Origin of the sequence: Streptomyces xylophagus (assembly GCF_000716435.1) — a bacterium.
Classification (GTDB): Bacteria; Actinomycetota; Actinomycetes; order Streptomycetales; family Streptomycetaceae; genus Streptomyces; species Streptomyces xylophagus.
The window spans coordinates 741733-799060 of record NZ_JNWO01000007.1 but is presented as its reverse complement, the minus strand read 5'-3'; the positions used below and the strand labels follow the sequence as shown (position 1 = coordinate 799060).

The window sequence follows — 57328 nt, the reverse complement described above, 5'->3', positions numbered from 1 at the left end:
TGGCGGCGACGGCGTTGCCGACCCCGTCGCGGTCGGCGCAGGGCTGGGCCACCACCACCTCGTAGGCGCTGCTGCGGCCCACGGCCCGGACGCTGGTGCGCAGCCATGCGCATCCGGTGCCGTGCAGCGCGGTCTCGGTGTGCGCGCCGGAGGTCTCCAGATGCCGGCGCAGCGAGTCGTGGGCCTCGGGCAGGAGCGTGACGAGCGCGATGTCGCACCGGCGTCCCGGGGTGGACGTGCGGGCCGCGGCACCCCGCTCCCCGGCCGTGACGCCGCGGTCCTCCAGCCGGCGGCGCTCGACGAACTCGTTGTCCACGTCACGGCTGATGACCGCGACCTGTTCGTCCTGGGACAGATGGCCGACGGCCCGGCCCTGGAAGCTGACCTTCCGTGCCACTCCGGGGCCGAGGAAGTAAGGCAGGATCACCAGCCGGCCGTCGGCGCGCAGCCGTTCGGCGATGTCGTACTCCTCCCTGCAGTACTCGCTCTCCCAGTAGTGCCGGCTGATGAGCGGCAGGAACATCCGGCATGCGGCCACGTTCGCGTACAGCTGGCTGCGCCAGTCGGCACCGAGCTCGATGGTGTTGCGGCGCAGGTAGTGGAAGTACGACAGGTTCTGCAGTTCGAGGCTGCGGCCGATGCGCTGAGCCAGCGCGTCGTCCCCGCGGGCATTGCTGAGGAAGATGCTGCCCTGGGCGCGCCCGAGGCTGCGGAAGTATCCGACGCCCTCCTCGTAGGTCTCGAACTCCAGCCGTGGTTGGTAGAACCGGGCCACCAGGTCCTGAACCCGGCCGGCGAGTTCCTCCGGGTGGCTCCAGCGGACCGTGATGCGGTCCGCCGGTTCGGCCGCCCGGAGGGCGGCTCCGCTCACCAGCTTCGACGGCTGCGGCACGTACCGGCCGTCGGGTGGATCGTGGATCAGTTTGAGGGTCGGCCGGAAGCGGCCGCTCAACTCCGGGAAGACCCAGGGCACCGCGTGCGGGGAGGCGACGTCGACGACGACGAAGTCGCATCCGTCGACGGCGAGCAGGAACTCGAAGAGATCCTCGAACTCGAGGCTGATGGTGCGGGCGCGGTATCCGACGTCCTCGACCGCCCGCCGGATGAGCGGCTCGGCGGCCCGGTACGCGGGGTCGTCGGGCAGGATCAGTCCGACTGTGCCGAGCAGTCCTTTGGCGGCGCCGCCGTCCGGACCGCTCCGACTGGTGAGGCGCGCGATCGCGGGCTTCACCTCGTCCGCGGCGGGGAGTTGGCGGCGGTTGAACACGATGCGCTGCTCGTCGGCCACCGGGAAGAACCCGGCCGACACACCGGTCTCCATGAACACGAGCCTGGGCTTTCTCGCCTGGAGCGCGAGGTCGTGCTCGTGCACCATGAAGGGCGAGGCGCGGTACCGGCGTTCCTCCTGACGGTGCGTCACCACGCCGACGAAGCAGGCGCTCTGATCCATCATCAGTTCCAGATGGGTGGGCGAGAGGGGATTGGTCTTCGGGTCGACCGCGAAGGTGAAACCCTCGTTCCAGAAGAGGTTCCAGAAGTGTTCGTTCAGCTCCCGGTCCTCTGCCCAGTAGCTGTGACTGAAATAGGCCGGTATCCGGTTGACGCCTGCCATCACTTCTCCCCACCGTCGGCTCACCCATCCCCCCGCACGCCCCCGGCTACACCCCGAACTCCAAAAAATGCGGCGATAAGCCGCTGAACCAGTCGAGACACATCAGAGGCAACTGCCTAGACTGCTACATGACTTCGCCGCACTCCGCGCGTCCTCTCATAGCCGTCATCGGCAGCACCGACCCCGGTCGCACCTTCTCCCACCCCCTCAAGGCCACCGATCTCGCTCCCGAGGCCTGTCGGCAGCTGGGCAGAGAACTAGCCAGGGCCGGCTGCGATCTGGCTGTCTTCTCCAGCAGCTCCGAGTACATCGAGACCGATGTCGTGGCCGGGTACGTGGACGCCTGCACCGAGGCGGAGCCCGGCCGGGTGGCGGCCTTCCCGCCGCGCCACAGCGACGTCGACTTCGGCCTGGCGCCGGACGCCCACGCCGGCCTCGAAATCCTCCGCGACAGCAGTGGCGAGTGGGAGGTGGCCTTCTACCACACCCTGCTGAGCTGTGACGGAGTGCTGCTGATGGGGGGCGGCCAGTCCACCAGGGTGTCCGGGATCGTCGCCCTGTCGCAGCGTCTGCCGCTGGTGACGGTGGCGGCGTTCGGCGGCGGGGCCGGCCAGGTGTGGATCAACTTCGACAAGGTCCGCAACGACGCGGACGACTCCGACATCCGCCTGATGGGCGACAACTGGTCCTCGGCGTCCGCCTCCCGGCTGGTCGCCTGTCTGCTCCGGCAGCGGGAACGCAGGCTGCGCACCCTCGCGGAACGCGCGCGGGACGAACGCGCGGCGGCCCGGCGGTCGGCCAGGGGGCTCGCCGTGGCGGCCGTGTGCATGCTGGTCTCCCTCGCGGCCCTGGTGACGGCCCGGCAGTCGCGGGAGGCGGGCGCCCTGGATCTGTTGGTCCTGGTGGGCGCCCCGCTGGTGGCCTCGGCCGCGGGCGCGATCCTGCGCAACTCCTTCGAGAGCGACGTGCGTTGGGGGCGCGCGGCGGTACGGGGACTGGGCGCCGGGCTGGTCTCCGTTCTGCTCTACTTCGCTTCCCAGCTGCTGACCGTCCCTACCCTCCTCGACCATCTGGACGTGCGCCGACTGCTGTTCTTCACCATTCCGCTCGGCTTCACCGCGGGCTTCACCTTCGACCTGGTCTTCGAGCGGCTGCGCACCGGCGCGGCGGGCCCGCCGTCCGTCCCCCCGCCCGACCCGCTGGCACCCGGCGCGTCCCGGCCCTCAAGCGCTGACGGCCCGCGCGCCTGAGCGGTACGCCGTCCCAACTGCGGCACCGTGCACAAGCGTTGATCGCCCCCTCGGCGACAGCAAATGCGACAGTCTTCGGGCCGATTGGCGCGTCACCGGCTGCCTGTGGCTGCCTCAGGTGGGGGCAGAAGCCGGGTGTGGAGCCGGCAGGGAGTAGCGCGGGTGGGGTGTGGCGTGCGGGGTGCGGGGTTCTGGGGTCGGAGGTGGGCGTCCCCATCGCGGCTCGACCGGAGGCGAATGAGAGGTCTGCCAGAGTCGCCGCTCTGGATCCGAGCCGGTCAACTCGGGTCGTTCAAGGGGTTTGTCTACGGGTGGGGAGCCGGGGCCGGTGCGCGGTCGGCCGGTGTTCGTGCGGGGGTGCGGTGGCGGGTGTTGGTCCGGTTGATCACGATCGTCGCCGCGAGCGCCCCGAGCGGCGGAGCGAGGAGATAGGCCGGCAGGAGGGAGAGGTCTCCGGAGAGCAGCGCCGGGCCGAACTCCCGTGCAGGGTTGGCGATTCCGCCGGACAAAGTACCGAAGGCGACGATCTGCGCGGCGATCATCGTGCCCACCGCCCAGGGGGTGAACGGGCCAAGTCGGCGGCTGGAGACGCCGATCCCGGCGACGGCGACGATGACGAACATCGTGGCGGCCTCGACCGCGGCGACTGCGGCCCAACTCCAGCCGGGAGCGGGTCGGATGACGGCGAAGTTCACGGCTGGAGAGGCGAACACCGGCCCCCAGACCAGTCGTCCGGCCACGATGCCGAGCACCGAACCGAGCAGTTGACCCGCGATGATCGGCGCGACATCACGGCCCGGTGTGCGGCCGTAGCGCCACATCGCGAGGGTGATAGCCGGGTTGACGTGGCCGCCGGTCACCCGGCCCCAGGGGGAGAGCATGACGGCGGTGACCGTGTAGCCGGAGAGGGGGGCCACCGCGAGGAGTCTGCCCTCCGGGGTGTTCCACCAGCCGCCGTGCGCCGGGGCGAGGGTGCCCAGCAGCCAGCGGACCGTGGTGGCCACGACGAACAACATGACTGCGGTGAGGGCGAGTTCGAGGAATGCGGAGTGGAGCGTCCGCTGCCACGGGAGGCTCGCGGGCGTGTCCTTCACGGCGGCTTCCTTCACGACGGCTCTGTTCACAGCGGCTTCGTCCACGAGGCGTCGGAGCGGGTCAGTACGAACGCGGTGACGGAGGCCGCCACCAGCAGCACCGCGGCGAACAGCAAGGGCAGCGCCGGGCCGCCGTGCAGGACCGCGACGGCACCGGCGAGACCGCCCGCGAACATCGCTCCGGCGGAGAGCACCCGGCGCCCGACCTTGCTGCCCTTGCCGCCCGCGAGACGGCTGTCCGCGGCGACTCCGGTGATGGTGAGCGTCAGTACGGTCGTGGTCAGGTCGGGTACGGCCAGGGCGCGGGCGGTGGCGTTCTGCACGCCCATCGCGAGGCCGAGGAGCGCGATCAGGGCGTACTGGACGACCGTGCTCACATGCGCGGCGGCGGTGTCGGTGACCTGGGCGACGACGTACGCGGCCAGGACCAGGGTCGTCTCCAGCAGCAGCGCCAGGTGCAGCACCCGCCCTCGGTGGGAGCCGGCCCCGTGGGCGAGCCGGCCGCCGACCAGCGCGCCCGTGGCGAACGCGGCGAGTGCCGCGAGGGACGCGGCCAGGGAGAAACCGGCCGCCCCGGCGATCGCGAAGCCGGAGAAGACGACGTTACCGGTCATGTTGGCGACGAAGACATGGCCGAGGACGAGATAGCTGAACGCGTCCACGAGCCCGGTGACCACCGTCAGCGCGAGCATCAGCGGAGGAAGCGGGCCGTGCCGGTCCTTCATGTCGGGGACGACCGTGGCCCACGCGTCGTGCAGTGCGGCAGGCATGGCATTGCTCCCATCGCTGGAGGTCTCCCGGTCGCCCGGCTTCTTCCTCGAGCGTCGCCCCGCAGGGAGCGTTTCGTCCAACATATGGATGCGGGCGCAGCGATCTGCCAGAGCGATCGATCGCCTAGCTCTTGATCGCCTGGCGCTCCACCACTTCGAGGAACGCGGCCCCGGCCGGCGCCAGCCGCTTGCTGTCGTGCACCACGCAGATGGTGTGCACCGCCGCCTCGTCCGCGATACGCAGCACGCGGGCGCCGTACGGAAGAACACCTCGGGCGTCTTCGGCACCCCGAGGGGCCGAGTCGTCGAACACGGACGAGTGCGGTACGACCGTCACGCCGATGCCCCGCGCGGCCAGCCGGATCATGTCGTGGATCTGGCCGACCTGGAAGTGCTGGCCGGGTTCCACCCCGGCGCGTGCGAAGGCCGCCTCCACCTGGCGGCGCAGCCCGCTGCCCCGGGTGAACTGGATGAGCCGGTGGCTCTCCGGCAGGTCGGCGAGGTCGACGGTGTCCGCGTCGGCCAGCGCGTGGCCCGCGGGCACGATCAGCACGAGCGGGTCGCTGGCCAGGACGAAGTGGTCGAGCCCTTCCGGGACTTGGCGCGGTCCAAGGCCTACGACCGCGATGTCGAGATCCCCGGCCAGGACCGACGCGGCCATCTCCGCGCTGGGCGCGTTGGTCACATGGAAGTCGATGCCCGGGTAGCGGGCGTGGTAGTCGGCCATCACCTCGACCAGGTCGACGGAGGAGGCGCGCGTCTGGACGAGGCCCAGGCGCAGCCGCCCGCGCCGCAGCCCGGACAGCGCGTCGAGGGCCGCCCTGGCGTTGTCGACGTCGGCGAGGATGCGCCGGGCCAGCGGTTCGAGGAGCTCCCCGGCGGCCGTAAGCCGTACGGAACGGCTGGTGCGGCTGAACAGTTGGGCGCCCACGTCCTTCTCCAGCCGCGCGATCTGCTGGCTCAGCGCGGACTGGGCGACGTAGCAACTGGCCGCGGCCTGCGTGAAGTTGCGGGTCTCGGCGACGGCGAGGAAGTACTTCAGGTGCCTCAGGTCCATCGCGCGCTCATCCCTTTATCCATCTCTCTCGCAGATCAATACGAGCAGAACCATGTGTTGGACCGATCCATTGTCGCAAACCTAGCGTCGAGGTGCGCAGCGAGCCAACCAGCGAGCGCGCCAGCCAGTCGATCGACCCGACCGAGGAGCCGACGTGTCCAGCAGCACCACCATGCCCGTGGGAGGCATACGCCCGCACGACGGGGTCCGGCACCCCGCCGAGCTCGTCGTCCGCAACGCCCGTATCCACACCGGCGATCCCGCCCGCCCGGCGGCGTCCGCGGTGGCCATCACCGACGGTGTCTTCACCGCCGTAGGGGACGACTCGACCGTCGTCCCGCACATCGGCTCCGCCACCCGTGTCGTCGACGCGCTCGGGCGGCGGGTGATCCCCGGCCTCAACGATTCCCATCTGCACGTCATCCGGGGCGGGTTGAACTATCTGCTGGAGCTGCGCTGGGACGGCGTACGGTCGTTGCGCACCGCCCTGCGGATGTTGCAGGAGCAGGCCGAGCGGACGCCAACGGGGCAGTGGGTGCGGGTGGTTGGGGGCTGGACGGGGGAGCAGTTCGCGGAGAAGCGGCTGCCGACAGTCTCCGAGTTGAACGCCGCCGCCACCAACACCCCTGTATTCGTCATGCACTTGTACCAGTCGGCGATCCTCAACCGGGCCGCGCTGGAGGCCGTCGGCTTCACCCGTGACACCCCGAATCCGCCCGGCGGCGAGATCGTCCGGGACTTCGCGGGCAACCCCACCGGTGTGCTGCTCGCCGCGCCCGCCGCCGGACTGCTCTACTCCACCCTCGCCAAGGGGCCGATCCTCGCCTCCGAGGACCAACTCGGCTCCACCCGGCACTACTTGAGGGAACTCAACCGCTTCGGCATCACCAGCGCCATCGACGCCGCCGGCGGTTTCCAGAACTTCCCCGACAACTACGCGGCCGTCACCGAACTCGCCGCGCGCGGCGAACTCACGGTCCGTATCGCCTATCACCTGTTCCCGCAGACCGCCGGGCAGGAACTCGACGACCTGCGCCGCTGGATCGGCATGGTCAGCCCGGGCGACGGCGACGAATGGCTGCGCTGCAACGGCGCCGGCGAGAACCTCGCCTGGTCCCCGGCCGACTTCGAGAACTTCGCCGAACCCCGCCCCGAACTCACCGCCCGCGCAAGGGAAGAGCTCGAAGCGGCGGCCAGACTCCTCCTCGACAACGGCTGGGGATTCCGTCTCCACGCCACCTACGACGAGACGATCCGCCAGGACCTCGACGTCTTCGAGAAGATCGCCGCGGACGGCGGATTCCCGGACGGGACGCGGTGGTTGTTCGATCACGCGGAGACCGTGAGCCAGGAGAGCCTGGACCGGATCAAGGCCCTCGGCGGAGCCGTCTCCGTGCAGAACCGCATGATGTTCCAGGGCAAGGCCTTCATCGACCGCTACGGCGCCGAGCGCGCCGCGACAGCGCCCCCCATCCGCGCCATGCGCGACACCGGCCTGCTGGTCGCCGCTGGCACCGACGCCACCCGCGTCTCCAGCTACAACCCGTGGCTGTCGCTGTCCTGGTTGGTGACCGGCCGCACCATTGGCGACACGCTCCTCTACCCGGTCGAGAACCGCGTGGACCGTTCCACCGCCCTGGAGATGTACACCAGCGCGGGCGCGCACCTCACCGGCGAGGCCGACGTCAAGGGCACCATCACCGAGGGCAAGTACGGCGACCTGGCCGTGCTGTCCGCCGACTACTTCTCCGTCGCCGACGAGGACATCGACCGTATCGAGGCACTGGTGACGGTGGCGGGCGGCAAGGTCGTGCACGCGGCCGGGGACTACGAGAACATCGCCGCCCCGCTGCCGGAGATCAGCCCCGCCTGGAGCCCGGTCGCCCGCTTCGGCGGCTTCCAGGCGGCGACGGGCGTACGACAGGCCCGTGCGTTCGGCGAGGCGGCGGCCGACTCCGAGGAGCAGCGCGCCTGGCGCGAGGGGCGCGGCGACTTCGACCGCGTACCGCACCTGTCGCACGTGCCGCATCAACTTGGCGGTGCGCTCGACCCGCTGGACGGCTGCCTCTGATCGTCCCGACGTACCTTCTTTCCCGACCGCCCACTTCGTTCCAGGAGCAGCAGCATGAGCGCGAGTACGACGACGGGGAGCAACGCGCGATCTGCCGGCTCGGCGTGGGCGCCGCTGGCCCGCCCCGTGTTCCGGGCGCTGTGGATCGCCCAGTTCGTGTCGAACATCGGCACCTGGATGCAGACTGTCGGCGCCCAGTGGCTGTTGCTCGGGCACGGGGCGACCATGGTCACGCTGGTCCAGACGGCGTCGAGTCTGCCGATCGTGCTGCTGGCGCTGCCCTCGGGTGTCCTCGCGGACCGGTTCGACCGGCGGGGGTTGTTGTTGGTGGCACAGGTCGCGATGTTCGCCGTGTCAACAGTGCTGACCGTGCTGGCCTTCGCGGACGCGCTGTCGGCCGTACCCCTGCTCGCTCTCACCTTCCTCCTCGGCTGCGGTACGGCTCTGATGGGGCCGTCGTGGCAGGCCATCCAGCCGGAGCTGGTGGAGCGGGAGCAGTTGGGGCAGGCGTCCGCGCTGGGCGCGGTGAACATGAACCTCGCACGCGCGGTCGGCCCGGCGCTCGGCGGTGTCGTGGTCGCGGCGGCCGGCGCGGGCTGGGTCTTCGGCTTCAACGCGCTGTCGTTCCTGGGCATCGCCGCCGTACTGCTCCTGTGGCACCGTCCGAGGACCACCGTCCCCGCAGCCGAGCGGGAACGGCTCCTGACCGCCCTGTACGCGGGCCGCCGCTACGTTTGGAACGCTCCAGGCATCCGCCGCGTCCTGCTGCGCACGGCCCTGTTCATCCCCGGCGCGGCGGCCCTGTGGTCCCTGCTCCCGCTCATCGCCGCCGACTCCCTCGGACTGGGGTCGGGCGGCTACGGACTCCTGCTCGGCGCGGTCGGATTCGGCGCGGTGGCCGGCGCGTTCGCCCTGCCCTGGCTGCGCCAACACCTGGGCATCAACGGCATCTTGGCAGCCGGTGCCCTCGTGTTCGCGCTCGTCCTGCTGGTCCTCGCCACCGTGCACCTCACCTGGCTCGCGGTCCTCGTGCTGCTGCCCGCCGGAGTGGCCTGGATCGGCGTCCTGTCCACCCTCAACGCGGCGATCCAGACCCGGCTCCCCGGCTGGGTCCGGGCCCGCGGACTCGCCGTCTACCTCCTGGTCTTCCAGGGCGGCCAGGCCCTCGCCGCCCCCGTCTGGGGCGCCCTGGTGCAATGGCTGGGTCTGACCACCGCCCTCCTCATCGGCACCGCCGTAATGCTGCTGAGCGCGCTCAGCCTTCACCGGTGGCGGCTCTACGGCATGGAGGGCATCGACCCCACCCTCTCCGACCACTGGCCCACCCCGCCCCTGGTCTTCGTCCCCGGCCCGTCCGACGGCCCGGTGCTGGTCTCCGTCGTCTACCGCGTCGCACCGGACGACAGGGCCGCGTTCATCGACGCCATGAACCACGTGGCCCGCTCCCGGCGCCGCACCGGCGCCCTCACCTGGGGGCTCTTCCAGGACGGCAATGAACCCGGCCGGTTCATCGAGAACTACCTCGTCGGCTCCTGGGCCGAACACCTCGCCCAGCACCACAACCGCCTCACCACCACCGACCGGAGTTTCGAGGATCGCGCCCGCGCCCTGCTCCTGCCGGGCACGAGCCCCGAAGTCACCCATGCCTTCGACGCCTCCGCCGTAGGACCGGTCCACTGAGGGTGGGTGCCGGACACCCAGGAGAGGCGTGGCCTGGATACCCGTAAGGCCGATCGCGACCGTGGGGGCATGAACACGAACGCAGCTCCGCACCCCTTCGTCGGCATGTGGGTGACGGCCGACGGCCACATCCGGCAGGAACTCCTCCCGAACGGCCGCTACGACGAGGCCCGCGGGGACCGGCAGAGCGCCTACACCGGCAGCTACACCGTCACCGGCAACCACATCGACTACGTCGACGACACCGGCTTCACAGCCACCGGTGACGTCCGGGACGGCGTGCTCTTCCACGAGCACCTCGTCCTGTACCGCGCGTAACCCGGTACGGCGGTACGGCCATGGACAGCCTCGAACTGATCGTCGTCGTCGCGGTCGCCGTCCTGCTGATGGGATGGCTGTCGCGGCGTACGGGCCTGAGCGAGCCCCTGTTGCTGCTCGCCGCAGGCGTGCTCGTGGGGCTGACACCGTCCTTCGCGTCGTTCGCCCTGTCCCCGGACGTCGTTCTGTTCCTCTTCCTGCCCGCGCTGCTGTACTGGGAGGCGCTGACGTCCTCGGCGCGGGAGATCCGCGACAACTTCCGCAGCATCGCGCTCCAGTCCACCGGCCTGGTGTTGGCCACCGCCGTAGCCGTCGCCGCCGTGGCCCACGCGCTGGGCTACGGCTGGCCGATCGCCTTCGTCCTCGGCGCCGTCCTCGCTCCGACGGACGCGGCGGCCGTCGCCGCGGTCGCCAGGGCCATGCCGCGCCGCATCCTGACCGTGCTGCGCACCGAGAGCCTCCTGAACGACGGGACCGCGCTGGTCCTGCTCGCCGTGACCATCGACGTCGCCACCGACGAGCACCCGTTCTCCTGGTCCGGCACGGCGCTCGCCTTCGTCGCGTCGTACGGCGGCGGCATCCTGATCGGCGTCGCGGTCGCCCTGCTCCTGATCCCGGTCAGGCGTCGGCTGCCCGAGCCGCTGCTGCACAGCGTGCTGAGCGTCGCGACCCCCTTCCTCGCCTATCTGCCCGCCGAACTCCTGCAGGTGTCCGGTGTGTTGGCGGTCGTCGTCTGCGGTCTGGTGTCCTCCTGGTTCGGGCCGCGTGTCATCGGGTCCGAGGCCCGTGTCCAGGCCGTCGCCTTCTGGGAGGTGGCCAGTTACCTGCTCAACGGTGCCCTGTTCGTCCTGGTCGGTATCCAACTACCCGCCGCTGTCAGGGCGTTGACCTCCGTCTCCCTCTTGCAGGCGACCGTCGCGGCCCTCGCGGTGAGCGTCGCCGTGCTCGGGACCCGGCTGCTCTGGTTCTACACGGTGCCCTATCTGGTCAGGGCCTTGGACCGGCGTCCCCAGCAACGGGACCGCCGGATCAACGCCCCGCAACGCCTGCCGCTGGCCTGGGCGGGGATGCGCGGCGCCATCTCGCTGGCCGCCGCGCTGACCGTGCCCGCCACCAGCGCCGACGGACATGTCGTCGGGCAGCGCGACGCCGTCGTGTTCATCACCACGGTCGTCATCGTCGTCACCCTCACGCTCCTCGGCCCTACCCTGCCGGCCGTGGTCCGCCGGGCCCGTTTCCCGGCCGACGCGGACAAGACCGCCGAACTCACCCTCGCCCGCTGCCGGTTGAGCGGCGCCGCCCTGCACGCCCTGTCGGAGCTCGCGGACCGGTTCGGGGTGCCCGAGGAGGACACCCTGCGCCTGCTCCAGGACATCGAGGACCGCACGGCCCCGGCGCCTGGCTCCGCGCACCGCCGCGAGAGCCTACGACGCCTCCAACTCGCCCTGCTCCAGGTCAAACGGGACACCCTCACCGACCTGCGGGACAGCGGCCGGATCGACGACATCGTCCTGCGCACCGTCCAGGAAGTGCTCGACGTGGAGGAAATCCGTCTGGGCAGGCACTGACCACCCCCACCTCCTACGACCGCCACCTCACCGCCACCCGAAAGGGGCCCCTCATGAACACCCACGACACCACCAGCACCGGCCTTCTCGACCAACTGCGCCGCCAGTCCACCGACCCGCGCCGGCGCATCCTGTTCACCGGCGCGACCGTCGTCACGATGGACCCCGAACTGGGCATCCTTCAGGGCGACTTGCTCGTCGAGGGCGACACCATCGCCGCGATCGGGCCGGGCCTCGACGCGGACGGCGCGGTCGTCGTCGACGCGTCCGGCACCATCCTGGCCCCCGGCTTCGTCGACACCCACCGGCACGCCTGGGAGGCCCAGTTGCGCCGGATCATGCCCGACGTCGACGACCTCGGCGGCTATGTGATGACCACGCTCGCCGGTTACGCCACCGTCTACCGGCCCGAGGACATGTACATCGGCACCAGACTCGCGGCGCTCACCGCACTCGACAGCGGCGTCACCACCATGCTCGACTTCTCGCACAACTCCCGTACCCGCGAACACTCCGACGCGGCGATCGAAGCCCTGCGTGACACCGGCATCCGTGGCGTCCACGCATCCATGGGCCCGCACTTCGGGAACTGGGACCGTCAGTGGCCGGCCGACCTGACCCGTCTCAAGGACCGGTACTTCAGCAGCGACGACCAGCTCCTCACCCTGCGCCTGGCGACCCTGGCCACCGACGAGATCGCCGGACCCGCCCTCGCCTACGGCCCCGAACTCGCCCGCACCGCAGCCGACTTGGGCATCGGGGTCAGCGTCGACGCCGTCTTCGGCAAGGCATCCTCGGAAGCCGTACTGTCCTGGGCGAAGCACGGCATCCTCGGCCCCGACGTCACCCTGATCCACGCCACGGGTCTGACCACCGAGGCATGGAAGGCGATGGGGGAGTCCGGTACGACGGTCGCGCTGGCCCCCACCTCGGACGCGCAGATCGGCCTGGAGACGGCGATCCCCGCGGTGGACGAGGCACTCGCCGTCGGCATCCGCCCCGGCCTGAGCATCGACGTCGAAGTCGCCCTCGCCAGCGACCTGTTCACCCAGATGCGGGCCCTGCTCGCCATCCAGCGCATGCGCGCGGTCAACGCCGCCTACGGCACCGGCGGCGAGCCCGCTCGCATCACCGCGCACGACGTCCTGGACTTCGCCACCCTGCAAGGCGCCCGGACCAACGGCCTCGGCGACGTCACCGGCTCCCTGACCGTCGGCAAGAAGGCCGACCTGCTGGTCGTTCAGGCCGAGAACCTCAACAACATGCCGCTCAACGACCCCATCGGGACACTGGTGTTGGGCTCCGACGCCCGCAACATCACCGCCGTGTTCGTCGACGGACAGCCGCGCAAGTGGGACGGGGAGGTTCTCGACGTGGATCTCCCCGCGCTGCGCGCCGAGGTCAAGGCCTCTCGCGACCACGTCCTCAATGCACCTGCTCGTTGAAGGGAGTTCGGGGGCGCTTCCGGGACGAGCCCGGGAGCGCCCCCGAACGCATGCCCAGGTCAGTTGGAGAACCAGGGGTTCCCGCCACCCAGCGACCACACGGAGACCTTGGTGACGCCCAGGCCTTTCAGCACTGCGAGCTTGCGGTCCATGGCGACGCTGTCGACGTAGTCGTACAGGGTGCCGCCGGAGGTCCAGCGGATCTCGCCGGAGGAGGCGTCGCGGCGGCTCTCGATCGTCGCCGGGTCGCTGGAGAAGCCGGGGCTCTGCTTCATCGCGCTGAACTGGACGTTGTCGGTAACCGAGTTGAGGTCGCAGGGGTCGGGCGCGCTGTAGCCGTAGGAGGGCAGACCGATGATCAGGTGGTCGGGGTCGGGCACCTTGCTCTGCGCGTACGTGGTGACGTTCTTCAGCCAGTCGTAGGGGCTGATGGGCAGGCAGCGGGCGCCGGACGCGGTGTCGAACTCCTCGTCGTACGCCATGATCACGAGGTCGTCGACACCGGTGGCGACCACGGCGGCGTAGTCGTAGAAGGAGGCGTCCTCGGTCATCGCCGGTGCGTCGACCTGGAGCCGCTTGCCGTTGGCGTGCAGGGCGGTGGCCAACTGGCCCAGGAAGGTCTTGTAGTTGGTGAAGTCGGCGGTGCTCCAGGACCAGTAGTCCTCCAGGTCGACGTCGACGCCGCTGAGTCCGGCGCTGTTGACGAGGGAGGTGACCTTGGAGACGGCCGCCGTACGCGTGCTCTTGCTCTTGACCAGGGCGTGGACGGCGGTGGTGGTCATGCCGGAGAGCGTCGGGTACTGATACGTCGAGTGCGCCTTGAGGTCGGCGACGTTGGCGGCGCTGTAGGTGTTGCACAGCCCGGCGGCGGTGGTCTCCAGGGTGACCGCTCCGTTGTCGCCGACCGTCCAGTACTCGGGGTTGAGCGCGCCGTTCTTCACCCTGTTGTCGGCGTACTCGCTCGGCGCGGTGCACTGGGAGTCGCCGGACGATCCGGGGTAGAGCCAGGTCTGGAGCTGGACGCCCGAGGTGGCGGAGGACGTGGCGGAGGCGGTGGTGTCGGCGGTGGTGCCGGCCGGGACCGAGGCCGTACAGGCGAGCAGCGTGGTGACCGTGCAGGCCACGACGCCGCTCACGGTCAGGGCGTGACGGAACATGAGCGGTCCTTTCGGGGAGGGGCGTGCGGGATCGCCGCGTCGGCCGGACGACCGGCGCGGTGAACTGGGGGACGGGGGTGGCTAGTTGTTCCAGTAGGGGTCGAAGACCAGCGTGTCGGCGCCGGGGACGGTGGTGGCCGCCGACCAGGAGCCGTCGACGACGCGTCCGCCGTCCGGCCGGGCGGCAAGCGAGAGTTGGGTGAAGATGCGGTAGCGGTCACCCCGGTAGACGGAGCGGGTGAACTCCACGACCCGCCCCTCGGCGTCCCTGGCCGCCCGTTCGAAGAGCAGCGCGGGGGTGTGCACGGAGACGCCGAGGAGTTCGGCCTCCCACTCGTCGACCACGGTCGGTTCGATGCTCTGCGCGGCGTCGGTCAGCAGGATCTCGTAACGCCGGCCGAGCAGGCGGTAGAAGGAGTCGGTCTCCAGGTCGCGGGCGGTGAGCCCCGGCACCAGCGCGTGCGGCACGTGCAGGGTCTCCACGCTCATCGGGTCGCCGTCCACCGTCCGCAGCCGGAGGATCCGCAGGATCTGCTCGCTGGGCGCGATGCCCAGCCGGCGGCCGATCCTGGGCCCCGCGGCGACGGTCTTGAAGTCCAGGGTGCGGCTGGCCCAGGTGCCGTCCACACCGCCCACACCCAGGGCCTGCGCCTGACCCGGGGCGGCGCCGCCGAGGTGCTGGGCGACCTTGGCCCTGGCGACGAAGACACCGCGCCCGTGCTCCCGCACCAGCAGACCGTCACGGACGAAGTCGTCGACCACCGCGCGCAGGGTGGGGCGGGAGACCCCGAGCTCCTCGCACAGCTGCCGTTCGCCCGGGAGGGGGCGTCCGGTCCCGGTCTCCTCGACGAGGTCGAGGAGGTGGGTGCGGATGCGTTCCCGCTTCTCCCACCGACTCTCACCGCTGACCATTCCTACCAACTTTCCTTACCAGTGGTCATCTTGTTTCCGGTCGCCTGCTGCGGATCTGGTGCGGATCTGCTGGGGTTCTGCTGGCGAAACGCTTGCTTGACACTGACCAGATGGTGCCCCAACATGTGGCCACTGGTCAATAAGTGGTAAGCAAATTCGCCGGAGGTCCCATGTCCGAGTCCCTTGTCGGACCCGTCACCCGCACCGCCCGCCACACCGTCCGACATGCCCGCCGTACCGTCGCCGCGTCGATCGTCGCGGCCACGGCCCTGCTGGCCGCAGCATGCACCACCGGCGGCGCCGCGTCGAAGGCGGACACCGGCGCCGACGACACCACCCCGGTCACGATCACCTTCTGGCACGGTCTCAGCTCGCCGCACGAGATCGCCTCGATCGACGCGGTGCTGGCCAAGTTCCACAAGAAATACCCCTACATCACCGTCAAGGCCGTCGCCGCCCAGACCGACGACAAGGTCAACCAGGCCATCCGCGGCGGTACCGCACCCGACGTGGCGTCCTCGTTCAACGCTGCGAACGTCGGCGGCTGGTGTTCCAGTGGAGCGTTCCAAGACCTCAACCCGGACATCAAGGCCGACCACGTCGACATGTCCCAGATCCCGAAGGCCGTCCAGTCGTACACCGCGTTCGGCGGCAAGCGCTGCACGATGCCCTGGCTCGCCGACACCTTCGGTCTGTACTACAACAAGAAGCTGTTCGCGAAGGCCGGGATAACCTCCCCGCCCAGGACCATGTCCGAACTGGCGGCGGACACCAAGAAGTTGACCACCTTCAACGCCGACGGGTCGATCAAGACCGCCGGGTTCATGCCCTACCTCGGCGTCTACGGGATGCTCACCGAACACCTGGTCCCCAGCTGGGGCGGCAAGTGGCTCACCGCCGACGGCCAGTCCGACGTCGGCGGCGACCCCGCCTTCGCCCAGGCGCTGACCTGGCAGAAGAGCCTGGTCGACTGGTTCGGCGCGAAGAAGCTCGTCACGTTCAAGGCGGGCATGGGCGACGAGTTCTCCGCCCAGAACGCCTTCGAGACCGGCAAGTTGGCCATGATGGTCGACGGCGAATGGCGCAACGCCTTCATCAAGAACGACAAGGCGGACATCGACTACGGCACTGCGGTGATGCCGGCCGCCGACGGCAAGTCCGAGCTGTACGGCGCCGGTTACGTCGGCGGCAATGTGATCGGCATGCCGCGCGGGGCCAAACACCCGGGCGCGGCCTGGAAGTTGATCAAATTCCTCACCACCGACACCGACGCGCTGACCACACTGGCCGACGGGATCGGCAACGTCCCCACCACCACGGCCGCGCTCGACTCGCCCTCGCTCGGCCTCGCCAAGGACCCGCACTTCGCGCCGTTCCTGGAGGTCTTCAAGAACCCGCTCACCACGACCACTCCGGCCAGCGCCGACGGCGGCGCCTACCTCACCAACTTCGGTCACTTCGTCGAGAAGTGGCAGAGCGGTTCCGTACCCGACCTGAAGGCCGCTCTGGCCGCCGTCGACAAGCAGAACAACGCCGCGCTCAAGCTGGGGCAGTGAGCGGCATGGCCACCCAACTCCAGTTCGCCCCGGCTCCGTTGAAGGCCCGACTCCTCCGCAACCGGCTGCGCGTCCTGCTCTTTCTCGCACCCGGCCTCGTCGGCTTCGCCGTCTTCCTCGTCTACCCCCTGGTGATGACGGTCTGGCTGTCCTTCACCAACTCCAACATGATCTCCCCGGCCCGCTTCGTCGGACTCCGCAACTACCGCTACCTGCTGAACGGCGACCCGCTGATCTGGCACGCCATCCGCAACACCGCCTGGCTGGTGGCGATCATGGTCCCGGCGCAGGTCCTCTTCGCCCTCGGCGTGGCCATGGTCACCGCCCGGCTCAAGGCCGGGGCGAGCGTGTTCCGCACCCTGTTCTACCTGCCCGCGCTGGCCCCGCCGGTCGCCGCGACCGTCGCCTTCGTCTGCATGTTCAACCCCAACTCCGGCCCCGTGAACCGGATACTGGGCCTGCTGGGCATCCACGGACCGCTCTGGTTCAACTCGCCGGACTGGTCCAAACCGGCCCTGACCCTGCTCGCCCTGTGGGGCAGCGGCACGATGATGGTCATCTTCCTCGCGGCCCTGCTGGAAGTACCCGCCGAACTCTACGAGGCCGCCGAACTGGACGGCGCCGGTCCCTGGCACCGCTTCCGCTACGTCACCCTGCCGACCATCTCACCGGTCGTGCTCTTCGCGACCGTCACCGGAGTCATCGCCGGACTCCAGTACTTCACCCAGGCGATGGTCGCCTCCCAAGTCGCCAACGGCAACATCCAGCCCGCGCCCGGCTATCCGGACGGCTCCACCCTCACCTTCCCGCAACAGCTGTACATCGCCGGCTTCAACCAGTTCCACGCGGGCTACGCCTGCGCCCTCGCCGTGGTGCTCTTCGTGGTGGCGATGGCCTTCACCGTCGTCCTGCTCCGCCGCGCCTCCGGCTTCGACATCGAGGAGGCACCGCGATGACGACCACCTATGCCCCGGCACCTGCCCGGCAGACCCGCGCCGCATCACCCCACCAGGCCGCACGCGGCCGGGCGAGCCGTCGGCGCAAGCTGGTGTGGATTGCCGAACACGCCGTCGCCGTCGGCCTGGCCTGCGCCTTCATCGGCCCGATCGTGTTCATCTTCCTGACCTCGGTCATGACCGACGGCCAGTCCCTCACCACGAGCCTGTGGCCCCATCACTGGCAGTGGTCCAACTACCGCACGGTGTTCGCCACCGCACCGGTCGGCACCTGGCTCGCCAACACCGTGCTCTACGCGGTCGCCGCCACCGCGGCCACCCTGCTCTCCAGCGTCCCCATCGCGTACGCACTCGCACGGCTGCGCTTCAAGGGCCGCAACACTGCCTTCCTGTGCGTCATCACCATGATGATGCTGCCGCCCCAAGTCCTGGTCATCCCCATGTACTTGATGTGGGCCCGGCTCCATCTCACCGGCACCATCTGGCCGTTGGTGCTCCCGTCCCTGTTCGGGGACGCCTTCTCGGTGTTCCTGCTGCGCCAGTTCCTGCTCACCGTCCCCGAGGACTATCTCAACGCGGCCCGGATCGACGGCTGCGGCGAACTGCGGGTCCTCACCCGGGTGGTGCTCCCGATGATGCGTCCGGCGCTCGTCGCGGTCGGGCTCTTCTCCTTCTTCGACGCCTGGAACGACTACTACGGCCCGCTCATCTACACCGGCGAGACGCCCGCCCACTGGACCCTGGCCCTGGGCCTGGCGACTTTCAAGACCTCCCATGCCGTGCAGTGGAACCTCACCATGGCGGCGACCCTCATCGCGATGGCGCCGGTGATCATCGTCTTCTTCTTCGCGCAAAAGGCCTTCATCGAGGGCGTCACACTGACAGGAGTCAAAGGTTGAAGATCACCGTTGTCGGCGGCGGATCCACGTACACCCCCGAACTGGTCGACGGATTCGCCCGGTTGGGACTTCCTGTCACGGAGATCGCCCTGGTCGACCCCGACCCGGAGCGGCTCGCGGTCATCGCCCCGTTCGCCCGCCGCATCCTGGCCCGCCAGGGCAGCGCCGCGAAGATCACCACCACCGCCGACCCGGACGCGGGCATCGACGGCACCGACGCCGTCCTCTTCCAGCTCCGCATCGGCGGCCAGGCCGCCCGGCACATCGACGAGACCCTCCCGCACGAGTGCGGCTGCATCGGCCAAGAGACCACCGGCGCAGGGGGGTTGGCCAAGGCGCTGCGCACCGTGCCGGTCGTCCTCGACCTCGCCGAACGGGTCGCCAAGCGCGCCCCGAACGCCTGGATCGTCGACTTCACCAACCCGGTCGGCATCGTCACCCGCGCCCTCCTCGACGCCGGCCACAAGGCAGTCGGTCTCTGCAATGTCGCCATCGGCTTCCAACGCACCTTCGCCGACTGGCTCGGCGTCGACCACGAGCGCGTCGCCCTCGACCACGTCGGCCTCAACCACCTGACCTGGGAGCGGGCGGTACGGCTCGACGGCGTGGACGTCCTGCCGCGCATCCTCGACGAACACGGCCAGGCACTCGCGGACCGGCTGCGCATGCCGCTCGACGTGGTCCGCCGCCTCGGCGTCGTCCCCTCCTACTACCTGCGCTACTACTACGCCCACGACGAGGTCCTCCGCGAACAGCTCAGCGAACCCTCCCGCGCCGAACAAGTCGCGGGCATGGAGGGCGACTTGCTGAAGATGTACGCCGACCCCGCCCTCACCGAGAAGCCCGCCCTCCTCGACAAACGCGGCGGCGCCTACTACTCCGAGGCGGCCGTCCAGCTGGTGCACGCCCTCACCACCGACACCGGCGACATCCGCGTCGCCAACGTCCGCAACAACGGCACCCTGCCCTTCCTCCCCGACGACGCCGTCATCGAGGTCCCCTCCCGCATCGGCGCCCAGGGAGCAACTCCCTTGCCCGTCACGGCCGTAGAGCCACTCTTCGCCGGATTGATCGCGCATGTGACGGCCTACGAGGAACTGGCCCTGGAAGCAGCCCTGCACGGTGGTGTCGACCGGGTCGCGACAGCGTTGCTGGCGCATCCCCTCGTCGGACAGGTCAAGGTCGCCGAGGAGTTGGCGGCGAAGCTTGTCGCCGCCAACCGCGAACACCTGTGGTGGGCCTGATGAAGACAGGCCTGCTGCTCGCCGTCGACGGCGGCAACTCCAAGACCGACGTGGCCGTACTGACGACGGACGGCACGATCCTGGGCCGGGCCCGGGGCGGTGGATTCCGCCCGCAGGCTGTCGGTGTGGACGCGGCGATGGACGTGCTCGCCGCCCTGCGTGCCGAGGCGATGGCGGCGGCGGGGGTGGGGGACGGCGTTGTGGTGGACGGGATCACGGCGTTCCTCGCCGGGGCCGATCTGCCGTACGAGATCAAGGCGTTGCGCGAGGCCGTCGGTGCCCGTCGGTGGGCGGTCACGCAGCGCGTCGACAACGACTCCTACGCCGTCCTGCGCGCCGGTGCCAGTCGGCCCTGGGGTGTCGGCGTGGTCTGCGGCACCGGTATCAACTGCGTCGGCGTCGCCCCCGACGGCCGTACCACCGGCTTCGCCGCGCTGGGCCGGATCTCGGGGGACTGGGGCGGCGGCATCGACGTGGGCACGTCGGCACTGTGGCACGCGGCGAGGGCGGAGGACGGCCGAGGCCCGCAAACGGCCCTTCGTACGGCGGTCACCGACCACTTCGGCCTGCCCACGGTCGCCGACGTCACCGCCGCCCTGCACAGCGGCGACCTGCCCGCACTCCGGCTGAGCGAACTGTGCCCGGCGGTCTTCGCGGCCCGCGACGACGGCGACGAGATCGCGGTCGAACTGGTCGAACGACTCGCTGCGGAGATCGCCAGAATGGCGCTGACCGTTCTGTGCCGCCTGCAACTCGCCGTCTCCCCGGACCCCGAAGTGGTGCTCGGCGGAAGCGTGTTGGCGGCAGGGCACCGCGCCCTCCTCGACGACGTCGAACACCGTCTCACCGTGGCGGTGCCGGGTGTTCGCCCGGTGGTGTGTACGGACCCGCCTCTGCTCGGCGCCGCCCTGGCCGCGCTGGATCTGCACGCGGGACCGGAGCCCGGGGCCGAGGCGCGGCTGCGTGCGGGGTTCCGGGGGAGCGGCGGTCCGTGATCCGGTACGCCCGTCAAGCGGGCAGTTCCACGGTGATGCTGAGGCCGCCGGTGGGGCGCGGGGTGAGGGTGAGGGTTCCGTCGTGTGCCTGGGTGATGGTCTTGACGATGGCCAGGCCGAGGCCGACGCCTGCCTGGTCGGTGTGGATGCGCTCGGTGCCGCGACGGAAGGGTTCGGTGAGGGTCGAGACCAGCTGCGGGGTGAGCCGCTCGCCGGTGTTCTCGACGGACAGCACCACGGACTCGGGACGGACATCGGTGTGGACCCGTACCGTGCCGTGTTCCGGCAGGTTGTGGACGATCGCGTTCTGGACGAGGTTCGTGGTCAGCTGCAGCAGGAGCGCCGGCGATCCGGTCGTGGGGGCGATGTCGCCGCAGGTCTCGAGGGTGACGCCGTGTTTCTCCGCGAGGGGGAGGAGGGTCTCGGTGGCCTCTTCCGCGACGAGGGACAGGTCGACCTGTTCCCGGGTGAACGACCGCTGGCCCGCGAGGCTGAGCAGGAGCAGCGCCTCGGTGAGGTCGATGGCCCGGGTGTTGACGGCGTGGAGGCGGTCGACGAGCCGGACGGTGTCGTGGTGCGGATCGGTGCGGGCGACGTCGAGGAGTGCCTTCGAGATCGCCAGCGGGGTGCGCAGCTCGTGAGAGGCGTTGGCCGTGAAGCGCTGCTGTTCGGCGACGTGTGCTTCGAGCCGCGCGAGCATCGTGTCGAAGGCGTCGGCGAGTTCACGGAACTCGTCCTCGCGGCCGGGCAGTTGGATCCGGTGGGAGAGCGATCCGTTCGTCGCCATACGGGTAGCGTGGGTGATGCGGGTCAGCGGCGCGAGCATGCGGCCGGCGAGGATCCACCCTCCCACGAGGCCGAACACCAGCAGGAACGCCAGTACCGCGGCGGCCCTCGGCGCGAAAACGGCCAGGAGGGCGGACCGGATGGGAAAGACACCCTGCGTGGGCCTGTCGTCGGGATCGATGAGCATCGCGCGGTTGGGGACGTAGCGGAGGAGGAACACCCACACCGCCGCGAGCAGCAGGGCACCGGCCACCATGAGGAATCCGGCGTAGCTGAGGGTGAGTTTGAGACGAGCACTCATCCCGGGGGCCCTATCCACGATTCTCCCCCTCGTGTCCGGCCTCGGGCGGTGCGTCGATGCGGTAGCCGACACCCGGCACCGTGGCGATGAGCCAGGGTTCGCCGAGCCGTTTGCGCAGCGCCGAGACGGTGATGCGGACGGCGTTGGTGAACGGGTCCGCGTTCTCGTCCCAGGCGCGTTCCAGGAGTTCCTCGGCGCTGACGACACCGCCCTCGGCGGCGACAAGGACTTCGAGCACGGCGAACTGCTTCCGGGTGAGCGCGACATAGCGGTCGTCGCGGTGGACCTCGCGCCGGAACGGATCGAGGCGCAGGCCCGCGATCTCCCGTACGGGCGGCCTGTTGTGGGCGCGTCTGCGGTCGAGTGCCCTGAGCCGGAGCACGAGTTCCCGGAGTTCGAAGGGCTTCGTGAGGTAGTCGTCGGCGCCGAGTCCGAACCCGGAGGCCTTGTCGTCGAGCCGGGCGGCGGCGGTGAGCATCAGGATCGGCATGCCGCTGCCGGAGGCCACGATGCGTCGGGCGATCTCGTCGCCGGAGGGGCCCGGGATGTCCCGGTCCAGCGCGGCGATGTCGTAGGTGTTGACGCGGAGCAACTCCAGCGCGGTGTCGCCGTCCCCCGCGATGTCGGCGGCGATCGCCTCCAGGCGCAGGCCGTCGCGGATCGCCTCCGCCAGATAGGGCTCGTCCTCGACGATCAGCACACGCATGCCCTCCAGGCTACGAGTCGGCACCTATCGCCGACGTATCGAGAACCGCATACGCGCGGGCAACACCGCGTCGCCTTCACTCGGGACACCGGGCGCTCGACTCCGAGCCACCGGAACGAACGCGAGTGAGGAAACACGATGACGCAGGCGGACCGGGCGGAGACCGGACAGGACGTCCCGGCGGACACCCGCGCGCCGGCCACCGCCGGGCCGTGGCGCGGGGGCGTGCACCGCGCGATCCGCTACGGCCTCCGGCCCGGGCCCTGGAAGCGCGGCCCGGTGCTCGCGGCGCTGGCGCTGCTGCTCGGCCTGCTGATGCTGCTGCACGCGTGGATCCCGAACCGGGTCGGTGGCATCGGCAGTCTGGTGGAGACCTTCCTGCCGTGGTTCGGTGTGTTCGTCCCGGTGCTGCTGGCCTGCGCGCTGTGGCGCCGCTCCGCCTCCGCCGTGCTCGCGCTGCTGCTGCCGGTCACGGTGTGGCTGAACCTCTTCGGCGGGCTGCTCGGCGACAGGTCCCACTCCGGCGCCGACCTCACCGTGGTGAGCCACAACGTCGACGCCGACAACCCCGACCCGGCAGGCACCGCCCGCGACCTCGCCGCCTCCGGCGCGGACCTGCTGGCGCTGGAAGAGATCACCCCGCAGGCCCGGGGAACGTACGAGAAGGAACTGGCGAAGGCGTACCCGTACCGCACGGTGCAGGGCACGGTGGGGCTGTGGAGCAAGCTGCCGCTGTCCGACTCCCGGCCGGTCGACACCAGGATGGACGCCGGGCCGCTGGGCGCCACCAAGTCGGCCGCGACCAAGTTGGCCTACAACCGGGCCCTGCGCACCACGGTGACCACCGACCACGGGCCGCTCGCGGTGTACGTGGCCCACCTGGGATCGGTACGGGTCAATCCCAGGATGGGCTACTGGACGGAGTCCCGGGACAGGGGCGAGCAGGCGCTCGCCGAGGCCGTCGCCGCCGAGCGGAACGGGCGGGTCGTGCTGCTCGGCGACCTGAACGGCACCATGGACGACCGCGTGTTCGCCGGCCTCACCTCGCGGCTGCGCTCGGTCCAGGACGCGGCCGGGGCCGGCTTCGGCTTCAGCTGGCCGGCGAAGTTCCCGGTGGCGCGGATCGACCAGATCCTGGTGCGGGGCGTGCAGCCGGAGAGCGCGTGGCTGCTGCCCGCCACGGGCAGCGACCACCTGCCGGTGGCGGCCGGAATCAGCTGGTGAACGTCACGGGGAGTCGGCGGAGGAGGGCCTCCGGCGCAGTGAGTTCCTCGGCCGGTGCGGCCGGGATCACCGGTCGGAGTCGGTCAGCAGGCCGATCAGATAGATCGTGATCGCACGCTCCAGCGTCGCGGCGAAGGGCGTACGGAGGAACACGAGACTCGGATCGGCGGCATAGGCGTCTCGCACGGCCGTCGCCGGATGGCTGTGCGTCCACAACGCTCCGACGAGAACGATCGTCATGCTGGCCGCTTCGGCGGCCTCCCGGTCGCCGAGCTCGGGCAGGATCTCCCGCAGCATGCCCGCCAGACCGGCAAGACCGTCGTGGGCCCCCCGCTTGTATCTCGCGGCCAGCTCGGCGGAGACATTGTGCTCGAGAATGCCGGCCTGGGCACTGAGCAGTTCGCAGAGCATCTTCCGGGACGCGAACGACGCGGCCAGACCCGATGCCACCGACTCGGCCCTCGCGATCGCGGAACCCGTCCGGTCGACGCAGGCGGGAAGTTGATCGACCACCTCTGTCAGAAAATCGCGGGTCAGGCTCTCCAGGAGGTCCAGCAGGACCGCCTCTCGCGACTCGAAATAGCGCATGACGTTGGACTTCGCCAGTCCCACGCGGCGGCTGAGCTCATTGAGGCTCACGGCTGAGACCGGCATCTCGCTGAGCATGGTCGCCGCCGTCTCCAGGATGCTCCGGCGGCGTACTTCGCGCTGCTCCTCGTTTCTGGCGCGCTGGAACGTGTTCATGCCCGCATATTACAGACCTGCGGTCCCTTGTGTAGAGACCGCAGGTCTCTTATGCTCGGAGCGTCCGAAGAGCCCGCCGGTCTGTTAAGTGGGGCCGGTTCAACGTCCCATCCATGACTCGCAAGGAATGACCATGACGAAAAAGGTAGCCCTGGTCACCGGTGCCTCCTCGGGCATCGGGGAAGCCACCGCCCGACAGCTTCAGCAGGCCGGCTTCATCGTCTATGGCGCGGCCCGGCGCACCGACCGGATGAACGGGCTGGCGGCGTCGGGCGTGCGCACGCTCTCGCTGGACGTCACCAGCGAGAGCTCGGTCGGCGACGCGGTCGCCGAGATCATCGCGGCCGAGGGCCGCATCGACGTTCTCGTCAACAACGCCGGCTACGGCTCGTACGGCGCGCTGGAGGACGTTCCCATGGCGGAGGCCCGCGCACAGATCGAGGTGAACGTGTTCGGCCTGGCGCGGCTGACCCAGCTGGTCCTGCCGCACATGCGGGCCCAGCGCAGCGGCACGATCGTGAACATCAGCTCCATGGGCGGCCGGTTCGCCACACCCATGGGGGCCTGGTACCACGCCAGCAAGTACGCCGTCGAAGGCCTCAGCGACGCGCTGCGCCTGGAAGTCGGGCGGTTCGGCATCGACGTCGTACTCATCGAACCCGGCTCCATCCGGACCGACTGGGGCGCGATCGCGGCCGACAGGCTGCGTGCCACCTCCTCCCGCGGACCGTACGCCGAGCAGGCCGACGCGATGGCCGAGTCCCTGGAGCGAAGCTCGCGGCCAGGCACCCGTATGGCCTCACCCGCCACCGTCATCGGCAAGGCGGTGACCAGGGCGGCGACCGCCCGGCGTCCGCGCACCCGCTACCGCGTCGGTTTCGGAGCGCGCCCCCTCATTTTCCTCAACCGGCTGTTGCCGGACCGCACTTTCGACGCCCTCGTCAAACGCTCGTCCGGCGTGCCGGCGTGAGCGCCTCCCCGCTCTGAGACCAACTCCGAGGAATCCGAGACCAGTTCAGAAGACTCCGGAACCAACTCCGAAGAATCCGGGACCGACTCCGAAGAAGAGGAAAGACCATGACTGAATCCACCGCCCCTCGCCCCAAGGCCCTGATCGTCCTGTCGTCGGCACGCGTGCTCCCGCTGAGCGAGCCCGTCGGCCACCCCGGACTACCGATCGGGTTCTTCCTCGTCGAACTCGCCGCCGTGATGGCGCAGTTCGAGAAGGACTACGACTTCGTCCTGGCCACGCCGGACGGCCGGCCGCCGCAGCTCGACGTCAACGGACTCGCTCTCAACTTCCACGGGGGCGGCAGCCTCGGTCTCGCCACCGCCCGGACCACCGTGCAGAGCGGAGTCGAGCGGTTCGGCCCCGAGAAGCTGCGGGAGAAGAATCCGGACCTCGTCAAGCGCCGTGAGACCGAACTCGCCCTCGCCCGCAGGTTCCTCGGCCGCATCCCGGTCTCCGAGGCGCTGCCCAGGACGGACGCGGAGGCCGTCTCCGTCCGAGGTGATGTCGTCGCCGGCTTCGAGGCGTTGCCGCAGCGCGAGTACCTGTCCATCCAGCAGCTGATCGAACGGCACCGCGACCCCGCCTCCGGCTTCTCGCTGGCAGACCTCGCCTTTGTGCACATGCCCGGCGGACACGCACCGATGGTCGACTTCCACGACAACCCGTGGATGGGGGAGTTGCTCCACACGCTCCGCGAGGTGGACGTCCCGATATCCCTCATCTGCCATGCCCCGATCGCCCTCACCTCGGTGCGCCACCGGGTCGACGGCGACGGGAAGGTCACGACCGATCCCGACCACGCCTTCAAGGGCGCACGGATCACCACCGTGGCCAAGTACGGCGAAAAGACCGTGCTCGCGTTCAACTACCCGAAGGTGCCCGGCGAACGCACACGCCTGCAGTTCTACGTCGACGTGGCCCTCAAGGAGGCCGGTTACGACGTCAACCTCACCCTCAACCCCTCGGCCCCCAAGGTGATCTGGGACGCCGACCACTCCCTGCTGACCGGCAACGGCCCCCAAGCCGTGGACGAGCAGGCCACCCGTCTCGCCGAGATCGTGCGCGACCGGGCGCGCAACTCCCCTTCACGCACGCGGTAGTTGCACCCGGCCATCACGTCCACCGGCCATCACCATCAGGGGAGAGGCCCTACGCCCGTACCCCGAGCCGCATCGCATACCCCGAGTGACGCAACTCCTCGCCCCGGAACTCCCCGAAGGCCCAGAAGCCGAGGTCGTCCAGGTAGTCGATGCGATCGCCGCCGATCCAGTACCGGCCCTCGTAGGCGTGCGGGCGGCCGCCCCGGGTCTCGTCGTAGCGGCCGTCGGCGGTCAACTCCTGGTGCAGGAAGTCGTTCTCGTCGATCCAGACGCCGACGCGCGGGTTGCCGGTGAGGTCCTGGGTGGCGGGGACGCCCGCCTCGGGCGCGGTGGGCCGACCGGGGGCGTCCGTACCGGCCCAGAGCACCGGCTGGCCGGCCGCGACCAGGGCGCGGACCTGTTCGGGGCGCGTCAGCAGCGTGTCCTGCGCGCCCGCCACGTCCGGAGCGAACTCGTCCGGTACGACGAGGAGGTCGCCGGTGTTCCCCGGCGTCAGCGTCGCGACGTACTCGGAGCGCCGGCCGCGCCCGCCCACCAGGGCGACGGTGTCCACGGGTGGGTGGCTGCTTCACGGCAAGCCTGGTCGCGCCCGAGGAGCGCAACCAGGCCGCCGTCCACCCAGGTGTCCCGCACCCACCCTTAGGAGGTCAGCCCGCAGCCGCGGTGAGCGCTCCCAGCGCACTGGCCTGCGTACGCCAGTCGAACTGGTTCGGGCTGGTGCCCGCCCAGCGTTCGCCGAGGGCGTTGAGGGAGGTCCGGTCCTGTGCCCACAGGGTGTCGGCCTGTTTCTGGATGTAGTTCCGGTAGGTGGTGGAGCCGGTGGCCTGCGTGAGGTCGGCGAAGTTCCGCATGAAGATGCCCTTGAACTGCTTCTGGTTGTCGTCGCAGGACGCCGAGCCGACGTCGCAGGACTCGGTGAGCACTCCGCCGGAGGTCAGCGTCGGACTGCTGATCGCCGCGTCCGCCAGAGTGCGCGCCGTGGTGAGAAGCGAGCTGTCTCCGGTCGTCTTCCACAGCTCCGTGAAGGCGCCGATGGCCAACCCCTGGTTGTAACTCCACACGGTGGAGCCGTTGTTGACGCAGGACGAGGAGAGCCCGTCGTTCACCAGACCCGAGGAGTTGATCATCCCGCTGGCCTTGTACCAGGCGGCCGACGTCCTCGCCCGCTGGAGCCACACGGTGTCACCGGCGATGCGCTGGTGCAGCGCGGTGGTCAGCCACAGGTACTGCCCGTTCGTCACCGCGTTCTTGTAGGTCCGCTCACGGTCCCACCACACGCCGCCGCCACAGGTGCCGGTGTCCCAGTACTGCTGGACGTAATTGGCAATGGTGACAGCCTCGTTGAGATACCGCGCGTCGTGCGTGTAGTCGTACGCGTCGATCCACGCGATCGCCCACCACCCCGAGTCGTCGATCGACCGGCTGATGAAGTCGCCCTCGATCGCGTCCGAACTGCGCGTCCCGGCCGCGAAGACACCCTTGTTCTGGTCGAAGGTGCGGGCGATGACCCAGTCGTAGTCGTGCGTGCCGGTCGTCTTCGCGAAGTCGATGACGGACGTGAGGGTCGCCGCCGAGTTCCACCAACTGCTGGGCCACCAGCCGTTGTAGGGGTCGTACGACGTCATCAGCGCGTCCGCCGCCGCACGCGCCCTGGTCGGCACGGGCCGGTACCACGCGGTGCAACTGCCCTCGTTGTGGCTCGCCTCCCGGCCGCAGGCGCGGACCGCGCCGCCGTAGAGGAGACCGCGCGGATCGCGGGTCGCGTACATCGCCGTACGGGTGGTGGTCGCTCCGGACGGGGTGCTCGTACGGCCGAGGGAGGAACCGTCCGGCCAGGTCGAACCGCCGTCCCAGGAACGGTCCAGCCAGATCTCGTCACCGGCGCCACCGGTGTCGATGCTCGCCCAGGCCGCCGTGTTCTTCTGGTCGACGTGCAGCCGAATTGTGCGGCCGTACAGGGTCGTTGACGGGATCGGCTGCTCGTCGCCGGCCGCCTGGCCCGCGCTCGTGCCGTCGCACACGGTGTCGCAGACCGTGGGGTAGACCCAGTTCGTGCAGCCGACCCCGGCCGCGTCGCCGCAGGCCCGGACGAGGCCGCGCTTGTGGTTGCGCGGGTCGGTGATGTTGTACATCAGGGTCCTGGTGCCGGTCCACGTGCTCGGGATGCTCGCCTTGCCGAGCAGGCCGTCCCACGTGGCGCCGCCGTCCCAGGAACGGTCCAGCCACACCGAGTCGCCGGTCGTGCCGTTGTCGATGCTGGCCCACGCCATGTCGTCCGCGTCGGACACATGGAGCTGGACGCGCCGGCCGTTGAGAATCCTGTCCGGCACTGGAAACGTCTCCTGCCGTGCCTGCGACGGGTCCAGCGTGTCGCAGGCCAGGACGCACACCTGGGTGGCGGCGGACGCCGGCGTCGCGGCCGGGACCAGCGCCACGAACGCGAGGGCGGCCGTCAGCAGAAAGCTGAGGAACCGTGGTCTGACAACGATGTCGAAGCTGCGTAGGGACACCGGAACTCGCCTCGATTTCACGATGGGGGACGCCGGTCGTGAATGGATTCAGGACTGGATCAATGGTCCATACCTGTACCCGTCTCGGAGGCAGTGAACCGGCTCGGCGTGAGCCTGTCAATGCCGCAAGGGGCGGTTTTTTCACAGGAGTTGAAGGCTGCCGCGACGGCTTGACACCCGGTTTTCCGGCGCCCATCATCGGTCCGAACTTTGGCGAGTCATCTCGCGTACCCGTTGCTCCTCAGGCTCCAGGCCTCCGTGGTCGATCGTTTTGAATCGATTCATGCACCTGGTTGTCCAGTTGAGCGGCTGGTTCCCCCACCGATCCGGGAGGCACTCATGCGCCGCCGCAGGCCATCGCAGAACCGAACGCCCAGACCGGGCCGCCTAGTCGGGCTCACCATGGCGGTGGCCGCCGCGCTGGCCGTGGCCCCGGCCCTGTCCGCAGGCGCGGCGCCGGCGACCGCAACGCCCAGCCCCCGGGCTGCACTTGACGCCCTGAACTACTCGCCGACCTCGCGCACCCTCAAGCCGACCGCGATCTACCGCACCGCCGGCATCGTCGCGAACCCGACGAACGTCCTGAACGGACAGTCGACGCGGATCTCCGGTGCGCAGTCGGCCGTCACGCTCGACTTCGGGAAAGAAGTCGGCGGCTTGGTAACGTTGTCATTCGGCAGCACCAGCTCCAGCGGCCAACGCGTCGGCCTGGCCTTCAGCGAGTCGTCGCTGTACGTGGGCAACAACAGCGACCGCAGCAGCGGCCGGGACGGCGAGGACGGCGCGCTCTACGCGACGCCTTCCGCCAACGGCACGTACACCGTGCCCACCGCCCAACTCCGGGGCGGATTCCGCTACTTGACGGTCTTCCTCGACAGCTCGGGCTGGGTGGACCTCAACGGCGTCAGCCTCAACTTCACCGCCGCTCCGGGGAAGACCAACCCGGCCGACTACGCCAACTACTTCTCCTCCAGTGACGAGTTGCTCAACCGCATCTGGTACGCCGGGGCGTACACCGTGCAGTTGAACACGATCGCCTCCAACCAGGGCCGCGCCTGGCCCCCGCCCACGTCGGCATGGGACAACAGCGCCACTGTCGGCGTAGGTGACTCCGTGCTGGTGGACGGCGCGAAGCGCGACCGCACGGTGTGGCCCGGCGACATGGGCATCGCCGTCCCCACGCAGTACGCGTACTCGAACGACCTCACCTCGACCCGCAACGCGCTGACCACGATGTACAACGCGCAGTCGGCCGCGGGCGAAATCCCGTGGTCCGGGCCGCCGTTCAACCTCACCGGCTCGGACACCTACCACACGTGGACCCTGCTGGGGACGTCCACGTACTACACGTACACCGCAGACCGGTCGTGGCTGGACTCCGAATGGTCCAACTACAAGCGGGGCATGGCCTTCATCACCAACAAGATCGACGGCAACAACCTCCTCAACGTGACCCGCACCCAGGACTGGGCCCGGGTCGGCCAGGGCGGCGAGAACATCTCCGCCAACGCGCTGCTGTACGGCGCCCTCAAAGGCGGCGCCACGCTCGCCACGGTCGAGGGCGACAGCACCCTCGCGGCGACCTGGAACAGCAAGGCGGCCGCCATCAAGTCCGCCGCCAACTCCCTGCTGTGGGACGCCTCCAAGGGCATGTACAAGGACAACCCCACCAGCGGGCTGTACCCGCAGGACGGCAACTCCCTCGCCGTCTGGTACGGGTTGAGCGACTCCACGGCCAAGTCGAAGAGCATCATCGCGGGGCTCGGCAACAACTGGGGCATCTACGGCCCGACCACGCCCGAATGGGGCGGCAACGTCTCGCCGTTCGCCGGCGGCATGGAGCTGAACGCGCGCTTCACCGCCAACGACGACTACACCGCGCTGGACCAGATCCGCCGCACCTGGGGCCACATGCTCGACAGTGACATCGGCACCAAGAGCACGTTCTGGGAAGGTGTGAAGGCCGACGGCGGCCTCGCGTACGGCGGTTCGTTCATGAGCCTGGCCCACGGCTGGTCCACCGCGCCCACCTCCACGCTCACCTTCGACGTGCTCGGCACCGCGCCCGAGTCGTCGACCGGCGCGTACCGCTTCGTCCCGCACCCCGGCGACCTGACCAGCGCCGAGGGCCGCATCACCATGCCCCAGGGTGCGATCAACGCGTCCTGGTCCCGCAACCCGTCGGCCGGCACCTACTCGGCGCAGTTGACCAGCCCGTCCGGCAGCACCGGCCGCATCGGCGTCCCCAAGCTGGGCGGCAACATCACCGTGTCCGTGAACGGCACCACGGTCTGGAGCAACGGCACCTTCACACCCACCTCCGGCATCACCGGCGGCAGCCAGGACGACACCTACGTCTACCTCACCGGCGTCGCCCCCGGCAGCTACAACGTGTCCGCCACCGGCCTCGGCAACCCGTCGCCGCCCGCCGACCCCGGCACCGGCGCCCTGCGCGCGGGCTACACCCGGTGCGCGGGCGAGGGCGGCACCTGCTCCTTCAGCGGCACCCGCTCGGTGGCCTACGGCGCCGGGACGTACACGTACAAGACGGTGACCAGCAGCACCGCCTGCACCAACGACTCCTTCGGCGGCGACCCGGCGACGAACCTCGTCAAGTCCTGCTACGTCGCCGACGCGGGCGGCCCGCCCGGATACACCGCCTGCGCGGCCGAGGGCGGCACCTGCGCCGTGCCCGGCTACAACCGCGACGTCGCCTACGGCGCCAACGGCAACTTCGTCCACCAGGTCACCAACGGCTCCGTCGACTGCTCCAACGCACACTTCGGCGATCCCATCGACGGAGTCGCCAAGTCCTGCTACCTACCGCCCGCCGGCGCCCCGGCCGGAGGCTGGACCAAGTGCGCCGACCAGAACGACACTTGCTCAGCAGCCGCGGGCCAGCCGGTGATGTACGGCGCCTACGGAGCGTTCACCACGGCCACCGCCACCGGCAACACCGCCTGCACCGACGCCACGTTCGGCGACCCGATCCCGGGCGAGTCGAAGGCCTGTTACACCGCCACCGGCGGCCCGCCCGGCTACGCCACCAACTGCTCGGCGGAAGGCGGTACTTGTAGCTTCAGCGGACAGCAGACCGTCGCCTACGGCGCCCGGGGCCGCTTCCTCTACAAGGCGTTCACGGGCGGCGCGGCCTGCACGACGGCCGCCTTCGGCTCCGACCCGCTACCCAATGTGAGCAAGTCCTGCTACCTCACGCCCTGACGAACACCGGGACTACTGGCCTTCGTTCTGCGCTGTCAGAGCGAAGGCCAGCAGTGCCGTCGTCGTGAAGTCCAGCGAGGGTTCCACGGTCTGCCAGGCGCCCACGTCGTCGACGTACCGTGCGCCCTTGCCGTCGAAGTCGGTCCAGGCTCCGGTCGGTGGGGCGGCGGTGCACTTCTTCATGGTGGGGAAGCCGTTCAAGTCGGTCAGTTTCGCTGCCGCGTTGGGGCCGTTGACCACCGCGCCCCGCAGGATCGCACCCTTCCCGTCGAGGCTGCCCCGGAGGTTGGCCAACTGGTGTTCCGGGCAGTGCGGGTAGACCTCACCGGCACCGATCATGAAGCTCGTGCCCCAGGGGTTGGCGCCGAGGGCCCAGCCCCGCTGCCGCCCGGCGAACGCCGCGTAACGCGTGTCCCCGGTCGCCTTGGCGTAGAGGCGGGCGGTGGCCACCAGGCCGAACGTGTGCGGTACGGCGTCGAAGTCGTCGTAGACCGCGCCGGCTCCGAACGGATCGTGCCCCGCGCGATCGACCCCGTCCTCCAACTGGCGCCGCAGGTCCTTGTACAGGTCCGCGGCCCCGATGCCGTTGCTGCGGGCGCCGTCCAAGGCCGTGGCCAGGTCGACGTGGGCCAGGGCGCTGACGTCCGCGACGTTCAGGGTGCCCTTGACGTCGGAGTCCAGGTAGGCGCGGGCCCAGCGGGCCGCGTCGGCGGTCCAGTCGCCCTCCCGGTCGTCGCCCAACTGTCCTGCGGCCAGGGCCAGTTCGGCGCCGGCGAACTCCATGTCGTCCTGCCACGAGTCCTCGGGATAGAAGCCGCTCGGGAAGGCGGTGACGAGCGGCTCGTCGGGATCGTGGTCGGTGTCGGCCAGGTCGTAGACGGCGGCGGCCTTGTCCAGCCACTCCCGTGCCTCGTCCGGGTCCGTGTCGGCCGCGCGCTGTGCGGCGAGAGCGAAGACCGCGGCCACCCGTCCCGCGAGGCTGGGTGTGATCGGCTCGCCGGGTGCGTTCGCGCGGAACACCGGCCGGTACTTGATCGTGTAGTCCGGGTCGCCGGGCGACACATCGAGGCGGTCGTCGGCCTCCGGCAGTCGCCACACGTCGTGATCCGTCCGTACGGCGTCGTTGCCCGCGCCGATGCCGACCTGGGCGTAGAGCGTCCCGCTGTCCCCGTCCCACATCTTGTCCAGCCATGCCAGGCCGTGGTCGGCCTCGGCGGACAGCCCGGCCTCGTCCGGCAAGTCCCGCTCGGCGAGCAGGAGTTCGGCGGTCGAGTAGGAGGTGGTGCCGGTGAACTTGAGGAAGTCCCCGGCGTCGAACCAGCCGCCCGAGACGTCGACCTTGTCACCGGTCGGGGTCAGCCGCTTGTCCAGCAGCTTCTCGCCCTCCTCGTCGTAGTGCGGGTCGGCGTAGACGGTCGCGTGCTCGTCGGCGAGATGGGAAGGGCCGTGAGCGAGGGCACCGGGAAGCACGTCGGCTCCGTCGCGCTGCGCCTGCAGGAAACGGACGTTGTCCCGGATCAGCGGGGTCATCAGCTCGCTCGCGTCGGCGATCCGGAAGGCGGGGGAGCGGCCGGCGGCGGTGCCGGTCAGGACGACGCGGTAGGTGCCGGGGGTGTTCAGCGCGGAGAGGTCGACGGTCCGCACGGACGGGTACTTGGCGTTCCAGTGACCGGTGACGGCACCGAGCCTGCCCGCCGTGACCACCCTGTCCTTCGCGTCGACGACCTTGAAGCGCGCCCCCGCGAGTGCCCGCGAGGGCCCCATGACGTACGCCTGCTTCGTCTCGCCGCGCACATAGCCGACCTGGTCGACCCGGACGACCGCCTCGGAAGCGGACGGGGTGGCGGCCCCGCCGTAGAAATTCATGGCGACGAGCACGGCGCCGATGCTCGCGGCGGCGGTGGTGACCAGCACTGCTGGGCTGCGCATTGCGTTCATGCGCCCACGGTGCCGGGGCCTTCATGAGATGAGGATGAGGATGCCGGGGGCACGTCCGTGGGCAGTCGCAGTTCGGCGAGCAGGCCGCCGCCGGGAGCGTCTGTGAGACGGGCGGAACCGTGGTGCAGGTCGGCGACCCAGCGGACGATGGCGAGGCCCGCGCCCGTGCCCGGAGCGGTTTCCGAGTCCCCGGTGACACCCCTGGCGAAGACGCGCTCCCGGTCCGCGAGGGGCACCCCCGTCCCGTGGTCGCGGACGGTGACCAGCCCCGGCGTGACGGCGACCTCCACCGGCGACCCGGCCGGGCCCCCGTGCCGCTGGGCGTTCTCCACCAGATTCCGTACCGCCTGCGCCAGCAGATCCGGATCGCCCAGCACCACCACCGGCTCGGACGTCACCGTGACACTCTCGTGGTCCGGCAACTCCTCGACCGTGGTCTCCACCAGCTGATCCAGCCGCAACGGCACCAACTCCACCCGCTGCGCACCCGACTCCAGCCGCGCCCTGGCCAGCAGCCCGGTGACCAGCCGACTCAGCCGGTCCACCAGCCGTAGCGCCTCGTCGGACGAGCCACCCCGTTCCACCACGAGCCGCAAGGTGGCCAGTGGTGTACGCAGCTCGTGCGCCGCCTCGGCCAGGAACTGCTCCTGCTGCCCCAGCCCGCGCAGAGCAGGACGCATCGCCCGGCCCGACAGCAGATGTCCTACGGCCGCCGCGCAGCACACCAGCGCCGTACAGCCGAGCGCCAGCCAGCGCACCAGGAGGTCGTGATCGCGCTCGCTGCGCGCCAGCTCGGTGCCGACCAGTACGGCTGCCCCGACCCGGTCTCCGTCCCAGACCGGAGCCGCCGCCCACCGCAGCCGCCCGCCCTCGGCGGCGGGCGCGCTGACGAGGACGGTCTCCTGCTCGTCCAGGACACTCCGCCAGACCTCGTCCAGCCGGTCCTGCTCGGGCAGCGAGGAGCGTCCGGGGACGACGTTCCGCAGCGTCGGTGCCTTCCCGGGGGCCGCTTGCAGGACGGCCAACGCCTGTGCGCCCTGGGCGAGTTCGTCCTCGCGGAGCGGCTCCAGGTGCAGTACCCCCGCGTCGAACCAGACCGCCCGCGAAAGGCCCGCAGCGCGGCTGCCGACCTCGTGGTCGAGGCCGGAGCGGCGGGACGCGGAGTCGATACGGATGGCGACCACGGCGAGTACGACGAGACAGGCCGCGGTCGTCGAGGCGAACAGGAGGGTCATCAGACGGCGGGTGCGCCGCAGCCGGGCGACGGCGGGCGACGGGGCACGGCCCTTCACGCGTCGCCGCCCAGGCGATAGCCGACTCCGCGGACGGTCGCGATCGGATCGGGCGGCCCGAGTCGCCTGCGCAACTGCCCGATCAGGACGTCCACCACATTGGACATCGGCTCGCTCGCCTCGTCCCAGCAGCTCTCGATCAGCTCGCTGCGCGTGACGACCTCGCCAGCGCGCAGCATCAGCAGTTCGAGCACCGCGAACTCCTTGGCCGAGAGGCTGAGCAGCACCCCGGCCCGGGTCACCCGGCGCCGTGGCAGATCGACCTCCAGGTCACCCGCCCGCAGGACCGACGGTCGCGCGGGCTGCTCCCTGCGGCACAACGCCCTTACGCGTACGACGAGTTCGGCGAAGGCGAACGGTTTGACCAGGTAGTCGTCCGCGCCGTGCTCGAAGCCGGCCACCCGGTCGCTCACCGCGTCCAGCGCCGTCAGCAGCAGGAAGGGCAGCACCGAGCCCGCCCGGCGCCGCGCGGCGAGCAGCGTGAGGGAGTCGCCGTCCGGGACCGAGCGGTCGGCCACGACACAGTCGTAGCGATTGACGGAGAGCTTGAGATCCGCCTCGGCCAGCGTCCGCGCGAGGTCCACCGCGAACCCCGCGCCTCGCAGCCGATCAGCGACGACGGGCCCCAGCTCGGGGTCGTCCTCCAAGACCATTACGCGCATGGCCCGGAGCTTAGGCCTGTCCGGCGGATCATGCCGGACAGGCCCCGGGCGACGGCGGGCCGCGTGATCAACTGCTGGGCACGGTGTCCTCGAACGTCGTACCCGCGCCCCGGTACGCCGCGACCTTGGCGGCCACCTGCGCCGGGGTGAGGACCTGGTCCTTGACGTGCAGGACGTAGTCGACCTGTTCGTCGTAGGCACGCGCGGTGGAGCTGGTCAGGCCGCCGAAGTCGATCAGCCACTGGTTGAAGTTGATCGACATGGGCCGCTCCGGCAGGTACGCGGCGTCGTGGGTGCCGAAGAGCTGGCCGTCGATGTAGTACTTGATGTTGTTGTTGTCGATGGTCAGTACCAGGTCGTGCCAGCCGTTGTAGCTCTGCCGGCCCTCGGTGTGCTGGTTGACCGCGATCCACGGGTCGGCCTGGTAGGTCTCCCAGGACGTCGTGTACAGGATGTTGGAGGTCTCGCCCCAGCCGCCGTTGGGCAGGTACTCGAAGTCGTACTCGGAGTAGTCGTCCGCCAGCGGGGCCGTGAGGTCGTTGATGGTGAAGAACGTCTGGACGAGATGGTCGCCGTCCGGGCCGTACTTGGGCGCGTCGTTGAACTTGACGCGGGCCGCGTAGGTCCCGTTCTTGAACTTCCTTGTGTTGGTGACGACTTCGGTCTGCTTGGTGGTGTCACCGGTGCCGGCCGTCGAAGTCTCCAGGTTCATCACGGAGTTGCCGCTGCTGGTGGCGAACGTGACATTGCCGGGTGCCCAGGTGGCACCGGAGACACCGGGACCTCCGGAGGTGGAGCGGACGCTCCAGCCGTGCGCAGCGATCTTCGGGTCGTTGTAGGCGCTGTAGTTGAAGTCGTCGAACAGGGTGGCGCCGGTGGCCGGGGGATCGGCTGGCGGGTCGGTGGGCGGGTTCGTCGGGTCGTTGCCCGCGGGGGCCGTGCCCCACAGGGTGGCGCCGGACAGCTGCGCCGTCACCTTCGACCAGTCGCCGTACGACGTCTGCGAGGCGCCGAAGGAGTAGTCGTCGCTCTGGGTCAGGGTCTGCCAGGTCGACTGGTAGAAGCGCAGCTGCATGTCACTGGTGTCGGCGCCCGGCGCGAGGCTGCCGGCCCCGGAGGTGAAGCCGATCTCCAGGTAACGGTCCGCCGTGGCCGTCGGGTTGGCGAGGGTGCCGAAGGTGCCCGTGATGTTGGCGCAGCCCTTGACGGCCCAGGAACACGCGAAACGGTAACTCGCGCTCGCCGAGTCGGACTTGAAGTAGTAGCGGAGCTTGACGCCGCTCAACTGCACAGTCGTGGAGCCGGTGTTCTTCACCTTGAACCACGGCTCGGACTGGTCGGCGGTAGCGCCCGTGGCGCTCGTGCGGTACTGGACGCTCAGCCCGTCGCCGGCCGCGCTCGCGGTGGACGGCATGGCGGTGAGGGCGGCGGCGCCCAGGGCCACCGCGACGGCTGCGGAGGCGGTGGCGCGCAGCCTGGTCTTCGCGAACCTCGTGTCGTGTCTCTTGGTGTGACTCATGTCGGGCCTCTCCAGAAAGGTGGGGTGATTCCGGAACGGGACAGGTCGGGGCGGTACGGGGGACGGGTCAGGTCAGGGGGCGGTACCGGACGCCGAGCGCGTCGAGGCGGGCCGTGTGCGCGTCGAGCCGGGAACGGAAGTCGGCCCAGTCGGTCGCGCCGCTCCAGGCGCGGTCGGCCAGGGCGCACAGGCGTGGATAGGTGAGGTACTCGATGCGCTCGGGCGTCGTGACGAACTCGGTCCACAACTGGGCCTGGGTGCCGAACACTTGACGGGCCGCCTGGGCGTCCGCGTCCTCGGGAACGGGGTCGTGGGCGTGGACGGCACGCAGATCGACCACGTCTCCGGGCTGGGCCGGGGGCTCGCTCGGGTCCTCGGACTGGGCGTAGTCGAGATAGGTCGCCCGGTGGTAGGCGCTGACGACCGGCTGGCCGCGACGGGCCGCCCGCAATGTGTGTGCCGCGTCGCGCCAGGTCATCACCGTGAAGTCCAGGGGCAGTTCGGCACCGGTCTCGGCCCAGCCGACCGGACGCCGCCCGTGCCGCATGAGGAACTCGCCGATACGCCCGAGGAACCAGCCGTGCAGGGCGGCCGGGCTCGACAGGCCCAGCGCCACGGCTCGTTCGCGTGCGGCGGGGCTGTGCGTCCACTCTGCGGTGGGGCACTCCTCGCCGCCGACGTGGATATACGGCGAGGGGAAGACGTCCATGACCTCGTCGAGGACCGTACGGCAGAAGTCGAGTACCTCGTCGTGGACACCGAGAACGGTGTCGCACACGCCCCAGCGGGTCCAGACGTCGAGGGTGCGCTCCGGGTGGTTGCCCAGTTCGGGGTAGGCGGCGAGGGCGGCCCGCACATGCCCGGGCATCTCTATCTCCGGCATGACGGTCACCCCGCGAGCGGCCGCGTAACCAACCAGGTCGGCGAGTTCGGTGCGCGTGTACGAGCCGCCGTGCGGGACGCCGTCGTACAAGTCGCTCCCGGCGGGGCCTTGTTGCGACTCGGCGCGGTGGCCGCCGATCTCGGTGAGCTTGGGATACGCGGACACCGGCATGCGCCAGCCCTGGTCGTCCGTGAGATGCAGATGGAACACGCCGATCTTGTGCAGGGCCAACAGGTCGACGTACCGGCGCAGATAGGAGACGGGCTGGAAGTGCCGGGCCACGTCCAGCATCGCGCCGCGCCAGGTGTGCCGGGGCAGGTCGGTGATCTCGACGCACGGCAGCAGCCACGGCGTATCGCGCTGCGGGCTCTCCGACAGGGCTTGCGGGGGCAGGAGTTGACGGACCGTCTGGATACCGCGGAGCAGTCCGGTGAGGTGCGCGGCGCGCAGCAGTACGGCGTGCGGGGCGACGGTGAGCCCGTACCCCTCCTCGCCCAGACCTGCGAGGCCGGCGAGACCGGGGTCGAGCGTGAGGGTGAACTGCCCGTCCGGGGAGGCCGGTAGAGGCAGTCCGGTGGCGGGGGCGAGCAGGGTGCGCAGCAGGTCCGCGGCCGGTTCGGCGCCCGCGCCGATGCGCAGTGCGGTACCGGCGTCGAGCGTGAACTGCCCCGGCCGGACCGCCGACTTGGTGGGGCGGGGGACGAGAGTGAGCACGGACTGCTGTGCGGGCATGGATCGTCTCCGGGACGGGACGGGACGGGACAGGGCGGGGGCCTGTGGGGGTGCTTGGGGAGGTTCACCTCGGGACGGCATGAACGGGTACCTGACCACCTGACCAGTGAAGCCCACTGGACAGCTCACCTCTCGATGTGAGGACGAAGGTGGCATAGACCAATGTGGGCGTCAACCCCCTCTGTCGAAAGGGGACTTGGCATGCTGGTCGCTCGGGATGCGGAGGATCGCCGCCGGGTGGTGGTTACACTGCCCGGGTCAACAGGGCGATTGCGGGCGCCCCGTGGTCAACTGGTCAAGTGGTTAACCAGGGACTCCGCGCATGAGGAGTACGACATGAAGGCCGACGCGCCAGGCGCGGTGCTCAAGCGGGAGCGGGTCCGCGACTTCATCCTCGATCTCGTCGAATCGCACCACCCGGGGGACGCGATCCCCTCCGAGCGCGTCCTCTGTTCCCAACTGGGCGTGTCCCGCCCGACGTTGCGCGCAGCGGTGGACGAACTCGTGGCCGCGGGGCTGCTGGTACGGGAACACGGGCGCGGCATGTTCGTGGCGCCCGAGAAGATCACCCAGGAACTCGTCTCCGGCGAGCAGACCATGACGGCACCCCAGGCCTCCGGCGCCTGGTCGAGCCGACTGCTGGAGTTCACCACGATCCCGGCCGGCGCCCGCGTGGGTCGCCGCCTGCGTCTCTCGCCCGCCGCCGAGATCGTGTACGTGGCGCGGCTGCGCCTGGTCGACGGCGCCCCGATGGCCATCGAGCACCTGCACATCAGGGCCGACCTGGTCCCCACGCTGTCCGCCCGCGAACTGGAGGCGGGCGACCTGTACGAACACCTGCGGGAGCAGCACGGCGTTCATGTCCAGGAGGCCGTCCAGGCGATCGAGCCGACCGTCGTCACCCGGGCCGAGGCCGAACTCCTCGACGTCCCCGAACTCTCCCCGGCCCTGCTCTTCGAACGCCTCACCTCGGACACCACGGGCCGACCCGTGGAGTACGTCCACTCGATCTACCGGGGCGACCGCTACCGCATCGTCTCCCGCCTCACCCTCGGCCCCTCGGTCACGGCTCCCTCGTCCCCGCTCGGCCACCACCCCGGCATCCCCCCGGGCGACTTCGCCCACCGCGACACCATCGCGTCGTCCACGCGGGGGGACATTCAGGCGGCTACGTGAAGTGCCCCCGGCCCGCCCGTACTTACAGCTCCCCGGGCCGCCCGTACCGGTAGAAGTACGGGCCGCCGAACTGTCCCGCCAGCGCTCGGGCCAGGCCGGAGCTGTCCTCCAGCAGTCGGGCGCCCGGGTCGAGGTCGCCGATGTAGGCCGGGTCGAAGCCGGCGTCGGTGATGAGCTGGGCGGTCACGGACTGCGCGGCCGGTTCGGCGGCGTAAAGGTTGCTCGGGGTCACTCGCTGGGTCCCGATCCGGTCGTACGCGGCGGCGAACACCGTGTTGAACGACTTCGCGGTCGGACCGCCGACGATCGACTTGACCTGGTGTGCGAGCGAGGGGAAGGCGGGGTCGCGCTCCGAGTAGAGGTTGGTCGCGTCGATGGTCACCTGGCCGTTCAGTCCGGTGACGCCCCGCAGCGCCTCGGCGATGAGGTTGCCGGGGACGGCCACGACCACCACGTCCGCGTCCGAGGCGTCACCGCCGTCGCGGCCCAGCGTCCTGACCTCGTGCCCGGCCTTCTCCCACAGGCGGGCCAGGCCGCCGCCGACGTGTCCTCGTCCGATCACCGTGATGTTCATGTCGGGCCCTCCGGCCTGCCGGGAGTTTCGATGACGTATCAACAAAACATCACGGATGTTGTCGTGTCAATCAATGGCGGCGGGGCGGAGCTCAGATGCCTGCGCGGTGGGCAGGATGGTGATCTCGGTGAGGTTGACGTGGCGCGGCACCGCGGCCATGAAGGCGATGGTCTCGGCGATGTCGGCGCTCTGGAGGACGTCGATGTCATTGATGAGGTCGGCCATCAGCTTCGACGCGTCGACATCCGTGACGTGGTCGGGGAGTTCGGTGTCGACCATGCCGGGCTCGATGGTGGCCACGCGGACCATTTTCGGGCCCAGCTCGACCCGGAGCAGCCGGGTGAACTGATGTACGCCTTGGTGCCGGAGTAGATCGAGAACTTCGTCAGGATGCGGGTGGCCGCGATCGACGAGGTGTTGATCAGGTCGGCGGGCCTGCCCGCGGCGGCGGAGTCGGTCAGATGGGGGAGGAAGGCCGCGATGACGTTCATCAGCCCGCTGATGTTGAGGTCGATCTGGCGCTGCCAGTCGTCGACCTTCAACTCCTCGATGCCCGAGATGAGTTGGACCCCGGCGTTGTTGAACACCAGGTCGGCCTTGCCGAAGTGCTCGGCGACCTGATCGGCCGCGGCCTGGACGGCGGCACGGTCGGTGACGTCGACGGCCAGGGCGAGCGCGGTGCCGCGGACAGGGGAGTACCGGTGAGCAGAGCAGCAGCGGACATCACAGAACCTCGATCTCTTTGATGCGAACGGTGAGGATGTGAACGGTGATTGACGATGTGTCAGGCGATGTGTCGGGTGGTGCGGCGCGTCAGGCGTCGTCGTCATGCGCGGTCGCTGCGGACTTCTCGCGCCACGGAGCCAGGTCGTCCTGCACCTGCCGGTACTTGACCTCCAGCCGCTCCAGGGTGTCGCGCCCCAGGTAGAGGTGCGTGGGCAGCTTCTCGGTGCCGACGACCTCGACGATGAGCGCCGCGCCCCGGACGGGGTCGCCGAGCTGCGCGTGGTTGGCCCGGTCGATCCAGTCGAGCGTCACGTGCGCCGGGGTGTCGTCGTACTCGGCGATACGGTGCGCGGCCACCGAGAGCGAGCTGGAGTCGAGGAAGTCGGTGCGGAAGACGCCCGGTTCGACCACCATCGACTGGATGCCGAACGGCGCCATCTCGGCGGAGAGCGCCTCGCTGATACCGGCGACCGCGAACTTCGACGCGCTGTACAGGCTGACGCCGGGCTCGCCCTCGAAGCCGGAGCGGGAGCCGATGTGCACGAGCTTGCCCGCACCCTGCTCGCGCATGACGGGCAGGACCGCGCGGGTGACGTTGATCAGGCCGAAGACATTGAGGTCGAACAGCGACCGCGCCTCCGCGTCGGTGATCTCCTCCAACGCGCCGAGCAGACCGCGGCCGGCGTTGTTCACCAGGACGTCGATACCGCCGAACCGCTGCACGGCGGCGTCGACCGCCTGCGGGATGCTGTCGTTGTCCGTGACGTCCAGGGCGACCGCGAACACCTGGTCGGAGTTCTTCAGGTCGTCCGGCACCCGCTCCGGATTCCGTACGGCGACCACGACATTGTTACCGCCCGAAAGCGCGACCCGGGCGATTTCCGCGCCGATTCCGCGGGAGGCGCCGGTGACAAACCAGGTGGCCATGGGAAAACCTCTTTCGTCGCTTCCCCTTGTGAGGGATTTCCTGATTTCCTGTGGACGTGAATGAGTCTGTCCCGCCACGACGGCGCTATGAAGGCAGCGGTTTTCCTGGGAGTCCCACACCCAGGAACGGGTGCGGGCCCGTAGGTCCGGTCCGTGAAGTCGGTGACATGTCAACAACCTGGTACGGTGAGCGCATGTCCGAACCCCGATGGCTCACCCCCGACCAGTCCGAGGTCTGGGCGAAGTACCGGAGAGTGCGCCGCGAACTGCAACGGGCACAGGACCAGCAGTTGCAGCGGGATTCGGGTCTCTCAGCGGCGGACTACGCCCTGCTGGCACCCCTGTCGGAGTCCCCGGACGGTGTGCTGCGGGCACGGGAGTTGGGAGCCGAGGTCGGCTGGGAGCGGAGCCGGCTGTCCCATCAGATCAGCCGTATGGAGAAGCGTGGCCTCGTCACGCGTGAGGCCTGTGCCGACGACGCCCGCGGCTCCATGGTGCGCCTCACGGAAAAGGGCCGGGAAGCGATCGAGGCCGCCGCACCCGCACACGCGGAGAATGTCCAGCAGCTTGTTTTCGACCCGCTGACACCCGACGAAGTGCGTATTTTCGGCGATGTCCTGGACCGAATACTGGGCGCTGTCGAGAGGAATTCCCGATAACGGCTCAGGTCTCTACCGGGCGCCGGGTGCCGGATTCTGCTGGTGCGGCACCTCGGGCGCGCCGAGCGTATCCAGCAGGGCCAGGCCGTCCGCCGAGGGGGAGTCCGGCTCCGCCTGCAGAATGATGAGCTGCTGCCCCGGAGCGCTGCGGATGGTGAGGGCCTCGTGCCGCAACTCCAGGTCGCCCACCACGGAATGGCGCATCCGCTTGACCTCGTAGGGCGGGACCCGGTGGTACTCGCGGGCCCACAGCGAGCGGAACTCGCCGCTGCGGACGGACAGTTCACCGACGAGTTCCAGGATGCGGCGATCCTGGGGGGTGCGCGCGGCGGTCTGCTGGAGATCGGCGACCGCGCGCTGCTTCGCCCGCTCCGGGCTCCGGTAGAACACCTTCGCCGCCGGGTCCAGGAACAGCATGCGCAGCACGTTGTCGCGCTGGGCGAAGTCCCGGTAGAGGGCGTCGGCCAGGGCGTTGGTCGCGAGGAGGTCCTGGGCGTGGCCGACGATGAAGGCCGGCGTCCTGGTCCAGCTCTCGATCAGCTGCCGCAGATGCGGGCGCACCCGCTCGACCCGCGAGGGCGACTTCGTACGACGGGTCGTAGGCCGCGCCAGTCGGAACAGCTCGCGCCGGTCGTCCTCCTGCAGTCGCAGCACTCGGGCCATGGACTCCAACACCCGCACGGAGGGGCTGAGTTCACGGCCCTGTTCCAGTCGGCTGTAGTAGCTCGGGCTGACTCCGGCGAGCGTCGCGACCTCGTCGCGGCGCAGTCCGGGCACCCTTCGGCGGCCGGAGCCGGACAGTCCCACTTCGGCGGGGCTGACGCGTTCCCTGCGGGAGCGGAGGAACTGACCCAGCCCTTCCACCGGGCCGGGGCGCGTGTCGTCGTACATACCGTCGAGGCTAGGCGGAAAGGACCGGGAGAAGTTCTGCCGACGGTGGGTGCATTACTCCCAGGATGGTGCGAGCCCGCTACCGCCGGGACCGCGACCGGGCCCTTGTCCCCGGTGGTCGCCGGTCACCCGAGGGAGAGGCCGAAGTGGGCGCCCGAGGAAGGCGCGCCGATCGTCCTGGGGCCGAAGGCGAGGGCCGCGTCGGAGGTCAGTCCGGTGGGGCGGCCGCGCAACAGCCAGACGGTGCCCTCCCCGGAGTTCCTGGGCGAGGGGTCGCCGGCGAGGTTCTTGGACGCGGAGACGGCGAGGTCGGCGTGGCCGTTGCCGTTCACGTCGAGCAGCTGGACGGTCTCCCCGAAGTAGTCCCCGAAGTAGTCGTGCCGCGCGGCGCTGCCGGGCACGCCGGGCGTGTCCTGGGTGAACTCCTGGGCATCGGAGCCGGTGACCCCGCCATGACGGCCTCGCAACAGGAGGACGGCACCCGAGTTCGCCACCTTGCCGACCCGTTTTCTGGTGGCGCCCACCGCGATGTCGTCGACGCCGTCGCCCGTGACGTCGCCCACGGCCACGTCGGATGCGAAGTCGTCGGTCGCCCGGCCGGGTATGCCGGGCGTATCGCGAGTGATCGTCGTCCAGCGGGACGCGGGCGCCACCCCGTCCTTCGAGCCGTAGCCGATGACGACCTGCTGCTTCTTGGCGCCGGCCGTGACGACGTCGGCGCAGCCGTCGCCGTTGACATCGCCGAGGGCCACGTCGTTGCCCTGCGGGACATGCCGGTCGGGAGCGCGCCGCAGTCCCGCCGCACTGCCCAGGTAGAGGTCGGTGCGGAACCCCGTCGTGCCGGAGCTGGTGCCCGCGACGACGGCCAGGTCCGCGCGCCCGTCGCCGTTCACATCGCCGCTGACCGCCTTGTCCACCTGGTAGACGGAGTCGGAGGGGGTGGTGAGCGTGGACGTCACCGAGGGCTTAGCGGCTCGGGAGATCGGGCCGTACCAGACGGTCTCGGTGGTGCCCGACGGACCGTCGTCGAGGCTGTGGGCCGTGGCGAAGAGCACCAGGTCGAGGTGGCCGTCGCCGTTGAAGTCGCCGACTGCGGACAGCGTTCCGGGGTGCGGGAGTTCGGTCGGCGAGGACAGGCCCTGCCTGCCGCCCCACGCGACGACCATCCCCGTGTTCGGCATCGTGCCGACGACGAGGTCGGCGTATCCGTCACCGTCCAGGTCGCCCTTGGCCAGCTCCGCGCCGAACATGCTGACGATCTTCGGGCCGCCGTACGTCCCCGGTGTGGCCCGGTTGATGATCGTGCGGTGCGCGGTGGACAGCCCGTGCGCGGAGCCGTACATGACGGCCACGTACCCGGCCTCGTTCCGTCCGTCGACGGTGGCATACGGGGCCCCGACCGCCAGGTCCGCATAACCGTCGCCGTTGAAGTCCGCGCCGACGGAGGCCATGTGCCCAGCGGCCCCGGAGGGCTTGGCCTTGCCGGGGGACCCGGCCCCGCACGAGGAGAGGGCGGCGAGCACGCCGACGGTGACCAGTGCGGCGAGTGCCGAGCGGACGCGACCGGACATACGACCTTCCTCTCACCCGAGGACGCAACCGAACCATGCCTTGGCGAGCCCGCCCCTACTTGGGTGCCTGGAACCCGCCGATCCGCTCCTCGAGCAGTTCGGCCAGCCGCAGCGGGGTGCGGTCCTCGAACATCGGCCCGATGAGCTGTACTCCCACCGGCAGGCCCTCGGGGGAGAGGCCCGTCGGCACCGCGGTGGCGGGCAGACCGGGCATGGTGGCCACACCGGCCCAGACGAGCTGGTCGAGGTACGGGTACGCGACGCCGTCGATGTCGAGCAGGCGTGTGGTCGAATCCGGGTTGTGGTCGTGCGGGAACGCGGGCGTGGGCGTGATCGGACACACCACGGCGTCGAACTCGGCGAAGAACTGACGCCAGCCCTGGCGGTGGAGTTCGCGGCGGTTGTTCGCCTCGGCCCAGTCGCGGTGACTCGACACAAGGCCCCGTAGCCGCGCCGCATGGAGACTCCGGTCGTCCGCGCTCAGTCCGGCGGCGAGGCCCCGCAGGTGCTCGTAGGTCTCGGCGGGAAAACGTGCGCCGACTCCCGCGAACCACAACTGCGTGTAGACCAACGCCGATTCGGAGATGCTGGGCAGCAGCGGACTGTGCCGTTCGACGCGCGCGCCGCCGTCGGCCAGCGCGTCGGCCACGCGTTGCACACCCGCCCGCACGGCGGACCCGGTCGGAATGAACGGGTGCTCGTCGAGGACCAGCACCCGGAAGTCGCCGAGCCGCTCGTGGCGCGCGGGCTGCAGCCTCAACTCGTACGCCACACCGAGCGTCAGCGGATCCGGTCCGGCCATGACGTCGAGCAGGAGCGTGAGGTCGCGGGCGGTGCGTGCCATCGGACCGACGACGGCGAGGTCGGAGGCGACCGGCCAGGCCGGCACGGTGGGCGGCACCGAGCCGCGGGGCGCCACCAGTTCGAGCGTCGGCTTGTGGGCGTAGACGCCGCAGAAGTGCGCGGGGGTGCGCAGCGAACCGCCGATGTCGGAGCCGATCGACAGCGCGCCGAACCCGCACGCCAGGGCCGCCGCCGATCCGCCGGAGGAGCCACCCGCCGTACGGCCGTGATCCCAGGGGTTGTTGGTGGTGCCGTAGATCTCGTTGAAGCTCTGCACGTCCTGCAGTCCCAAGGGCACGTTGGTCTTGCCGAGCACCACCGCGCCCGCCGCCCTGAGCCGGGACACCTGCACCGCGTCCTCGGCCGGCATGTAGTCCCGGTGCTGCGGCATGCCCCAAGTCGTGGGCAGCCCCGCGATGTTGAAGGACTCCTTGACCGTCACCGGAATGCCGAGCAGCGGCCGGTCCTCGCCGCGGGCGCGTGCCCGGTCGGCATCGTGTGCGGCGGCCCGCGCGCGGTCGAAGTCGGGGACGCAGATCGCGTTGATCGCCTTGTCGTCCCGCTCGATGCGGGTGATCGCCTCGTCGGTCAGTTCCACCGAGGTCACTTCACCGGCGCGCAGGGCGGCGGCGAGTTCTTCGGCCGACTGTGAGTTCCACTCCATGAAACCGAACGTACCGGCCTCCGGAACAGGCCATGAAATACCGCTTCGCGCAACGGGATTGATGCCCCGGGTAGTCTTGCCGCATGAGCAATGGGACCCCTTTGGGTGATTTCCTCCGGGCCCGCCGCGAGGCTCTCAAGCCCCAGGACGTCGGTCTTCCCGAATACGGCCGACGCCGGGTGCCGGGGCTGCGCAGGGAGGAAGTCGCGCTGCTCGCCGGAGTCAGTTCCGACTACTACATCAGGCTGGAGCAGGGACGCGAGAACAGCCCGTCCCCGCAGGTCCTGGAGGCCGTGGCGCAGGCGCTGAAGCTGGACGCGGAGTCCGCCGACCACCTCAACCGCCTCTGCCTGGCGCCCTCCCAGCGCCCGCACGACCGGGGGCAGGCGGACATCAGCCCGCAGTTGCTCCAGCTGATGGACGGCTGGCAGCACACCCCGGCGTTCGTCCTCGGCCCCGCCCTCGACATCCTCGCGGGCAACTCCCTTGCCACGGCGCTGCACAGCGGATTCGGCGCGTTCGACAACCTCGCCCGCAATGTGTTCGTCGACCCGGCGGGGCGTGAGTTCTACCAGGAATGGGAGCGGGCCGCGCATTCCTGTGTCGCCGAACTCAGGGCCGCCTACGGCCACGATCCCGAATCCCCCCGTATCGCCGAGGTCGTCGAGGAACTGTCCACGGACAGCGAGGAGTTCGCCGGGATCTGGCAGCTGCACGACGTCAAGAGCAAGTCCCAGGAAGGCAAACACCTCAGGCACCCGGACGTCGGAGACCTGCACATCGCGTTCGCCGCGTTCACGGTCAACGGCGCCCCGCATCAGCAACTCGTCGTCTATCAGGCCGAACCGGCCAGTCCGACGGCGGCCGCCTTCGAGACGCTGAAGGCGATGGCCACCGAGCCGAAGAAGGCCGGGGCGAACGCGAACTCGTAACGCCCGGACGCGCTCCGCACGGCGTCGGGAGCGGACATGATCTCAGCGAGGTGTGCCCGCCGGATCAGGTCCAGGAGGCCTAGCGACAGGTGTGGCGACGGCACACACGCGGGAAGATCGTGCTCAGCCCGGTCCCGCCGGACGAACGCCCTGCCCGAACCCCCCGCGCCCCTGACCGCACTCCATGGAGGACCCCATGCCCGTACGTCGTATCGGTCTCGTCGTCCACCTGGGACGCGAGACCGCCCGGGACGCGGCGGGTGCCGTGCACGCCTGGAGCGAGGCACACGGCGTCCGCTGTACGGAGATCGACGTGTGGGCCAAGGACCACCACCGCCGTACGGGACGCGAGGAGGCCGAGGCCGCGGGCAACCCCGACCTCGTCGTCACCCTCGGCGGCGACGGCACCTTCCTGCGCGGCGCCCGTATCGCCGTCAAGAGCGGGGCCGACGTGCTCGGCGTCGACCTGGGCAAGGTCGGCTTCCTCACCGAGGTCCCGGCCTGCGACATCGGCGATGCCCTCGACGCCGTGCACGAGGGCCGGGCCATCGTGGAGGAACGCATGACGCTGACCATGCGCGCCTCCCGCCCCCTGGACATCCCCGAGGAGATGGAGGCCCTGCTGCGCTACGGGCGGGGTCCCGCGCTGCCGCCGCCGCAGGTCCGGCCGGAGACCACGGAAGGCGGCGGGTGGGGCTGCGCGCTGGACGTCATCGCGGTCAACGACGTCGTCCTGGAGAAACTGGCCCGCGACCGGCAGGTCGGCGTCGGCGTCTACCTGGCCGGACGGCTGCTGGCGACCTACTCGGCCGACGCCCTGGTCGTCGCCACCCCCACCGGGTCCACGGCCTACAGCTTCGCCGCCGGAGGGCCCGTCCTCTCGCCCCACATGGACGCCCTCGTCTTCACTCCGATCGCCCCGCACATGACGTTCAACCGCAGTGTGATCGCCGCCCCCGACGAACCGATCGGCCTGCGCGTCCTGCCCCACTCCGGGCAGGCCGCCGTCAGCGTCGACGGCCAGCTGCGCGGAGTCCTGGACCCCGGCGACTGGATCGGCGTCTTCCGCGCCCCGCAGCGCGTCCGCCTCATCCGGCTGCGCCCCACCGACTTCTACGGCCGGCTGCGTGACCGGTTCCGGCTCACCGACGCCCCCGCGAACGCCCAGGACGGACCCTCGGAACCGTTCTTCCGCCCGGACACCCCGGTCCCGCCGGACCTCATCGGGATGCGTCTGCCACCGGCTGCCGAGTAGCTCACCCGGGAAGGCGGACGGTGAAGACCGTGCCGGCGCCGACGGTGCTGGCCACCGTCACCGTCCCGCCGTGCGCCTCGGTGAGCCGGCGCACGATGGCGAGCCCGAGACCGCTGCCGCCGGTGCGCCGGCTGCGGGACTTCTCGGCCCGCCAGAACCGGTCGAAGACCCGGGGCAGATCCTCGGCCGGGATACCGGTCCCCGTGTCGGCGACCTCGATCGTCACCTCGTCCCCGGCCCGCCGCGCCCGCAGGGTGACGCTGCCGCCGGGCGGGGTGTGCCGTAGCGCGTTGGACACCAGGTTGCCGACGACCTGCCGCAGCCGCACGGGGTCGCCGGTCAGTTCCAGGTCGCCGTCGGTCCGGGTGGTGAGGGCCACGCCCGCGGTCTCGGCGCGGCCGTGGTGGACGGTGGTGACGTGGTCGAGGAGGTCGCGTACGCGCAGGGGTTCGGGGTGGATGCGCAGCTGGCCCGCGTCGGCCTCCGCGAGATCCTGGAGGTCGTCGACGATGTGCTGGAGCAGCAGCGCCTCTTCGAGCAGGGAGTCGACGAGAGCCTGGTCGGAGGTGGCGATGCCGTCCTGCACCGCCTCGAGCCAGCCGCGGATGGTGCTCAGCGGGGTGCGCAGTTCGTGGGCGACATCGCTGACCATCGCCTTGCGCTGGCCCTCCACGCGTTCACGGCGCTGGGAGAGGTCGTTGAAGGCGGCGGCGAGAAACCCGATCTCGTCGTTGGTGGTCACCGGCACCCGCTGGTGTTCCTCCACCGGACGGCGGGCCGCGTCGGCGAGCGCGCGCAGCGGCCGGACGAGCCGGGTGCCGACCACGACGGTGACGGCCACGGTGACCAGCAGCACCAGCCCGGCGACACCGGCGAGGCGGGCGGTGTTGGCGGAGGACAGGTGGAAGGCGGGGGCGACGACCGTTCCGGCCGGAGTGGTGACGTACAGCAGCGCGGCCGGTGCCACATAAGGCGTGAGCTGGTCGCGGCGGGCGGTGTCCAGGCAGGTCCGGGCGAGCTGGGCGTCGCCCTTCGTGCGGATGACGAAGTCCATGCCGAACTTCACGAGGGGCTGCTTCTCGCGCTCCAGGCAGTCGTTGACCATGCCGGTCAGCCGGTTCAGCGGCCCGAGCTCGGTGTGGACGGGCACGCCGAGCTGGTCGAGACCGCAGCCCTGGTCCACGAAGGACCCGTCCAGGGCGCTGTCGGGGAGCTTGATGACAGGGCGACCGCTCGGCTCCTCGGTGAGGGTGGCGGCACCGGTCGTGGCGCGCAGACAGGCGAGGATCTTGCCCGCCCACAGGCGCAGGTTCTTCCGCTCGGCGGCGGTCAGCCGGTACGGGCCGACGGCACGCGGGTCGATCCGGTCCGTCTCACCGCCCGACAGCAGGGCCGGATCGGTGTGCAGAGGGTCGACGACCGCCGACGCCCGGGTGGGCAGAGCGGAGGTGCTCGCGGACGACGCGGCGATCGTACGGCGGCTCTGCGTGGTCAGGGTGATGCGGCGGCCGGTGCGTTCGGCGAGCCGGCGCAGGGTGGGGGCGACGCCGTTCCAGTCCGGATGGACGGCCGCGTAGCCGACCACCGTGTCGTAGATCTCCGTGTCGGACGACAGGAGTTGACCCTGCTCCTGCTGGATCGCGCTGCTGGTGGTGCGCGCCGCCAGCCAGGCGGTGGCCGCGACCGAGCAGACGGCGATCATCACGGAGGTCGCGAGCAACCGGACCAACAGGCTTCTGCGCAGCGGCACTTCAGCGCGCACGGCTGCCGTCCACGATCTTGTAGCCGACGCCGTACACGGTCTGCAGATAGGCCGGCCGGCGCGGGACGGCCTCTATCTTCTTGCGCAGGTTGAGGACGTGGACGTCGATCGTGCGCTCGGTGATGTAACGGTCGAACCCACGGGTCAGGGCGAGCAGTTGGCGGCGGGTGAAGACCCGTTCCGGTTCGGCGGCCATCGCCGCGAGGATCTCGAACTCCCCGGGCGTGCACACCACTTGGCGTCCGTCGAGGGCGACCGTACGGCGGACCGGGTCGATGGCGATGGCGCCGATCCGCAGCACGGGATCGTCAGGGGCCGCCGTCCCGGCGCGTGTCCGCCGCAGCAGGGTGCGTATGCGGGCCATCAACTCCCTTGGGCTGTAAGGCTTCGTCATGTAGTCGTCGGCGCCCAGGTCCAGGCCCAGCAGCAGATCCTCCTCCCTGCTGCGGGCGGTGAGCATCAGCACCGGCACATCGCACTCCCGGCGCAGCACACGGCACACGTCCAGCCCGTCGACCAGAGGCATCATCACGTCGAGCACGAGCAGATCCGGCTGCCGGCGCCGCACCTCGTCGATCGCCGCGCGCCCGTCGTGGACGATCAGGGAGGAGTGGCCCTCGCTGGTGAGATAGCGGCGGATCACCTCGGCCTGTTTGACGTCGTCCTCGGCCACCAGGACATATGCGTTCACGCGGCTCACCCTAAGGTCGGCGCCGCGACACCAGACAGAAGTCTGACGGCGGTCTGACAGGATCTTCATATCCTCCGGCCACGGTGCCGCCATGTCGAACCTCACTCATCGACGGCGGTCCGCCGCCCTCACCGGCCTCGGCGCGGCGGCGGCCCTCGCCCTGCTCGCCGCGTGCGGCGGCGGACACACCGAGTCCAAGGACAAGCAGGACAAGGGCGTCGCCTCGATCGTCACTCCGAGTGCGAGCGGCTCGCCGACGCCGGACGCGAGCCCCGAATCGGGCCGTCCCCAACTGAGGCTGGACACGTCTCCGGCGGAGGAGGCGCGGCTGAACGGCATCTATCTCAACTGTCTGCGCGATCACGGTGTCCCCGGCGGGTACAAGCCGGGCTCAAGTCAGTGGTTCCCCGGGGGCGGTTCCACCAAGGACGCCGCCTACAAGGCCTGCCTCTCGAAGAAGCCCCTCCAACCACCGGAGTTGGACCCGGCCACGAACCCGCACTACCTCGACGACTTCCGCGAATACGTCCGGTGTCTCAACGCCGGCGGCCTCAAGGTCAAGGGGCTGCCCGACGGCTCCGGCTGGAACTACGACGGACCCGTGACCCTGAGCGAGTCCGAGCAGGCCGACCTAGACAGGCGCTGCACGCTGAAGGCATACCGGTGACGCGGCCCGCCGCCCCGGACGGCGACGACCTCGACGGCCCCCGTCCCCGGCGCGGAAGGCGCCGGCTGCGGATCGGCGCCGTGGCACTGGCCGGCGTCACGGCGACCGCGCTCGGCGTCACCGTATGGCAGGACGGCACCGCGAAACCCAGCACGACGGCCACCGACTCGGCACGGGTCGGCACCGCGACGGTGACCCGGACGAACCTGTCCAACGCCCAGACCCTGAGCGGCACCCTCGGCTACAGCAAGGCGGCCCCGGTCAAGGGCGCCAGGCCCGGCCTCGTCACCTGGCTGCCCGCACCCGGGGCGAGAGTGTCCCGGGGCCGCACCCTGTACAAGGTGGACAACGTCCCGGTCCCGGTGTTCTACGGCGGCACCCCCCTCTACCGCACACTCGACGCCAGGGGCACCACCGGCCCCGACGTCCGGGTGATCGCCGACAACCTCGAGAAGCTCGGCTACGACATCGGGCCGCAACCGGCGGTCGGTACCTGGGTCACTCAGCACCCGGCCGCCACGCAGTCCACCGGCACGACCGACGACAGCGCGTCTGCGCCGTCCGGCAAGGCGGGCGATACGGCCGCCCCCTCCCCGAGCCCGACACCGACGCCCACCGCGACCTCGGTCCGGGTGAAGGAGGGCGACGGAGTGCTCACCGCCGACCTCGTCGCCGCGATCGGGCGCTGGCAGGCCCACGTCGGGATGCCCGCCACCGGAGTGCTCGGCATCGGGGACGTCACGGTGCAGACCGGTGAGGTGCGGGTCGGCGCGGTGCAGGCCCAGATCGGTGACGACGCCAACGGCAGCCTGATGACGGTGAGTTCGACCACCAAGAAGGTGTCGGTACCGGTGGACGCGAGCCAGGTCGGCACGATGAGCCGGGGCGACCGGGTGACGGTGACCCTGCCGGACAACTCCACCGTCCAGGGGACCGTCGACGTGGTCGGTACCGCCGCCACCGACAGCACCGACTCCGGCACCGGCGGCGGGGCGCCCGCCCAACTCACGGTCACCGTCTCGGTGCGCGACACCGGAGCGGTACGGAAACTGACCTCCGCGTCGGTGCAGGTGGCGTTCACCTCGGAGACCCGCAAGGGCGTGCTCGCGGTACCGGTCGGCGCGCTGTTGGCGCTGAGCGAGGGCGGTTACGCCGTCCAACTGCCCGGCGGCCGGCTGATCGCGGTGCGGACCGGGATGTTCGCCAAGGGGCTGGTGGAGGTCAGCGGCACCGGTGTCACGGCCGGTCTGAAGGTGGTGACCACCTCGTGAAGACCCGACCGGTACTGGCCGTGATCAACGCGGGCATGGCGTACCCGGGCGGCGTGAAGGCCCTGGACGGTGTCTCGCTCGCCATCGAGGAGGGCGAACTCCTCGCCATCGTCGGCCCGTCCGGGTCCGGCAAGTCGACCCTGCTCAACATCATGGGCACCCTGGACCGGCCGACCAGCGGCACCGTGGAGATCGGCGGCCACGACGTCGCGACCCTCTCCGACCGCCGCCTCTCCGCACTGCGCGGACGCCAACTCGGCTTCGTCTTCCAGCAGTTCCACCTCACCGACGGACTGACCGCCGCCGAGAACGTCGCAACAGGCCTGCTCTACGCCGGAGTTCCGCGCCGCCTACGCCAACCGCTGGCCCGCGAGGCGCTGGCCCGGGTCGGCCTTGAGCGTCGCGCCCGGCATCTGCCGAACCAACTGTCCGGCGGTGAACGGCAACGCGTGGCCATCGCCCGCGCGTTGGTCAACCGCCCGGCCCTGGTCCTCGCGGACGAGCCCACCGGTGCCCTGGACACCGTCAACGGCCGTGCCGTACTGGACCTGTTGACCGCGCTGAACGACGAGGGCACCACCATCGCGCTCATCACCCACGACCGGGACATCGCCCAAAGGCTGCCCCGCAGAGTGGAGATCCTGGACGGCCGACTGGTCGCCGACATCCGTACCGACGGCCTCGGCGAGGACACGGTGTCCATGAGCGTCGCCGAACTCACCGACGACACCCTCGCCATCCGCAGAGACACCCTCACCGACACCCACGGGGAACACCGGCCATGACCCTCACCACACCGAAGGCACTCGCCGTCGCCGACACCAGGCCGGTGCGGCTGGCCCCCCTCGACATCCTGCGCCTCGGCCTGCTCGGCATCCACACCCGCAAGGTGCGGGCGGCGCTGTCCGCGCTGGGCATCTCGATCGGCATCGCCACGATGATCGTGGTCACCGGCATCCCGGCGTCCAGCCAGAAGGCGCTGATGAACCAACTCTCCGCGCTCGGCACCAACATGCTCCAGGCGGTGCCGATCCCCAACCAGACCCCGCCGGTCCAACTCCCGCCCCAGTCCGTGGACATGGTCCGCCGGATCGGCCCGGTGACGGTGGCCAGCGCGGTCGCCAACACCCACGCCGAGGTGTTCCGCAACGACCGCGTCGACGCCGACGACTACGCGGGCCTGGCCGTGCTGGCGAGCAGGACCGACCTGTTGAAGGCGATCAACGCCGAGGTCCAGTCCGGGCGTTACCTCAGCGCGAGCACCGAGAGGTTCCCCACCGCCGTCCTCGGCTCGGTGGCCGCCACCCGGATGGGCGTCGCGAAGGTGGTACCGGGGCAGCCCGCCCCGCAGATCTACATCAACCACCGCTGGTTCACAGTCATCGGCGTCCTCGCTCGGACCCCGCTCTCACCCGACATCGACCGCTCGGTGCTGGTCGGCTGGGACGCGGCGCGTACCCAGCTGGGCTTCACCGGCCACCCGACCGTCATCTACGTCAAGGCAAGGGAGGACGGTATCGACGCCGTACGCAACGTCCTCGCCCCGACCATCTACCCCGAACTCCCCGGCATGGTCCAGGTCAGCCGCCCGTCGGACGCCCTCGCCGCGAAGCGCGCCACCGAGACGACGTTCTCCGCGCTCTTCCTCGGCCTCGCCGGAGTGGCTCTGCTGGTGGGCGGTATCGGGGTGGCCAACACCATGGTCATCTCGGTCCTCGAACGCCGCAAGGAGATCGGCCTACGGCGGGCACTGGGCGCCAACAGGGGCCAGATCCGCGGCCAGTTCCTCACCGAGTCCGTGGCCCTGTCCTGCCTCGGCGGCCTGGCCGGCACCGTGCTCGGCGTCCTGGCCACCGTCGGCTACGCCACCTATCAGGGCTGGCCCCCGGTGATCCCGCTCCCGGCGCTGGCCGGCGGCTTCGGCGGCGCCGTCCTGATCGGCATGGCAGCCGGCGTCTACCCCTCCATCAGGGCCTCCCGGCTGACCCCGACGGAGGCTCTGGCGACGGCGTGAGGCAGGTGACGATGTCGACCCGCCCCCGCACGTACGGACGACTTTCACATGGGCGCCACCAGACCCTTCCCTGACGTTTGTTGCTCTTGGAACACTCGCACCGCGCGCATTTCGCCATGTTCCGGCCGGCCGCGCGTCAGGATGAGAGGTGCCTCACCCATGTCCGAAGTCAATCGGCGTCGCTTTCTCCAACTCGCGGGTGCCACCACGGCCTTCACGGCACTGTCGAACAGCATCGAGCGTGCCGCCGCGCTCCCCGCGAACCACCGTTCCGGGAGCATCGAGGACGTCGAGCACATCGTCGTGCTGATGCAGGAGAACCGGTCCTTCGACCACTACTTCGGCTCGCTCAGAGGCGTCCGGGGCTTCGGCGACCCCCGTCCGGTCGTGACCCGGCAGGACGGAAAACCGGTCTGGTACCAGTCGGACGGCACGAAGGACATCCTGCCCTTCCGCCCCGAGGCCGACGACCTGGGCCTGCAGTTCATCCAGGACCTCCCGCACGGCTGGAACGACGGGCACGCCGCGTTCGACGGCGGCAAGTACGACAAGTGGGTGCCGTCCAAGGGCTCCACGACGATGGCGTACCTGACCCGTGAGGACATCCCGTTCCACTACGCGCTCGCCGACTCCTTCACCATCTGCGACGCGTACCACTGTTCGTTCATCGGCTCCACCGACCCCAACCGCTACTACATGTGGACGGGTTACACCGGCAACGACGGCCAGGGCGGCGGCCCCGTCCTCGGCAACGACGAGGCCGGCTACAGCTGGACGACGTACCCCGAGCGTCTCGAAAAGGCGGGGGTCTCCTGGAAGATCTACCAGGACGTCGGCGACGGCCTCGACGCCAACGGCGGCTGGGGCTGGATCCAGGACGCGTACCGCGGCAACTACGGCGACAACTCGCTGCTCTACTTCAAGCAGTTCCAGAACGCCCAGCCCGGCGACCCGCTCTACGACAAGGCCCGCACCGGCACCGACGCCACCAAGGGCGAGGGCTTCTTCGACCAGCTGAAGGCCGACGTCAAGGGCGGCAAGCTGCCGAAGATCTCCTGGATCGTCGCCCCCGAGGCCTTCACCGAACACCCCAACTGGCCCGCGAACTACGGCGCCTGGTACGTCGCCCAGGTCCTGGACGCGCTGACCTGCGACCCCAAGGTGTGGGCGAAGACGGCCCTGTTCATCACCTACGACGAGAACGACGGGTTCTTCGACCACCTGCTCCCGCCGTTCGCGCCGGGCTCCGCCGCGCAGGGCAAGTCGACCGTCGACGTCGGCCCCGACCTCTTCGCGGGCAACGCCGGCCACCCGGCCGGTCCCTACGGCCTCGGCCAGCGGGTGCCGATGATCGTCGTCTCGCCCTGGAGCAAGGGCGGTTACGTCTGCTCGGAGACCTTCGACCACACCTCGGTCATCCGCTTCATGGAGCGCCGCTTCGGTGTCCACGAGCCCAACATCTCGCCCTGGCGGCGCGCGATCTGCGGCGA

At 70.2% G+C, this 57328-nt stretch carries 47 protein-coding genes and 1 pseudogene (2 of these 48 running past the window's edge); 24 read left to right on the top strand and 24 right to left on the bottom strand.

All coding sequences use genetic code 11. The features are described 5' to 3' along the window. Positions 1–1612, bottom strand: the 5' portion of a protein-coding gene (locus tag OO70_RS18520) for a TIR domain-containing protein (RefSeq protein ID WP_043671751.1). 617 nt of this gene lie to the left of the window's left edge; the window shows 1612 of its 2229 coding nt (coding positions 1–1612); its start codon is at positions 1610–1612; its stop codon lies off the left edge, out of view. 128 nt (positions 1613–1740) lie between these two features. Here OO70_RS18520 and OO70_RS18515 point away from each other — a divergent pair, with 128 nt between their 5' ends. Continuing rightward, on the top strand, positions 1741–2862 hold the full coding sequence (locus tag OO70_RS18515; RefSeq protein ID WP_043671748.1) for a hypothetical protein: 1122 nt from the start codon (positions 1741–1743) through the stop codon (positions 2860–2862). Between the two features lie 305 nt (positions 2863–3167). Here the strand turns inward: OO70_RS18515 and OO70_RS18510 are convergent, their stop codons facing one another. The 3 genes from OO70_RS18510 to OO70_RS18500 form a co-directional block, all read right to left on the bottom strand. Then, positions 3168–3956 (bottom strand): MIP/aquaporin family protein, encoded by a 789-nt coding sequence (locus OO70_RS18510; RefSeq protein WP_234336864.1) that lies wholly within the window; start codon positions 3954–3956, stop codon positions 3168–3170. 26 nt (positions 3957–3982) lie between these two features. Then, positions 3983–4726, bottom strand: a complete 744-nt coding sequence (locus OO70_RS18505) for a YoaK family protein (RefSeq protein WP_043671742.1) — start codon at positions 4724–4726, stop codon at positions 3983–3985. Between the two features lie 124 nt (positions 4727–4850). Beyond that, on the bottom strand, positions 4851–5783 hold the full coding sequence (locus OO70_RS18500; RefSeq protein WP_043671740.1) for a LysR family transcriptional regulator: 933 nt from the start codon (positions 5781–5783) through the stop codon (positions 4851–4853). A 172-nt stretch (positions 5784–5955) separates the two neighbouring features. Here OO70_RS18500 and OO70_RS18495 point away from each other — a divergent pair, with 172 nt between their 5' ends. The 5 genes from OO70_RS18495 to OO70_RS18475 all read left to right on the top strand — a co-directional run bounded on the left by OO70_RS18495 (position 5956) and on the right by OO70_RS18475 (position 12865). Continuing rightward, the gene (locus tag OO70_RS18495; protein ID WP_043672751.1) at positions 5956–7854 is read left to right on the top strand and encodes an amidohydrolase; all 1899 of its coding nucleotides are present in this window, start codon (positions 5956–5958) and stop codon (positions 7852–7854) included. A gap of 54 nt (positions 7855–7908) precedes the next feature. Next, positions 7909–9534, top strand: coding sequence for an MFS transporter (locus OO70_RS18490; RefSeq protein WP_043671737.1), 1626 nt, complete (start codon positions 7909–7911; stop codon positions 9532–9534). A gap of 69 nt (positions 9535–9603) precedes the next feature. Continuing rightward, a complete protein-coding gene (locus OO70_RS18485; RefSeq protein WP_043671734.1) occupies positions 9604–9852 on the top strand; it encodes an Atu4866 domain-containing protein in 249 nt (82 codons plus the stop codon). A 20-nt stretch (positions 9853–9872) separates the two neighbouring features. Next, positions 9873–11420 (top strand): Na+/H+ antiporter, encoded by a 1548-nt coding sequence (locus OO70_RS18480; protein WP_043671731.1) that lies wholly within the window; start codon positions 9873–9875, stop codon positions 11418–11420. Positions 11421–11473: 53 nt separating this feature from the next. Beyond that, the gene (locus OO70_RS18475; RefSeq protein WP_043671728.1) at positions 11474–12865 is read left to right on the top strand and encodes an amidohydrolase family protein; all 1392 of its coding nucleotides are present in this window, start codon (positions 11474–11476) and stop codon (positions 12863–12865) included. A 59-nt stretch (positions 12866–12924) separates the two neighbouring features. Here the strand turns inward: OO70_RS18475 and OO70_RS18470 are convergent, their stop codons facing one another. After that, positions 12925–14022 carry a glycosyl hydrolase family 18 protein gene (locus tag OO70_RS18470; RefSeq protein WP_043671726.1) on the bottom strand — a complete coding sequence of 366 codons (1098 nt, stop codon included), beginning with the start codon at positions 14020–14022 and terminating at the stop codon, positions 12925–12927. Between the two features lie 81 nt (positions 14023–14103). Next, the gene (locus tag OO70_RS18465) at positions 14104–14934 is read right to left on the bottom strand and encodes a GntR family transcriptional regulator (protein ID WP_043671724.1); all 831 of its coding nucleotides are present in this window, start codon (positions 14932–14934) and stop codon (positions 14104–14106) included. Positions 14935–15104: 170 nt separating this feature from the next. Here OO70_RS18465 and OO70_RS18460 point away from each other — a divergent pair, with 170 nt between their 5' ends. Genes OO70_RS18460 through OO70_RS18440 form a run of 5 tightly spaced genes read left to right on the top strand, consistent with a single transcriptional unit; the run spans position 15105 to position 20584 of the window. Then, a complete protein-coding gene (locus tag OO70_RS18460; protein WP_043671721.1) occupies positions 15105–16490 on the top strand; it encodes an ABC transporter substrate-binding protein in 1386 nt (461 codons plus the stop codon). A 5-nt stretch (positions 16491–16495) separates the two neighbouring features. After that, positions 16496–17446 carry a carbohydrate ABC transporter permease gene (locus OO70_RS18455; RefSeq protein ID WP_043671718.1) on the top strand — a complete coding sequence of 317 codons (951 nt, stop codon included), beginning with the start codon at positions 16496–16498 and terminating at the stop codon, positions 17444–17446. Continuing rightward, a complete protein-coding gene (locus OO70_RS18450) occupies positions 17443–18345 on the top strand; it encodes a carbohydrate ABC transporter permease (protein ID WP_043671715.1) in 903 nt (300 codons plus the stop codon). The genes OO70_RS18455 and OO70_RS18450 overlap by 4 nt, the downstream gene beginning before the upstream one ends. Beyond that, positions 18342–19589 (top strand): 6-phospho-beta-glucosidase, encoded by a 1248-nt coding sequence (locus OO70_RS18445; RefSeq protein WP_043671711.1) that lies wholly within the window; start codon positions 18342–18344, stop codon positions 19587–19589. The genes OO70_RS18450 and OO70_RS18445 overlap by 4 nt, the downstream gene beginning before the upstream one ends. Beyond that, the gene (locus tag OO70_RS18440) at positions 19589–20584 is read left to right on the top strand and encodes an N-acetylglucosamine kinase (protein WP_043672748.1); all 996 of its coding nucleotides are present in this window, start codon (positions 19589–19591) and stop codon (positions 20582–20584) included. The genes OO70_RS18445 and OO70_RS18440 overlap by 1 nt, the downstream gene beginning before the upstream one ends. A 13-nt stretch (positions 20585–20597) precedes the next feature. Here the strand turns inward: OO70_RS18440 and OO70_RS18435 are convergent, their stop codons facing one another. After that, positions 20598–21671, bottom strand: coding sequence for a sensor histidine kinase (locus OO70_RS18435; RefSeq protein WP_043671708.1), 1074 nt, complete (start codon positions 21669–21671; stop codon positions 20598–20600). A gap of 10 nt (positions 21672–21681) precedes the next feature. Then, positions 21682–22377, bottom strand: a complete 696-nt coding sequence (locus tag OO70_RS18430) for a response regulator transcription factor (RefSeq protein WP_043671705.1) — start codon at positions 22375–22377, stop codon at positions 21682–21684. Positions 22378–22515: 138 nt separating this feature from the next. Between OO70_RS18430 and OO70_RS18425 the strand changes: the two genes are divergently transcribed. Continuing rightward, entirely contained in the window at positions 22516–23601 is a 1086-nt protein-coding gene (locus OO70_RS18425; protein ID WP_043671702.1) for an endonuclease/exonuclease/phosphatase family protein, read from the top strand. Positions 23602–23667: 66 nt separating this feature from the next. Here OO70_RS18425 and OO70_RS18420 read toward each other — a convergent pair whose 3' ends face one another. Continuing rightward, positions 23668–24345 (bottom strand): TetR/AcrR family transcriptional regulator, encoded by a 678-nt coding sequence (locus tag OO70_RS18420; RefSeq protein WP_043671699.1) that lies wholly within the window; start codon positions 24343–24345, stop codon positions 23668–23670. A gap of 133 nt (positions 24346–24478) precedes the next feature. Here OO70_RS18420 and OO70_RS18415 point away from each other — a divergent pair, with 133 nt between their 5' ends. Beyond that, positions 24479–25315, top strand: coding sequence for an oxidoreductase (locus tag OO70_RS18415; RefSeq protein WP_043671696.1), 837 nt, complete (start codon positions 24479–24481; stop codon positions 25313–25315). 107 nt (positions 25316–25422) lie between these two features. After that, entirely contained in the window at positions 25423–26457 is a 1035-nt protein-coding gene (locus tag OO70_RS18410) for a type 1 glutamine amidotransferase family protein (protein WP_043671693.1), read from the top strand. Between the two features lie 49 nt (positions 26458–26506). On the opposite strand, the gene OO70_RS56045 is transcribed toward OO70_RS18410, so the two are convergent. After that, positions 26507–27010 (bottom strand): Atu4866 domain-containing protein, encoded by a 504-nt coding sequence (locus OO70_RS56045; protein WP_078651443.1) that lies wholly within the window; start codon positions 27008–27010, stop codon positions 26507–26509. Between the two features lie 94 nt (positions 27011–27104). Then, the gene (locus OO70_RS18400; protein WP_051741350.1) at positions 27105–28967 is read right to left on the bottom strand and encodes a glycoside hydrolase family 76 protein; all 1863 of its coding nucleotides are present in this window, start codon (positions 28965–28967) and stop codon (positions 27105–27107) included. Positions 28968–29369: 402 nt separating this feature from the next. On the opposite strand from OO70_RS18400, the gene OO70_RS18395 reads away from it, so the two are divergent. Beyond that, complete coding sequence (locus tag OO70_RS18395) at positions 29370–32189, top strand: alpha-L-rhamnosidase-related protein (protein WP_043671690.1); 2820 nt, start codon at positions 29370–29372, stop codon at positions 32187–32189. Between the two features lie 12 nt (positions 32190–32201). Here the strand turns inward: OO70_RS18395 and OO70_RS18390 are convergent, their stop codons facing one another. The 5 genes from OO70_RS18390 to OO70_RS18370 all read right to left on the bottom strand — a co-directional run bounded on the left by OO70_RS18390 (position 32202) and on the right by OO70_RS18370 (position 39215). Next, complete coding sequence (locus tag OO70_RS18390) at positions 32202–34127, bottom strand: glycoside hydrolase family 9 protein (RefSeq protein ID WP_051741349.1); 1926 nt, start codon at positions 34125–34127, stop codon at positions 32202–32204. Beyond that, positions 34124–35419 (bottom strand): sensor histidine kinase, encoded by a 1296-nt coding sequence (locus tag OO70_RS18385; RefSeq protein ID WP_234336863.1) that lies wholly within the window; start codon positions 35417–35419, stop codon positions 34124–34126. Before OO70_RS18385 ends, OO70_RS18390 begins: the two co-directional genes overlap by 4 nt. Beyond that, positions 35416–36081, bottom strand: coding sequence for a winged helix-turn-helix domain-containing protein (locus OO70_RS18380; protein WP_043671684.1), 666 nt, complete (start codon positions 36079–36081; stop codon positions 35416–35418). Before OO70_RS18380 ends, OO70_RS18385 begins: the two co-directional genes overlap by 4 nt. Before the next feature lie 67 nt (positions 36082–36148). Beyond that, positions 36149–37600, bottom strand: a complete 1452-nt coding sequence (locus OO70_RS18375; protein ID WP_043671681.1) for a cellulose binding domain-containing protein — start codon at positions 37598–37600, stop codon at positions 36149–36151. A 67-nt stretch (positions 37601–37667) separates the two neighbouring features. Then, positions 37668–39215 (bottom strand): beta-N-acetylhexosaminidase, encoded by a 1548-nt coding sequence (locus OO70_RS18370; protein ID WP_043671678.1) that lies wholly within the window; start codon positions 39213–39215, stop codon positions 37668–37670. 336 nt (positions 39216–39551) lie between these two features. On the opposite strand from OO70_RS18370, the gene OO70_RS18365 reads away from it, so the two are divergent. Beyond that, positions 39552–40391 carry a GntR family transcriptional regulator gene (locus tag OO70_RS18365; protein ID WP_043671676.1) on the top strand — a complete coding sequence of 280 codons (840 nt, stop codon included), beginning with the start codon at positions 39552–39554 and terminating at the stop codon, positions 40389–40391. Between the two features lie 22 nt (positions 40392–40413). Here the strand turns inward: OO70_RS18365 and OO70_RS18360 are convergent, their stop codons facing one another. The 3 genes and pseudogenes from OO70_RS18360 to OO70_RS18350 all read right to left on the bottom strand — a co-directional run bounded on the left by OO70_RS18360 (position 40414) and on the right by OO70_RS18350 (position 42618). Beyond that, positions 40414–40965, bottom strand: coding sequence for an NAD(P)-binding domain-containing protein (locus tag OO70_RS18360; RefSeq protein WP_043671673.1), 552 nt, complete (start codon positions 40963–40965; stop codon positions 40414–40416). Between the two features lie 66 nt (positions 40966–41031). Further along, positions 41032–41795 (bottom strand): annotated as a pseudogene (locus OO70_RS18355) (SDR family oxidoreductase). Further along, a complete protein-coding gene (locus tag OO70_RS18350) occupies positions 41779–42618 on the bottom strand; it encodes an SDR family NAD(P)-dependent oxidoreductase (RefSeq protein ID WP_043671670.1) in 840 nt (279 codons plus the stop codon). The pseudogene OO70_RS18355 and the gene OO70_RS18350 overlap by 17 nt, the downstream one beginning before the upstream one ends. A gap of 194 nt (positions 42619–42812) precedes the next feature. On the opposite strand from OO70_RS18350, the gene OO70_RS18345 reads away from it, so the two are divergent. Next, positions 42813–43277, top strand: a complete 465-nt coding sequence (locus tag OO70_RS18345; protein ID WP_043671667.1) for a MarR family winged helix-turn-helix transcriptional regulator — start codon at positions 42813–42815, stop codon at positions 43275–43277. A gap of 12 nt (positions 43278–43289) precedes the next feature. Here the strand turns inward: OO70_RS18345 and OO70_RS18340 are convergent, their stop codons facing one another. The 3 genes from OO70_RS18340 to OO70_RS18330 form a co-directional block, all read right to left on the bottom strand. Further along, positions 43290–44168 (bottom strand): helix-turn-helix transcriptional regulator, encoded by an 879-nt coding sequence (locus OO70_RS18340; RefSeq protein ID WP_051741347.1) that lies wholly within the window; start codon positions 44166–44168, stop codon positions 43290–43292. 125 nt (positions 44169–44293) lie between these two features. Then, positions 44294–45739 carry an FG-GAP-like repeat-containing protein gene (locus OO70_RS18335; RefSeq protein WP_043671663.1) on the bottom strand — a complete coding sequence of 482 codons (1446 nt, stop codon included), beginning with the start codon at positions 45737–45739 and terminating at the stop codon, positions 44294–44296. Positions 45740–45794: 55 nt separating this feature from the next. Then, positions 45795–47246, bottom strand: a complete 1452-nt coding sequence (locus OO70_RS18330; RefSeq protein WP_043671661.1) for an amidase — start codon at positions 47244–47246, stop codon at positions 45795–45797. An 83-nt stretch (positions 47247–47329) separates the two neighbouring features. Between OO70_RS18330 and OO70_RS18325 the strand changes: the two genes are divergently transcribed. Continuing rightward, positions 47330–48178 carry a helix-turn-helix transcriptional regulator gene (locus OO70_RS18325; protein ID WP_043671658.1) on the top strand — a complete coding sequence of 283 codons (849 nt, stop codon included), beginning with the start codon at positions 47330–47332 and terminating at the stop codon, positions 48176–48178. Between the two features lie 196 nt (positions 48179–48374). Continuing rightward, a complete protein-coding gene (locus OO70_RS18320; RefSeq protein WP_043671655.1) occupies positions 48375–49433 on the top strand; it encodes an NAD(+)/NADH kinase in 1059 nt (352 codons plus the stop codon). 1 nt (position 49434) lies between these two features. On the opposite strand, the gene OO70_RS18315 is transcribed toward OO70_RS18320, so the two are convergent. Both OO70_RS18315 and OO70_RS18310 read right to left on the bottom strand, forming a co-directional pair. After that, entirely contained in the window at positions 49435–51195 is a 1761-nt protein-coding gene (locus OO70_RS18315) for a sensor histidine kinase (RefSeq protein ID WP_043671651.1), read from the bottom strand. Then, on the bottom strand, positions 51185–51886 hold the full coding sequence (locus OO70_RS18310; protein WP_043671648.1) for a response regulator transcription factor: 702 nt from the start codon (positions 51884–51886) through the stop codon (positions 51185–51187). The genes OO70_RS18315 and OO70_RS18310 overlap by 11 nt, the downstream gene beginning before the upstream one ends. 91 nt (positions 51887–51977) lie before the next feature. On the opposite strand from OO70_RS18310, the gene OO70_RS18305 reads away from it, so the two are divergent. The 5 genes from OO70_RS18305 to OO70_RS18285 form a co-directional block, all read left to right on the top strand. Then, a complete protein-coding gene (locus tag OO70_RS18305) occupies positions 51978–52553 on the top strand; it encodes a hypothetical protein (RefSeq protein WP_043671645.1) in 576 nt (191 codons plus the stop codon). Further along, entirely contained in the window at positions 52550–53824 is a 1275-nt protein-coding gene (locus OO70_RS18300) for an efflux RND transporter periplasmic adaptor subunit (protein WP_106971695.1), read from the top strand. Before OO70_RS18305 ends, OO70_RS18300 begins: the two co-directional genes overlap by 4 nt. A gap of 35 nt (positions 53825–53859) precedes the next feature. Then, positions 53860–54609 (top strand): ABC transporter ATP-binding protein, encoded by a 750-nt coding sequence (locus OO70_RS18295; RefSeq protein ID WP_078651467.1) that lies wholly within the window; start codon positions 53860–53862, stop codon positions 54607–54609. After that, positions 54606–55838 carry an ABC transporter permease gene (locus OO70_RS18290; RefSeq protein ID WP_043671640.1) on the top strand — a complete coding sequence of 411 codons (1233 nt, stop codon included), beginning with the start codon at positions 54606–54608 and terminating at the stop codon, positions 55836–55838. Before OO70_RS18295 ends, OO70_RS18290 begins: the two co-directional genes overlap by 4 nt. A gap of 159 nt (positions 55839–55997) precedes the next feature. Beyond that, positions 55998–57328 carry the 5' portion of a phosphocholine-specific phospholipase C gene (locus tag OO70_RS18285; protein ID WP_043671637.1) on the top strand. Its footprint extends 724 nt past the window's final position, so the window shows 1331 of its 2055 coding nt (coding positions 1–1331); its start codon is at positions 55998–56000; the stop codon falls past the right edge of the window.

What these genes read in the sequence shown, in the direction of transcription:
- OO70_RS18515 (WP_043671748.1), top strand. Translation starts at nt 1,741, where the DNA reads ATGACTTCGCCGCACTCCGCGCGTCCTCTCATAGCCGTCATCGGCAGC.
- OO70_RS18505 (WP_043671742.1), bottom strand. Translation starts at nt 4,726, where the DNA reads ATGCCTGCCGCACTGCACGACGCGTGGGCCACGGTCGTCCCCGACATG.
- OO70_RS18500 (WP_043671740.1), bottom strand. Translation starts at nt 5,783, where the DNA reads ATGGACCTGAGGCACCTGAAGTACTTCCTCGCCGTCGCCGAGACCCGC.
- OO70_RS18495 (WP_043672751.1), top strand. Translation starts at nt 5,956, where the DNA reads ATGCCCGTGGGAGGCATACGCCCGCACGACGGGGTCCGGCACCCCGCC.
- OO70_RS18490 (WP_043671737.1), top strand. Translation starts at nt 7,909, where the DNA reads ATGAGCGCGAGTACGACGACGGGGAGCAACGCGCGATCTGCCGGCTCG.
- OO70_RS18485 (WP_043671734.1), top strand. Translation starts at nt 9,604, where the DNA reads ATGAACACGAACGCAGCTCCGCACCCCTTCGTCGGCATGTGGGTGACG.
- OO70_RS18480 (WP_043671731.1), top strand. Translation starts at nt 9,873, where the DNA reads ATGGACAGCCTCGAACTGATCGTCGTCGTCGCGGTCGCCGTCCTGCTG.
- OO70_RS18475 (WP_043671728.1), top strand. Translation starts at nt 11,474, where the DNA reads ATGAACACCCACGACACCACCAGCACCGGCCTTCTCGACCAACTGCGC.
- OO70_RS18470 (WP_043671726.1), bottom strand. Translation starts at nt 14,022, where the DNA reads ATGTTCCGTCACGCCCTGACCGTGAGCGGCGTCGTGGCCTGCACGGTC.
- OO70_RS18465 (WP_043671724.1), bottom strand. Translation starts at nt 14,934, where the DNA reads ATGGTCAGCGGTGAGAGTCGGTGGGAGAAGCGGGAACGCATCCGCACC.
- OO70_RS18460 (WP_043671721.1), top strand. Translation starts at nt 15,105, where the DNA reads ATGTCCGAGTCCCTTGTCGGACCCGTCACCCGCACCGCCCGCCACACC.
- OO70_RS18455 (WP_043671718.1), top strand. Translation starts at nt 16,496, where the DNA reads ATGGCCACCCAACTCCAGTTCGCCCCGGCTCCGTTGAAGGCCCGACTC.
- OO70_RS18450 (WP_043671715.1), top strand. Translation starts at nt 17,443, where the DNA reads ATGACGACCACCTATGCCCCGGCACCTGCCCGGCAGACCCGCGCCGCA.
- OO70_RS18440 (WP_043672748.1), top strand. Translation starts at nt 19,589, where the DNA reads ATGAAGACAGGCCTGCTGCTCGCCGTCGACGGCGGCAACTCCAAGACC.
- OO70_RS18435 (WP_043671708.1), bottom strand. Translation starts at nt 21,671, where the DNA reads ATGAGTGCTCGTCTCAAACTCACCCTCAGCTACGCCGGATTCCTCATG.
- OO70_RS18430 (WP_043671705.1), bottom strand. Translation starts at nt 22,377, where the DNA reads ATGCGTGTGCTGATCGTCGAGGACGAGCCCTATCTGGCGGAGGCGATC.
- OO70_RS18425 (WP_043671702.1), top strand. Translation starts at nt 22,516, where the DNA reads ATGACGCAGGCGGACCGGGCGGAGACCGGACAGGACGTCCCGGCGGAC.
- OO70_RS18420 (WP_043671699.1), bottom strand. Translation starts at nt 24,345, where the DNA reads ATGAACACGTTCCAGCGCGCCAGAAACGAGGAGCAGCGCGAAGTACGC.
- OO70_RS18415 (WP_043671696.1), top strand. Translation starts at nt 24,479, where the DNA reads ATGACGAAAAAGGTAGCCCTGGTCACCGGTGCCTCCTCGGGCATCGGG.
- OO70_RS18410 (WP_043671693.1), top strand. Translation starts at nt 25,423, where the DNA reads ATGACTGAATCCACCGCCCCTCGCCCCAAGGCCCTGATCGTCCTGTCG.
- OO70_RS18395 (WP_043671690.1), top strand. Translation starts at nt 29,370, where the DNA reads ATGGCGGTGGCCGCCGCGCTGGCCGTGGCCCCGGCCCTGTCCGCAGGC.
- OO70_RS18390 (WP_051741349.1), bottom strand. Translation starts at nt 34,127, where the DNA reads ATGAACGCAATGCGCAGCCCAGCAGTGCTGGTCACCACCGCCGCCGCG.
- OO70_RS18380 (WP_043671684.1), bottom strand. Translation starts at nt 36,081, where the DNA reads ATGCGCGTAATGGTCTTGGAGGACGACCCCGAGCTGGGGCCCGTCGTC.
- OO70_RS18375 (WP_043671681.1), bottom strand. Translation starts at nt 37,600, where the DNA reads ATGAGTCACACCAAGAGACACGACACGAGGTTCGCGAAGACCAGGCTG.
- OO70_RS18370 (WP_043671678.1), bottom strand. Translation starts at nt 39,215, where the DNA reads ATGCCCGCACAGCAGTCCGTGCTCACTCTCGTCCCCCGCCCCACCAAG.
- OO70_RS18365 (WP_043671676.1), top strand. Translation starts at nt 39,552, where the DNA reads ATGAAGGCCGACGCGCCAGGCGCGGTGCTCAAGCGGGAGCGGGTCCGC.
- OO70_RS18360 (WP_043671673.1), bottom strand. Translation starts at nt 40,965, where the DNA reads ATGAACATCACGGTGATCGGACGAGGACACGTCGGCGGCGGCCTGGCC.
- OO70_RS18350 (WP_043671670.1), bottom strand. Translation starts at nt 42,618, where the DNA reads ATGGCCACCTGGTTTGTCACCGGCGCCTCCCGCGGAATCGGCGCGGAA.
- OO70_RS18345 (WP_043671667.1), top strand. Translation starts at nt 42,813, where the DNA reads ATGTCCGAACCCCGATGGCTCACCCCCGACCAGTCCGAGGTCTGGGCG.
- OO70_RS18340 (WP_051741347.1), bottom strand. Translation starts at nt 44,168, where the DNA reads ATGTACGACGACACGCGCCCCGGCCCGGTGGAAGGGCTGGGTCAGTTC.
- OO70_RS18335 (WP_043671663.1), bottom strand. Translation starts at nt 45,739, where the DNA reads ATGTCCGGTCGCGTCCGCTCGGCACTCGCCGCACTGGTCACCGTCGGC.
- OO70_RS18330 (WP_043671661.1), bottom strand. Translation starts at nt 47,246, where the DNA reads ATGGAGTGGAACTCACAGTCGGCCGAAGAACTCGCCGCCGCCCTGCGC.
- OO70_RS18325 (WP_043671658.1), top strand. Translation starts at nt 47,330, where the DNA reads ATGAGCAATGGGACCCCTTTGGGTGATTTCCTCCGGGCCCGCCGCGAG.
- OO70_RS18320 (WP_043671655.1), top strand. Translation starts at nt 48,375, where the DNA reads ATGCCCGTACGTCGTATCGGTCTCGTCGTCCACCTGGGACGCGAGACC.
- OO70_RS18305 (WP_043671645.1), top strand. Translation starts at nt 51,978, where the DNA reads ATGTCGAACCTCACTCATCGACGGCGGTCCGCCGCCCTCACCGGCCTC.
- OO70_RS18295 (WP_078651467.1), top strand. Translation starts at nt 53,860, where the DNA reads ATGGCGTACCCGGGCGGCGTGAAGGCCCTGGACGGTGTCTCGCTCGCC.
- OO70_RS18290 (WP_043671640.1), top strand. Translation starts at nt 54,606, where the DNA reads ATGACCCTCACCACACCGAAGGCACTCGCCGTCGCCGACACCAGGCCG.